This window comes from Microcoleus sp. Pol12B5 (assembly GCF_036701335.1).
Classification (GTDB): domain Bacteria; phylum Cyanobacteriota; class Cyanobacteriia; order Cyanobacteriales; family Microcoleaceae; genus Microcoleus.
This window is the reverse complement of record NZ_JAUBQQ010000040.1, coordinates 1-50,821: the sequence shown is the minus strand read 5'-3', so window position 1 is coordinate 50,821 and position 50,821 is coordinate 1. Positions and strand designations below refer to the sequence as shown.

The window sequence follows — 50,821 nt, the reverse complement described above, 5'->3', positions numbered from 1 at the left end:
GGTAGAATCTTGGTATCATTATTTTTTTGGATAGGCAAGCGTGTAACAACTCTGCTGCCTATCTTTTTTTACCACAATTTGGCTCAATCCTTACTAACTATGGGTTTGGGGCGGGTCGTCACCCCCCCAGGCCCAAATAACAGATAAGCTTGGTAAAAAACCCGTCTCTCTCACGGGGTGCTTAATTCTGTATGTCGCCAGAAAATCCCAATCTCAAAATTTCTATTATCATTCCAGTCTTAAACGAAGCACCTACAATTGCCCCAGTCATCTCCACCGCCCGAAAGGCCAAAAATGTCGAAATAATTGTCGCCGACGGCGGCAGCAGGGACGGTACTGCAGATATCGCAAAATCTTTGGGCGTCCGAGTTATCTCCACCGCCCCAGGCCGTGCCACCCAAATGAATGCAGGTGCCGCCGCTGCTACTGGAGATATGCTGCTGTTTCTCCACGCAGACACTATTTTGCCTAGCGGGTACGACGATAGCGCGCGTCGGGTACTAGCTAATCCCTGTACGCTAGCGGGGGCCTTTGAACTCAAGATTGACGCCCGCAGTCTCAGCCTCCGGTTGGTAGAAACAGGGGTAAACTGGCGATCGAACTTTCTGCAAATGCCCTACGGCGACCAAGCTATTTTCCTCCACGCAGTTACCTTTGACAAAATTGGCGGTTTTCCCGACTTGCCACTGATGGAAGACTTTGAATTTGTGCGCCGATTGAAAAAACAAGGCCGCATTGAAATAGTACCCCAGCCAGTGCTGACCTCCGCCCGTCGCTGGCAACAGCTTGGGGTTCTCCAAACCACCGCCATTAATCAAATAGTAATCATCGCTTATTTCCTGGGAGTGTCGCCCGATCGACTCGCTTTCTGGTATAAGAGGCAAAAGAAAAATTCTTCCAAAAACTAAAGAATAGTGAACTTTTCTAAAGCTCGCCGTTAATTATGTAAATAGGAAACACGTCCCTGCGTAAAATATGACTTGAACGCCTCAACTTTTTAAACTGCGAGGACAAACAGAATATGGCCGATCCCAGAGATGCAGAGCTTATTAAACCCTTTAACGGCGACCCGTTCACGGGTCATCTAGCAACTCCCATCAGTGCTTCTGATTTCACAAAAGCATTCATTGGGAACTTGCCCGTCTACCGCAAAGGACTCTCGCCCCTAATTCGAGGCCTAGAAATTGGTTTGGCACACGGTTATTTCCTCGTCGGCCCCGAAATCGTCTTCGGCCCCCTGCGGGATTATCCAGAAGCAGCTAATCTCGGAGGATTATATACAGCCCTCGTCTTAGTTCTGCTTGGCACACTAGGTATGTCTGCTTACGGTTTAGTCTCTTTCAAACAAGACAACACCAGCTACCCTAGCGCTAATCCCATGACCCCTGATTCCCTCAGAAATGCTGAAGGCTGGAGCCAGTTTACCGGTGGTTTCTTCATTGGTGGAATGGGTGGTGTCTTTGTTGCCTACTTCTTACTCGAAAACTTTAACGGCGTTGATGCCATTTTCCGGGGCTTAGTCAACAATTAGGCTTGACCCCCAAATATCCCTGTTGGAACACACTAACTTTAGTTTGGAGAATTTGATATGACAGGTTCCTACGCTGCCTCTTTCTTGCCTTGGATTTTGATTCCCCTAATTACCTGGGTGATGCCGGTGGTGGTAATGGGTTTGTTGTTTATCTACATTGAAAGCGACGCCTAATCCTTACCCCTAAAGTAAGACTTAAGTTGGAAAGCCGAAGTAAGACGATGGATGAACAATTGCTCTGAAATTTCTAGATAAATCTAGAGAAAATCAGCAAAAATTGTTTTGAGATTGCTGGCTATCAGAAAACTTAGTTTCTTTACCCCCATCCCCAGAATTGATCTGTGGAGCAATCTTTCAGTTTTCTTCCTTCAAAACTCGTAATTGCAAAAAAATCCTCTGTCGGCAGGCAGAGGATTTTTTTGCAAAGAAGACAAATCATCCCCTCAGAGCACACAAATTGCCCAATTCTAAGCCACAATTGTTATGGAAACCTACTAATGAGGAGACAGCGATGCAATTTTCCCCCGCACGCCGCATCTTAGCTCCATTCCTGATCTCGGTACTGCTGTTAGTGACCGCCTGCGGTCAAACCCAAGCCCCCTCCCGCTGGGACAAAGCCCAGCAGGAAAGCACCCAAAAACCTGGTAAAGCACAGCAGACAACTGCTGATAAATCAAGTGCGAGTAATCAAAACCTGCCCAAGAAGGCAGTGGCAGGCGGTAAGTTAAATAAATACTTCCCGGCTTCTGGCGGTGGATTCGATCGCGTTTTTGCTCAAGAAAAATCCGGTTTTGCTGAAGCTAAGCTGAACAAAGACGGAAAAAATGTCGCGGTTCTCTCGATTAACGACATCGCCGGCAACCCTAGCGCAGGTGCAAAATTTAAGCAAAGTACCAAGCAAATTGCCGGCTATCCCGCCATTAATCAGGGTGCTAATATCACCGCTGTTTTAGTGGCAAATCGCTATCAGGTGAAAGTTCAATCTCGCAATCCCTCTTTTACCGCCAGCGAGCGCGAAGCTTGGCTGTCAAAATTTAACCTCGGTGGTCTCGCCCGCGTCAAGTAGCAATGTCTCTTGTCACACTCCGCGCCTGACTCCAGTCTGGCGCTATCAAAACTAAGTTTGCCACAAATAGAGTGTGAAGTTTTTGCCATCTTCCAAAAGTAATATCTTTGATTTTCGTTCCAGCAAAAGGAGTTTTTTGTGAGCAAAACAGTCTTTGAATTAGTCGATCAACTGCCTCAAGACAACATGACTGTCAAAGCCCTGCGAGCGCTTGACTTTGTGGTTCCCGGTGAGTGGAACAATTTAGTTGGCTTTGAAAATACCATTCGCACCGTTACTGGCGAAACAGATGAAGAACTGATTCAGCAAATTGGCGAGCGCGCCATCTACCTCTACAACGATAAATCAGAGGGCTACCAGCGCGCTCTCTGGCTCTACCAAACTATTGACAACGCCGACAAGGCTTTGGGTACTGCCGCCCTCGCTAACAAAGTTGCGGAAAATGTGCCGTTTTTGTCCATGCTAGGCAATCTCACTCCCAAGCCGGAAAAAGCTCAAACGATCGACCTTTCTCTGAAATTAGTGACTGAGTTGCTCGCTTTTTGCCAAATCAACGGCATTCCAGGCGACAGCATCGGCGATTTTGCCGCATCCTTGGGCGACTACGGCGGCGAATCCCTGATGCGGATGGCTGCTTTGGTTTGCTTTGATGGTTTGATTCCTTTGGGCCCAGACTTTATCATGGCAACTCAGTCTTGGATTCAGAGACTCTCCCCCAGCGATTTGCAAGATAATTCGGCCTTTAAGTCGATCGGTGGCATGATTCCAGGGGGCTCTCCCGCAGGCCAACTCGGCTTTATCGGCGAAAGCTTTAACTCGGTTTCCGGCTGGATGAGCTCTTTTGTGAGCGATCGAGGTTTGACTCCCCAAAACGTACTTGGCCACTTGCAGAGTTTTGTGGAAATTTCTGCTGACAAGGTGGACTACGTGGGCGCATTCCTCGACATGACTACCAACTACTACGAACACACCGGTGTTCAAACTCTAGCCCGCCGTTTGATTGAACGAGCTGTCGCTGAGATTTAGAATAACCAAAGGAGTTGTGATATTGGCGGTCGATCGCCCTGTGAGAGTGTTTTCAGTTCAAATTTTTTTGACTAGCCATTCTCTCAGGTTGGTTTGCGATAAAATGTGTGCCCTCAAGAAAGTCGATCGCCCGCTTGCTCAACTCCCAACTCCTTACCGAATCACTTTTAACAGGAAGCGTTAATGTCAGAAGAACCGAAAAATCCTACCGCTGGCGAATCGGAAACTCCCAGTGCGTCGATCGAGAACGCCCCGAGTTCCGACACTGCCGAGACAACCGACTTTCCCAGCACTGACCAGCCTCCAGCGGCTGCTAAAAAGCCCGCAGCCAAGGCCGAAGGCGACAAGCCCCCAGCTAAAGCTAAAAAGGAAAAAGCACCTGCTGTTGAAGACAAGCCCTTTGCGGAATTTATTCAACAAGATTATTTGCCCGCTTTGCAAACTGCTTTGACTAAGCAGGGCGTTAAGGATTTAGAGGTGAGTTTTACCAAGCAAAAATTTCCCGTTTTTGGCATGAGTTCCGCCGGGGATTGCTGGCAGGTAATTGGTAAATTCCAAGAAGGAGAGCGCCAATTTAACCTATATTTTCCTCAAGAAAATATTCAAAGTCAAAGAGCATTTTCCTGCGCGGAAAATAAGACCAAAACCAGCACTTTAGAGCCTTTTTTGATAGATGAGCGCAAGGTAACACTAGACCTCATGGTGTTTGGCGTCGTCCAGCGACTTAACGCTCAAAAATGGTTAAATCTTAATTAGTCAATAGTCATTAGTCATTAGTTATTAGTCGTTAGTGGCTTGTCTTCGGGGACGTACTAATGAGTGTCAGGGCGGGTTAATTGTAATATAAACTTTACCCCTCGCCCCATCTCTAATTTTGCCCCAACTGACTCAGAAGTGAGAAATCATAGCTAATGACTAATGACTATTGACTAATGACAGATTTTCTTCGGATTTAGTCAAAAAATTGCGAGCTTGCATAATCCCGTAAAGGTTAACATCCGTTTCTAACAAACAAGCGTGACCGCTGTTAGCCAGCACCACCATTTCAGCTTTGGGAATTACCTTGACTAAAAGCTTCGCTTCTACTAGGGAAGGCAGCAGCCGATCTGCACCGCTAGCAATTACTAGCGTCGGCTGTTTGATGCCGCGCAACTGATTTTCGTCAACATTAAACGATCGCACTAACGCCAATCTCCACACAGACGTATTTTGCGGTACTGCTTGCATCGCTTCTAGCAAAGCTCGTCGATCGTCGCGCCCAATCTTTCCTAATGATGCTAATATCGGCAATAAACCGATTACCGACAGCGGATAAAGGTTTGCCGGCAGCCACTGAGTCAGGTACGATCCCCACTGCACCCAAGGCTGCTGTCGAAACGAAGAAGCTGGATTGACTAATATTAATCGATCGCACAATTGAGGAGCTTCTAAAACAGTTTTCATCGCTAAACAGCCCCCAAATGACTCGCCACACAGATAAACCGGCCGCTTCGGCTTTCCCGCTTGCTTTTCTGCTTCAATTAAGGCAATTGTTTCGCTAACCAGTACCTCCCAACTAGCCATGTCGTCAGCCGGTACAGTTAAGCAGCGAATGTCGAAATGATTTGCTAATTTAGCAATTTGCGGTCTCAGTAGCAAACCACTGCCATCCATACCGGGCAGAAATACAAATAAAGGGCGCTCTGGTTTTGGCGGTTTGGGAGTTAGGAAACGAACCTTGTTGTTAGCATTTGCCATGATTCAAGTCAATCGATTTTAGATTTTAGATTTTAGATTGGAAATCTGACACCAGACCACAGTCAACAGTCAACAGCCAACAGTCAACAAACTTACAAACAACCTCGTTGGAGTAATTGTGCAATTTCTCCCTGACAGTGGTTTGTGAGTTCAGCCACAACTGCTTTGGCTTTTTTGCCTCGATATTGCTGCTGTCTCTCGACAGTAATCCAGTAAGGCTGGCCGATTAAAACATTAACTCGCTGATAAATTATCACAGGATGCCACCCAGAGCGATCGAACAGCGGTTCCGAAGGATCAAACAAACTCAACAACTTGAGCGGTACACCCGATCTTACCGAGTGTTCCTCAAAAGAACTAATGGCCACCGGCAAAACCGCCAAATCCCGCACCGGCGCCCGCAAAGCCAAATGAGCAAATCCTCGCTGAAACTTCCCCACAGTATTGGGTCCAGTCAGCTTCACCATCGGTTCTGCACCCTCTGGAAACACCCCCACCATCTCCCCGCTTTGCAGCAGCGCTGTCGCTTGAGAGAAAAAATGCTGCTGTCGGTGCTCTGGTGCTTCCAAGGGGAAAGCGCCGAAAGTCGTGACTACTTCCCTCATCAGCGGAACTTGACCCATGTAATGATGACAAGCAAAGCGGATCGATCGACCCAAAGCCGCCGTCAGCAGCACAGGATCTAAGAAACTGCGGTGATTGCTCACCACCAGCACCGGACTCTCTTGGGGAATCCGGTCTTCCCGGAACACAAACGTCTGCGTTCCCAAACCAGCCAGGAAACAGCGCGAAATCAGCAATTTGCTCTCTGAAGACATGGGCGAAAAGACAGGTGCGACGCTATAAAGGTTGATTCCATTCCCACGCAGCTTAACATTACTTTACCAAGTCGGGGATCCCTCAAAAAGTAGACTTTCCCATCTACCTGGGCTTTATAGTTCAGGACGCATGGGATAGTCAGACACTGAGTTTTTTCAATAAAAATTGCATTCGCTCCTTGAATACCGATCGAAAAAACCCAGCTTCTTTGGTATAGCAACTCCTCAGACAATTGTGGTGTAAGCTAAGAACGATCTTGTTTGTTGCAAAGCGATCGCATCACTCATGGCCAAACCCTACAGCTACGATCTACACCAGAAAGTCATTCCAGCAATCAAGCTCGATTGCTTAAAAATTATTGCCCTATGGCTAAAGCGACAAGACCAAACAGGAAGCTTTCTAGCTTGGTTGCCAGAAGCTACTGCTCTACTTGTGGCTTCCCTGACTTTGACCAACCCAGCTCAGGCCGCCAACCCGGAACACATCAAGCAACTGTTAGAAACAAAACAGTGCAAAGGTTGCGATTTAACAAACGCTCAATTAAGGGGTGCGAGTCTGGAGGGGGCTAATTTGGCAGGAGCTAACTTAGAAAATGTATATTTGTACAAAGCTAATCTTGTCAATGCTAATCTTAGCGGTGCTAATGTCAGATCGGCTGACTTAGGAGATGTCAACATGAAAGGAATTAACCTGAGCGGTGCTGACTTGACAGATACCAATCTTAAAGGCAACGATATGACGGGCGCTAACTTAGAAAATGCCAACTTATCTGGAGCTATTTTAAAGTGTAATAAAACAACTCGAACTAGACTGACTTATGCCAACCTCAAAAAAGCTAACTTGACTAAGGCAGATCTCAAGGTAGTATCGCTTATAGGTGCAAATCTCGCAGATGCCAACCTTAGCGAGGCAAATCTGAGTCCTGACAGTTATCGTGTAGGGCAAACAATCTATATTTCTCCTGCCTATCTCAGCGGTGCTAACTTGAGAAACGCCAATCTTAACAAGGCTACGTTAAATCGCGCTAATTTATATAGAGCTAATTTGAATAATGCCATTTTAACTAACGCTAGGCTGAATGATGCTAATTTATATAGAGCTAATTTAAATAATGCCATTTTAACTAATGCTAGCCTTAGTTATTCTAACTTGGAAATGGCTCAATTAACGGGAGCCTATCTAACGAAGGCTTCTCTAAGGATGGCAAACCTGGAAGGAGCAACTTTAATTAAGGCAAACCTCAGTAATGCCGATCTTGTGAAGTCCAAACTTGTTGATGCTAACCTAACAAATGCTATTTTAAAATCAGCCAGATTGGTAGATATCAACATGAGTAGAGCTAACTTAATGGGGGCAGACCTCAGCGGTGCGGAAATGAGTAAAAATAACCTCTGTGATGTCACAATGCCAGAGGGCACAAAAACTAAAGAAGGTTGTGGCAACTGATATCGAGCTCTAACTGTCGCCAAAAGAGAAAAGTTAAGTTGATTCATTTGATTTGAACTTGGATGGAACAATGCCGATCTTCGCCCAAAAGTCGAATTCGTAAACAGCTAGATGAGTTTGATTACTTACCCCCTGCGATCGCAGATGTCTTACGCCTTGCGTCCTAACACGGGCGGTTGCTATATTGAGGGAAAGCAACAATTTATAAAGTCTTGTTGCGACTTCTGTAAAAATGCTTAAAATAGCCCCCAAACCAAGCTAGGGTAGCTAAACTGATAAATCTACAGTGGGGATTGACGCACTGTCAAAGTATTTTTGCACAAGTCTTAATAGCAATCTCGCCAGGAGCAAAATGAATAATATCCAAAACTATCGCCTTAAATGTACCCTCACCTTTGGCGACATTTACGGTCAAATCATTGTTTGGCTGATAGTCATCTTCCTAAGTCTAGCGTCGGCACTCGCCTTGTGGAGTAGCGCCCGCCAAATCTTCGCCTTGGCTACCGTCGGCTTGATTTTAGTGCTGTCTCTCCCCTTCTTGCTGTTTGCTTTCGTTACAACTCTGCTAAATAACATTGAAGTGCTTGCCGTAGAACCCGGTACGGAACCTCAACCTTCTGCAACGGGAAATCAGTCGCTTCAGAATCCTGCCGAAAGCGCCGGCTAGTCCAATTTGAAATTTTAACTTTTGATTTTCCATTCAAACCAAAAGTTAAAAAACTTCCTGCTCTTTTGGTAGGAAGTTTTTTTTTGCGTCACGATAAGTTGAGCAGAACACTCAAAATAATTCAAAAAGATGCTAGAACACGACGTAATTATTGTAGGCGGCGGTTTAGCAGGTTGCCGCGCCGCAGTAGAAATTGCCCGGACTGACCCGAGTTTAAAGGTAGCTGTCGTCGCCAAAACTCACCCAATTCGATCGCACTCCGTCGCAGCCCAAGGCGGCATGGCCTCCAGCCTCCAAAATGTCGATCCCGAAGACAGTTGGAAAGCCCACGCCTTCGACACAGTAAAAGGTTCAGACTATTTAGCCGACCAAGACGCGGTAGAAATCCTCACCCGCGAAGCCCCCGGTGTAGTCATAGATTTAGAACACATGGGAGTCCTCTTCTCCCGCCTCCCAGACGGCAGAATTGCCCAGCGCGCTTTCGGCGGACATTCCCACCGCCGCACCTGCTACGCCGCCGACAAAACCGGTCACGCCATCCTCCACGAATTAGTCAACAATTTGCGCCGCTGCGGAGTTCACATCTATCAGGAGTGGTATGTCACGCGCCTGATTTTGGAAGAAGGCCAAGCCAAGGGGGTAGTTATGTACCGCCTTCTAGACGGTCAAATTGAGGTCGTGCGCGCTAAGGCGGTGATGTTTGCTACGGGGGGTTACGGCCGAGTTTACAATACCACGTCGAACGATTACGCCTCGACGGGAGACGGTTTGGCGATGACGGCTTTAGCTGGATTGCCGCTGGAAGATATGGAATTCGTGCAGTTTCACCCGACGGGTTTGTATCCCGTGGGAGTGTTGATTTCGGAGGCTGTGCGGGGCGAAGGTGCTTATTTGATTAATTCAGAGGGCGATCGATTTATGGCCAATTATGCCCCGTCGCGGATGGAATTAGCGCCCAGAGATATCACTTCGCGGTCAATTTCCATAGAAATTCGCGCCGGCCGAGGAATTAATGTTGATGGTAGTGCCGGCGGCCCCTTTGTCTATCTGGATTTGCGGCACATGGGACGCGAAAAAATTATGAGCAAAATTCCTTTTGCTTGGGAAGAAGCCCACCGTTTGTTAGGAATTGATGCCGTAAATCAGCCAATGCCCGTGCGCCCTACCGTTCACTATTCAATGGGCGGAATTCCTACTAATGTTAGCGGTCAAGTTCGCAGCAGTCCTGACAGTTTGGTAGACGGTTTCTTTGCAGCCGGCGAAGCAGCTTGCGTGTCGGTTCACGGCGCCAATCGTTTGGGCAGCAATTCGCTGTTGGAATGCGTAGTTTACGGCAAAGTTACTGGCGCAACCATAGCACAATTCGTACAAAATCGCAAGTTGCCTGCCGTAGACGAACAGCGTTATATTACGGAAGCAAAAGAGCAAATTCAGGCACTTTTAGAACGTCCCGGAAAATACCGCATCAATCAAATCCGGCAGCAGTATCAAGATACTATGACTGAGTATTGTGGCGTATTTCGTAGCGCCGAATTGATGCAGGAAGGTTTAAAGAAATTGGCGGATTTAGAGCAACAATATGAAGAGGTTTACTTAGATGATAAAGGCAAGTTGTGGAATACGGAAATTGTGGAAGCTTTGGAGTTGCGGAGTTTGATAATTGTCGGGAAAATGATTTTAACTTCTGCTTTGAACCGACAGGAAAGTCGGGGAGCTCATTCGCGGGAAGATTTTACTGAGCGCGATGACGGCAATTTCTTGAAGCATACAATGGCGTATTATTCGCCTGCTGGGATTGATTTGGCTTATATGCCGGTGGCGATTACGATGTTTGAGCCGCAGGAGAGGAAGTATTAATTTGTAGGTGGGCATTGCCCACCATTTGTGTCAACTCTAGATTCTAGATTCTTTAATCAAGAAATCCGAGTGGCTGCCCAGCATTAAGACTTGTAAAGTATGGAAAAATAAGGATTGAGAAGCTTTGCATCAGACTCAAGAGGCAGCAACATCAATATCGATCTCGCAGATATTAGACAAGCGTTGAGAGTCTTCAGGGGATATGCTGTGGGAAAAGAGTGTTGGTATGAGCAACTTTGGTAAGGATGGGGCCAAGCGCGAGCGCTATGCTGCTGTGGACCGAGTACGGGAGGGTTGGATTCGACGCCTAATCGATCTGTCACGGCGCAACAACCTGCTATACTATCGCGAACTTAAGAGGGGGACACTTGATTTCTCAGACTGTAACTCCAAGGCATTGAAAGAGTTGCTGACTGGCAAGACAGTTCCGTTAATTCGTCTGCTACCGCAGGCTGAAGAACTGAAAGCCGCAGCACAGGTACAGGGAATCCGCCGCCGCGCACTTGCCAACTTAGAAGAAAAGGGGCTAGAAACGCTTTTCCTCGCTTTGGGAATGGCAACTTGGACTCCAACTGATGGAGGCCGTCCGCCAGAAGCTGCTGTCCTTCTGGTGCCAATTCATGTAGATGCGCGCGGCGCAATCAAACTAAAACGTAGCGGCGAAGTCCAGGTCAACCCCGTATTGTTGCACGTACTAGAGGCAGAATATGGATGCCAAGTCACGCCCGAATGTCTGCTAGGGGAGGCAGAAAGCGTAGGGGAAGACGAGAGTCCAGACCTAGAAGCTGTTTATTCTGAGTTAACCAAAGCTGCCTCTGAATTAAAAGGCTTTGAGATTAAAACACGGGCAGTCCTCAGTAATTTCTCTTTCCAAAAGATGGCGATGGTGAGAGACTTGCGCGATCGCTTGAGTGAGATGGTAGCCAATGATATGATTTCCGCGATCGCTGGGGACATCACAGCCCGTCAAAATGTCCGGGGTACGAGTCAAAACATTGACGTTAGAGAACTCGATCGCATCTCACCCGACAACGAATTTTTTGTCTTCGATGCCGACTCAAGTCAGCAGCAGGTGATTCATGCAGCTCTGGCAGGGCGAAATGGAGTCATTCAAGGCCCTCCCGGTACAGGAAAAAGCCAGACCATTGCCAATCTGATTGCCACCTTAGTCGCATCAGGACAGCGCATCCTGTTTGTTGCTGAAAAGCGTGCCGCTTTGGAAGTGGTGAAAACTCGATTAGAGCAAAAAGGACTGGGGCATTTATTGCTCGATCTACACGGTGCAGCTATCTCGCGGCGAGAGGTATTACAGCAAGTAGCAGAAAGCTTGACACTGGTACGCAATATTTCCCCAGCAGACACCGGCAATCTCCACCAACGCTTTGTTGATCGAAGGAAGCGGCTCAATGACCATGTAGCACGGCTGCACGATAAGCACAAACCATCAGATAAGAGTATCTACGAGATTCAGGCTGAGCTTTTGTTGCAATTTTCTGAATCCGAGCGAATCAATATCCGCTTTCGCGGTGTAGAACTTAATCGACTCAGTGCAGAAAAGGCTGACACTGTAGCGGAAGGCCTGGGACAAATAAGTAGGGGAGAATTAGCCAGTCTCTTTCTTGGTGACCATCCCTCCCGTTGGAAGACAGCCAAGTTATTGTCGAAAGACGCTGCGTGGAAGGCATATGATGTAGTGCTGCGGATTGCTACAGTTCGTTTACCAGAATTTTCTAAGTGCCTAGAAACACTCAAGCTAGAGCCACCTATTAACCTTAACGAAGCCAGGCAGCTAATTGTATTCATCGAAGACGTTGAAAAAACCCTCTTTCTGTATTCGGAGGATATCTTTAAACAAGACCTGGAAAAGCAAGTCACTGCGCTGTCACCATTAAGAAACGGTTTCATCGCGGAGAGCTTGGCATTGTTCTTTGATAGCAACTTCAAAAATGTATTATCTACTCTTAAAAAACTACGAAAAGCTGGAGAAACATCAAATGGGCAATTATTTCAGGAAATAACCAAAGCATCTGAACAGTTGAGTCATTGGCGATCGCTGTCGCGTTCGGCTTCAGTTCCGTGCCAAGTTACGTCTTTGAGTGCAGCACGAGACAGCCTGAAAGTGCTCCTTACTGACCTAGAGCTTATTGAACCCGATTTGGGGCAGGGTAATCTAAGTCAGTTAACGCTCCAAGATTTAAAAGAACTTTTTAATAAGCTGGCAGCAGACCGCGACACACCGCAACAGGTGGCGGATCTAAAGGAAATTGAGCGCACAATTGAACAGTGTGGTGCGTCCTCAATTATTGCGGAGTTGAGACGGCTAAAATCTGATCCCTCCCTATGGCAGAAGCAATTCAAGTATGCCTGGTTTGCCTCCTGTCTCGACCAGGCGCGTGCCCAAGATTCAGCCTTAACAGCCTTCCATAGAGAAACTCATGAACAGTTGATTGAAGAATTTCGCGCCCTAGACCAGGAAAGAGTGAAGATATCTTCCAATCGAGTCCGACGCGCCCATGCGGAACGGGTGATCGCTGCAATGAATGCCTATCCAGAACAGGAAGCGTTGGTACGGCGCGAAGCCGCTAAAAAAGCCCGACATCTGCCACTGCGTAAGCTTTTGGCAGAAGCTCCCGATGTTTTAACCAGCATTAGTCCCTGCTGGATGGCTAGTCCCCTCTCGGTGAGCCAGTTACTGGACGCTGACCGTCGTTATTTCGATGTTGTCATTTTCGATGAAGCCAGTCAGGTATTGCCAGAGGATGCAGTTCCGGCATTACTGCGGGCGGAAAGGGCAGTTGTCGCCGGGGATAAATACCAACTCCCACCGACAACATTTTTTGCAGGGGGGCTGGATGAGGAAGAGGAAGCCGAATCTCCATCCCCCGTTGAAGGGTTGGAGAGTCTGCTCGATTTGATGTCCTCTTTCCTGGAAACCTGGGAGCTTTTGTGGCACTATCGAAGTCGAGATGAAGCGTTAATTGCCTTCTCCAACCGCCACATTTACAATGATCGCCTGATTACATTTCCCAGTCCTGGTGGTTCACCATCTCTCTCTCACGTTCTTGTCTCGTGTATTTCCGGTCAGGACGGTCAGGAAGAAAGCGCTTCCAGGGAAGTCCAGCGAGTAGTTGAGTTAGTGATCCAACACGCCACTGAACGACCTAACGAAACGCTTGGCGTAATTACAATGGGCATCAAACACGCACAGCGCATTGAAGCAACTCTCGATACAGCACTTCGGGAACGTCCTGAATTAGCAGCTTTCTTTGACGAGGGTCGTCCGGAACGCTTTTTTGTCAAAAACCTCGAACGGGTTCAAGGGGATGAGCGGGATGCAATCCTGTTGTCTGTAGGCTATGGCAAAGACAGTTCGGGCAGGCTGCTGTATCGATTTGGCCCATTGCTAACGAAGGGAGGGGAACGCCGTCTCAATGTTGCAGTTACGCGGGCAAGGCAGCGTATGACTCTGGTTTCCTCATTTGACCACCACGATATGGACCCGAATCGGTCGTCCTCGCGAGGTGTGGAACTGTTGCGGCTTTACATTCAGTATGCCGCGAGTGAGGGCAAGATTCTTGGCGAAACCGAACAGTCTGGCGTGCCACTCAATCCCCTTGAAAAGGATATCTATGATGCACTAACAGGTCAGGGCATCTCGCTTCTGCCTCAGTGGGGAGTTTCGAGTTATCGAATTGATATGGTGGCGCAACATCCACAGCAGCCCGGGCGATTTGTGCTGGCAATTGAGTGTGATGGGGCAAGTTACCATTCTCTACCAACCGCACGCGATCGCGATCGACTGCGACAGCAACAACTCGAAGCACTCGGCTGGCGCTTTCACCGCATTTGGTCAACTGACTGGTTCATGCGGCGGGAGGAGGAGATACAACGCGCTGTGGATGCTTACGAAACTGCTGTTAAGTATGCTAACCAGGTAGATGCACAGAAGAATCAACCGACCAAGGCAGTTCCACAAACTGCCCAACCTTGTACATCCCAATCACTCACTCCAGAAATAAACTCTCCTACAGCATTGCGGGGAAGGCGACCCAATGTTCCAAAACGAGCCAAAATTGACGATTATACTCAGGCTGAACTGATGTCGCTAATTCGGTGGATATTATCAGATGGTTGTCTGCGTACCGATGAGGAAATTTTGAAAGAAATGCTGCCCGAGCTGGGGTTCAAGCGCCGGGGAGCGCGAATTGATCAAGCAGTTTTTGCAGCTATTGAGCGGCTGCGTTCTTCTAGGTGAGGATGAAGTTAAAATTTTGCACTCATCATACTAAAACTGCCTTGAAGCATAGTCCTGTAACAGCTTATCCTTTAGGGAGAACCAAAATTTTCCGTCAGGATGCCGCAGCAGCTTGTAATTGGTAATTGGCGAAGAGTTTTGAATTATAAGTATTAAGTGTTGAATTTTAAACTTTTTAACTTATAACTCAAAACTTAAAACTTTCCTTAAGGCTTCGGTAGCGCACCTTCAGGAGTAGGAGAAGCAGCCGGTTCGGGAGTCGTCGCAGCCGCAGGAGAAGGCGAAGGAGTGCCACTAGCTAACTGATTAATTTGGTCTTTATAGTTAGGAGGAGCTAACTCAGTAGCTCGATCGAACAGCGTTTTTGACTCATCTGTTTTACCCTGTTCCTTCAGCACGATCGCCTTTCCTAAAGTGGGGCGAAAATCTTTGGGATTAGCCTTAGCAGATTCGTCGTAAATTGCGATCGCCTCCTCGTAGCGCTTCTGCACAGCATAAACCTGTCCCAAAATCAACTGCACTGAAGTTACATCCACACTTTCCGGTTTCGCGAGATTTGCAGCCGGAGCAGCCTTCAGCGTATCTTGCAGCAATCCGATCGCAGCTTCCGGTCGCTGCTGCACCAGCAGCAAATTCACCAACCCCTGCAAAGCCTTAATTTCCCCAGGCTTAGACGCTAAAATTGACCGATAAGCCTGAGCAGCCCCTTCGCGATCGCCCGTGCGTTCCTTAGCCTGAGCCAGCAAAATCCCGTATTCAGTAGTCTCAGGATTCAGCGAAGCCAACTTTTCCAAAGGAGCGATCGCATCCTTAATGTCGCCCACTCCTTGTCCGATCAACTCCAGTCGCACCTGCAATAATCCCCGCAAAGCTGTTACGTTGTCAGGTTCTCGCTGCAAAACCAATTCGTACCCCCTAGCCTGAGCTTGCAGCAACTCTGATTGCTTCTCCCCAGACTGCGCCGTTTGAGTAGGCGTTGGAGTTGACTGACTTTGCGCTTGGCTGGCCTGGAGAATACTGTTTAAAATTGGCACAAGGGAAAATCCCAAAAAAGCGATGAGCGACAGCACCACCACGACAGTAATCAACCCACGACGCTTGTTTGCTTTTTCCATAATTCAACTATCCCAGCTTAAACCTACTATTTTCTAAGAATTAACGCATCGCCCAGGGGCGTCTGCCACTTAACTAGATCCATGCAACCATAAAAGTTCTTAACTTCAAAGTCCGAACGGACAAAGCAGCCTTTTACTTGCAGCTAATATGGTAACAGACCCATAACTCCATGCTAGCTAAACAATTTTGGACACTCAGACCCCCAGCCCTAAGGACTGCGGTGTCTGTCCAATTTAGTCTGGTCAAGCTAAAAATTACCGAAAATATGGCGGATCAGGCCGTTAGGTAATTGGATTAAGTAAAATAGGCAAGCTGAATATCCTAAATGCTATTAGCCAGCAACTCCAGCTCAGCGCGATCGCAGGATCGATCGGTCAGCAACTGCCAAAGTCCTTGCTCGCAAGGATTTTAGCAGCCAGGGAACCGATCGGCACTCGTAGCGTTGAAAGTTGGCGTTGACGGGTCACAACCAGACCTCCGGGCGCAAGCCCGCCTGTCAGGTGCTAGTAGTTTTTAAAGCAGTTTCTTCAGTTTATTCCTAATTTCCCTTAAGGGATGTGTCTCCGCTGCAAGGAGTTTTTATGAACCCCTCTCCCAACCGGTCTTCCAAATCGTCCAAATCTACTTCAAATCGCAAGGATCAGCCAAGCGAACTGGCCGTCAATCCGCCTAATGATCCAGATTCCATTCCTGAGACACCAAATGAAAGTTCGGTGCCTTCGGCGTTGGCTGCACCTGTTGACCAAAATCAACCGGCAACACCAACAGACGCCCCAGCGTCCAAGGATAGGCTGCAACGACCACGCTACAGTTCTGCCCCCGACAAGGACAAAACAAACCTACAAGACCAGCCCAGCAATGCTCCTGCACCCCCGGCGTCTGCTGCGTCTTCGACACCTGTCAGCGATACTCCAGCCGTAGCAGTCGCACCGCCTGCAAGCGCCGAGCCTGCCGCTAACGAAAGTCAGGCCGCTGAGGACATACCCTCCGTCATGCGCCAACATCCGATTCCCCCCCCCAGCGAACCCAGACAGTACCGAGCTGTTGGTTTGGTGCGGGGCCGCTACACGCCATCAGAAGAGCAATTCACCCGGGGTATGTTGATAGCTGCTGACGGAACTGCCATCGATGCAGTTTTGCTGGGTAGAGTCATGAGTTTAGTCAAAAATCACCTAGAGCTGGAACAAGAACACCTGTGGGTGGTCTATCCCCGCACCAGGCAAGAAGACGGCAACTTGCACGCCCAGATTATGGGAGTTTGGGAGCCGGAAACGCTCAAGAAACCTCCGGAACCGTCCTCTGATGAGGAACATCAGGAAGCAGCGGAGATTGAGGCTAGCGGCGAAGCATCGACGGCATCTTTGCCTCCCTCGGAACCTGATGTTGAAGATGGCTATTTTTCGATTAGAGGTGAGGTGATTTATCAATCCCAAGACCAAGAAAAGTATGTCATCGTCAAAATCAAGCAAGCTCCCCGCAAGAATGACGACAAGATGAAGTTTTTTAAGCTGAAACTCAAGGGAGATTTAGCAACAAAAGCGATCGGGTTTTTTTGGGATTTCCACGTCAAATTGAAAGCTGACAGTCTGATGATTGAGCAGGCTAATAATATTGGTGCCCTGCCGATTAAAAAGCGGAAATTCCCCCCTGGCAGCAAGCCGCCCGGTGGCTTCAAAGGAGGAGGGAAGCGTCCGTTTACTCCTAGGCCCAGCGGTGACGGTGCTCCTGTAGGGCGTCCTACCATCAAATCCGCAGCAGCAGCACCACCGCCTGTCCCGAAGGAACCTCTTCCTAAGCCGGTTAAGAAGCCTAAGCCGATCGAGGAATGAACCAATTTTAGATTTTAGATTTTAGATTTTAAATTAGTCTGTCCAAGACTAATTTACAACCGTTAAATCGCCAATCTAAAATCCTTTATTCGAGCCGGACTTGTGCGCCCCACAAATCTTGGGGGAGAAATACTCTGTCGGTGGGTAGGGGAGCAACTGGGGCCGTGAGGGTAAATTGACCCGCTTCAATTTGCTGCTTCAATTCCAATGCTACTTGCCGGGAGAGAAACATACTCGCAAGGGGGGCGGCCCGCACAGGTTTGCCCTCTATCAGGATGCGGCCAGTCTTTAATTGAGCGTAACTAACTAAACCGAATGTGGGACGAACGCGCCGGGGGATAGAGAAATCTACCACCGGCGCTACTATTTTTTTGTCTGATACTGCACAGTGGGCGACGACTGTTTCGTTTAAGACTGGAAACGGGATGCCGACTCCCAGCATCAGGGATGGGCCGTAGTTTTTGAAGTAGCAGCCACGCACCCATTTCGAGTTCATCTGTTTCGCGTCGCCGATGAGTGCAAGGGTGGCGGCCGGGCCGATGGGGGTGCGGTTGGGCTGGCGTTTTTGTAGCGGGAAGTGCTGGGTTCCTTCCCAGGTGATGTAGCCGGTGGCGCCTCCTAGGAAGATGCGGGTGCCGATGCCGATGATTTGGAGGTCGGGGTCGTTGAGCAGGGGAGACATGGCTCCAAGGTTCGAGTAGACGGCGTTGCCGAGGTTTGGTTGCAGGGGGCCGAGGTAGGTGAACAGCGGGCGATCGCCCCCGTTGACTCCCACAATAAAGTTTTGATATGCGTTCCGGGGATTGAATAGATAAAACTGGTTGATTGTATCGCGGGTAATCGTGGTTTCAAAGGAGGCGCGGGGGTAGCAGTCTGTTACTTGCCCCAAGGCTCGCAACTGCACGGGTTTGCCGGCTATTAAGTCTTCGATGACGTGTCCGCCGCCCCGTTCGCGGGATTCTTCGCCGTCTTCGGCTACTTGGGTGGCTCCCAGGTACAGGTCTACTGCCCCGAAGCCGGAGTAGGCTAAAACGCCGTCTAGCCAGCACTGGCGGATTTTTATCGGCGGGTCGGTATGGCCAAGGTTGATGATTGCACCGGAGGATTCCATCGGCTCGAAAGTGCCTGCGGTAATCACATCGACTTCTTTGGCTGCTTGGCTAACGCTGGTTTCTTGGACTCGGTTTTTGAGTTCTTCGATTGTCCAGACTGTGGCTTTGCCTTGGCTGATTTTATCGTTTATTTCGTCGATCGATCTCATATATTTTAGATTTTAGATTTTGAATTGATTGATTTTGGAGGGATTTTGATTTTGGATTAATTTTGGATTGATGGAAGGTCGATCGAGCTGGTTGTTTGAGATAAAAGCAATATATTATAACTGAGATGTTGCACTATTCTCAATAAGGACTTTATGAACAGGCAATATGCCTGTTCCACAGGAAAATTCACTCTTCGTAAAACAGGCATCTTGCCTGTTTTGGATAATGATGCAAGATGTAAATTATAACGGATACAATAACAATATCATAAATAAAATAAAGGGCGATCGCCATGACTCAAGCGATATTAAAACGAGTCAGCTTCGATTAATTTCTTGACTGGTATCCTAAAAATTCTGAAAACCGTTACGAACTGCACAATGGAGCTATTGTTGAAATCTCTAAAGCCACCGGAGAATATTCAGAAGTAGCTGGATTCCTTGTCGCTGAACTCAACTTTGAAATCAGACGACTAGGACTTCCTTGCTTCCTTCCCAAAGAATGCGTTGTTAAAGCTGATAATGAGCTATCTGGTTACGAACCGGATGCGATCGTTTTGGACAGGCAAGGAACGGACAGCGAACCGAGATGAAAAAAGGAATCTATCATTACAATGGGTAGTTCTCTCCGGCTAATTGTCGAAGTTTTCAGTACCAATTGGCGTGATGATTATGGCTACAAATTGGTGGATTACGAAGCTTTGGGCATTTCTGAATACTGGATTGCGGACTATTTGGGACTTGGTGGCAGACGGTTTATTGGCAACCCCAAACAACCTACTTTTTCTGTTCACCATTTAGTTGACGGTGAGTATCAAGTCAGTCAGTTTCGGGGTAGTGAGAGGGTTTTTTCGCCCACAGTTGGGCAGTTAACTTTGACGGTTAAACAGATTTTTAGCGCTGGCCGAGATACGGTAGAAAATGGGAGGCTTGAAGATAGTTAGTTGAGGGTATTTGTACCACATTTTTTCTCAGTTGGGAGTGAATACTTCTGTCCTCTAACTGGGAAGGAATCAGGAGTGAAGTTATTATGAACCTTAACTATTGATTTTCAGGAGCCTCATTTTCAGCATGATCGGGGATGTCTGGTTTCTGTTCTGGTAAATATTTTTCTGGCAGGCTTTCGGCGACTCCTAGAGATTCATGTTTTTCATGGATAGCAGAATCGATTGCTGCTAAGGTTTTAGGGCTGGCACTCCATTGGTTTAGAATATCTTTAATGAGGGCTTCCCTAATCCAAACTTGAGCTACAACGGTGAGGGGAAGGGCTAGCAATAGGCCTAAAAAGCCAAAGAAGGTGGCGAAGAATACTTGAGCTATTAATGTTACTGCTGGCAGCAGTGATACTTGCTGTGCCATGACGTAGGGGGTGAGGACGTTGCTTTCAAACTGTTGAATTAGAAAGTAAAGGATTAGGACAAAACCTGATTGTAAGGGAGAATCTAAAAGTGCGATCGTCATTGGGGGGATGACGCTCAAAGTGGGGCCTATATTGGGAATTAGGTTAAGAAATCCTGCTACTACAGCGTGAGCTAGCGGTAGGGGGACTTGCAAGACCGACAAACCAATTAAGCTCAAAAAAGCAATCACACTCATGCTAATGAGAGCGCCGATGACCCATCGACCGAGAGCTATTTCGCATTCATCTAAGATGCCATCGACTCGTCGTCGATAAAAAGAGGGAAATAGTTGGATGAATGCTTTACGGTAAGATAGAGGTTCTGCTAATGTCATCAATGTCAAAGCTATGACTAGCAAAAAGCTGAGAATAACGCCTAATGTGTTACCGACAAAGGCTCCTGCACCGCCGACGAGTTGGTTGAATAAAGGTTGCAGTTGTTGCATGATGTCGTTAACATCAAGATTGGGCAGCCGCTGACCAAATTGTCCTGAAAAGCTACCCTCAAATTGATCAATCCACTGATTTAATCTTTCTATTCCTTGAGGGGCTCTTTGGGTAAGTTGTTGAAACTGTTGGGTAAAGGGCGGTACAATTATCAGGAATAAGCCTACGAATACGAGGATTAGGAAGCTAACTGATAAGAGTACAGCGATCGATCTTTTGAGTCCGAATTTTTGCAAGTAGCGTGCTAGTCTGTTTAAGGCTGTGGCTAAGACGACGGCGGCAAACAGCAGCAGTAGGGCCTGCCTGATTTGCCACAGGATGTAACAAGATGCGATGAGGGCTAATAAGCCCATCCACTGTCCTAGCTTCATTAGATTTTAGATTTTAGATTTTAGATTTTAGATTGAGGAATAGGGTATTGGAATTGCAGCTTGGTAATTGTTCTGCAGCCCAGAAGCGATGAATCGCATCTCTATAAGATACCTTAGATGGGGGCGATCGCATCTTTAATCAGATACCCCTACTCGGACATCAGCATAAGCAGCCTCCTCAATTCCCTTTTGCGAACACCTGCTGCGCTGTCAGGTTCAATTCTGGGAAAGTTGGGGACTCAATACCCTCGCCGCCTCTGAACAGTTTGACTTGGTATTCCCCGTCAATTAGTTGGTAAACCGAAAAAGTAGGTTGTTTGGGGTTGCCAATAAACCGTCGGCCGCCCAATCCTAGATAGTCTATAATCCAATATTCTTGAATACCCATTGACTCATATGCCTCAAGCTTTAGGGCATAATCATCGCCCTAATTAGTGCTAATTACCTCGACGATTAGAGGGACTGATGAACCCATTGTGATAATTGATGATTTCTCCCATCACCGCTCGTTTCCAATGGTTTGTTTGGTAAGTAGAATAATATTTGGTTCATATCCCGATTCCTCGCGCATGGGTTTGATGACGCATTCTTTGGGGATGAAGTAGGGCAAATTGAGACGATCAATCTCTATTCCGACTTTCAGTGCGGTAAAACCGGCCACTCTAGAATGTTTACCTGTTGCTTTTGGCATCTCAACAATTTCTCCATTGTGCAGTTCGTAGTGGTGTTCTGAATTTTCAGGATACCAGTCAATGAATTCATCGAATGTTACTAATTCTGTGATGGTTTGAATCATGGTGAGTGCCTCAAGTTTGGTTTTGATAGCTGTACGGGGAATTAAGATTGGGGCAAAAACACAGTATTTAGATCTAGTGTAGATTGATCGCACTTTTTGATTGCGTCTCTACTGCTGCTGTTGTTGCGATCGCCAGCCGAGGATGACAGCTAGGATGATACTGGGGGTAAAGACGGCGATGAGGGCGTTGAGGTCGGTTGAGGGTATGGATAAGCTAGGCCCTGCGTACTTGATGGCTAGGGAAAGGGCGGCGGAAAAGGTGAATACTTTGAGGATGGGGCTGATGTTGGTGTTCATGGACGTGGTAGTTGGTTGGGCGATCGGTTTTCAGACTATTATTGCAAGTATGTGTTGCGGTTGGGCTTGCAGTTGGGACGTGAGGTGGGGGCGATCGCTTTTTCCCGGCGATGCGCGGATCAGATACCTTTACATATTAGAATATGGAGTACCACAGCACAATTTAGCAACATCAGGAGCAATTCAGAATGAATACCCAAGCATCAGAGTTAATAGAGAAAATTCGTCAACAATTTGACAATGCCCCTTATCCTAGAATTCCCCTGGAGACATCTCCTAAGAATAACTATCAGACTCTCTATCTCCATAATTTGGTAACAGCTTACTATATAAGAAATCAGAAAGTCATAGAAACCAAAGGAAAAGTTATTTTAGATGCCGGCTGCGGCAGCGGGTACAAATCGTTAATTTTGGCAGAGGCCAATCCGGGAGCCAAAATTGTTGGCATCGATTTATCCGAAGAGTCTGTTAAGCTAGCCCGACAGCGCTTGCAATATCACGGCTTTGAGAATATAGAGTTTCATGCTTTGTCAATTGAAGAACTGCCTAGCTTAAACCAGCAGTTTGATTATATCAACTGTGACGAGGTGCTTTATCTCTTGCCAGACGCAGTTGTCGGATTGCAAGCTATGAAAGCAGTTTTGAAACCAGATGGAATTATTCGCACCAACCTCCACAGCTCCCTCCAGCGAAGTTCTTACTTTGCAGTTCAAAAAGTATTCAAAATCATGGGATTGATGGATGATAATCCTAGGGAGATGGAGATAGAGCTAGCCAAAGAAATTATACAAGACCTAAAAGATGACGTGGCTATTAAGGCAAGAACATGGGGTTCTCCAGCCGAAAAAAACGAAGAATGGATGCTGGCTAACTATTTGCTGTTGGGAGATCAAGGCTATACTGTACCTGAAGTGTTTTCAGCATTAAGAGATGCTGATTTAGAATTTATTAGTATGGTGAGTTGGCGGTTGTGGGACTTGACGGATTTGTTCAAGGAGCCAAATAACATACCTGCATTTCTGGCAATGAGCTTGCCAGACATTCCTGTCGAACAACGGCTGCACCTGTTTGAACTTTTACATCCAGTTCATCGTTTGATAGACTTTTGGTGCGGTCTTCCCAACCAAGCTCAGTCGTTTGTACCAGTTTCAGAATGGACTGTGGCTGACTGGCAGCAGGCAAAGGTGCATCTGCATCCTCAGATCAGAACTCCCCAGTTAAAAGAAGATTTGATTAAATCTATCACTAACCAGAGTTCCTTCGAGATTAGCCGTTATGTCACTTCGCCAACCTTAGTGCCGATTTTAATAGAGAGCATTATGGCAGCTTGCTTGCTGCCTCTGTGGGAAGGCGCCCAGTCTGTGAGAGGGTTAGCGGAGCGCTGGCTCAAGATCAGACCCTTAGACCTTGTAACCCTGGAACCTGTGAATCAGGAGAGAGCATTCAATGAAATCAAGGAACTCTTGATTAGCTTAGAAGTCTTTCTGTATGTGCTTTTGGAGCATTAAAGCCAGGAGTTGAAAAAAAAAATAGTTTGGGGTGATATTAAAGGGCTGGTAACTGGGTAAGTTACATATAAGAGTTAGAAATCGAGCATCCCACCCCTCTAGGAGAAACAACCAATGAAAACTGAATTTAAAGCCAGATTCCTGCAACACCTCAATCAAAAAAGACAAGATAAGGGTTTTACGCTGATTGAACTGCTGGTCGTTATCATTATTATCGGTATTCTATCTGCTATTGCTTTGCCTTCCTTCCTCAACCAAGCTAACAAAGCCAAGCAATCAGAAGCTAAGCAGTACGCTGGTTCCATGAACCGTGCCCAGCAAGCATCCTTCGCCGAGCAAGGTAAATTTGGCTCAAACGTTGAGGTTCTGGGGCTTGGCATTAGAACTCAGACGGAGAACTATCAATACAAGGTTATAGGAACAGGAGCGACTATTGACTCAACCACTACCCAGGTTGGAAATGTCGCGTTAGGTCTAAGCACAGCGCTCAAATCGTATATAGGAGGAGTAGCCCTAATTCAAGCGGCCGGCGCAGCTGACAAAAGCAGCACAGCAGTATTGTGCGAGAGTACTGGGGCTGGTGTAGCTGCTCCGGGACCGACATTGACAAATACGCCGGCTACTGCTGCTACCTTAGCTTGCGACAACACTAACTATACCGTAGTGTCGAAGTAGGAAAGCCATAAAAGCAGGGATTGTTCCTGCAAGCCTAACCTGAATCTTTTAAGAAAGTGGGTAGTGTTGTTTACACTACCCATTGCTATTCAGGAGGTTTATAAAAACTGGAAAGCTTCAATAACTATTACTATGACAATCTCTTTAGAAAACATTTCATCGACTGTTCTAGCTCATTGGCAGCAACAAGCCCGTCAATATCTAATCCAAGGAGATTTCACTCAGGCTGCAAACCTCTACGAGCAGGCAATGGCAGCGGAGCCGGAAACTAAGTCCCACTACTGGCACTTGGGGCTGATGTTGCTGTTGCAGGGGCAAGAGATGGAAGCCCAAACGACTTGGCTGCTGGGCATGGCCGACGGGGAACCGGAAGAAGTGGAGGAATGGACAGCTCAACTTTTAGATGTGCTGCAAATGGAAGCAGAGCGCCGGGAGGTTTTGTCAGACTACTCTGTTGCTTGGGCAATTCGGCATCATATCAGGGAAATTAGTCCGGCGGATGTTAACAACTTGTTGCGTTTAATTGAGCTTTTCATCCGGCTTGAAACTTTTACAGGAGACGAACTGACTTCTGTTGGCTTAATCGAGTTGCTACAGGTAGAGCCTGCAATTGAGGTTGAGGCAGCTCTGTTGATGCAAGTATTGCAAAGTGTTTTGGCTCGCGAACCCTCGCATCCGTCAACGCTGGAGTTTGCAGAAGCTTGTCTCGCTCATGTCCGCGAACCTCAAGTTTATATCGGAATTCTATTAGAAACTGCTTGCGAGCTAGGCTATATATTAAAAATAACTAGAGTAGCAATACGCTTGGGTGAACTGGTTTTGCGTTTAGATTCAGAGCATCCAGAGATGGTCCGCCACTTGGCTTGTTTTTATCAGAATGTCGGTGAATATGATCGGGGGATAAAGACAGCTAAGCTTTTCTACTCATTAATACAAGAGTTACCCGCTAAAGTTTATGCGAATCACCTGATTTTACGGGGGTTAATGAGTGCAGGTGGATACTGGGAAGAAGCTTGTGCGATACTCAAGCGGCTCAAGTCAGATCAGGAGTTGTTGATAGCAGAGCAGCCGACATCGCTTAACTTATCGACTGTTGACGACTTATTTGTTACTAGCTTTTTTTACCCATACTTTCAGGACGAGCCCAGAAATGCTAGAAACATTAGCAACCAATTGGCTCAGCTATGCCAACTCAACGTTCAAAACAACAACAAGGAGCAGATAGAGGGGTACAGACAGCGACACTTAGCTCGAAAAAGCCGGGGCATTTCTGGTAAGCCCCTGAAGATTGGCTATTTGTCCCACTGCCTGAGAAGGCATTCTGTGGGCTGGCTAGCGCGATGGCTGTTTCAGCACCACGATCGCGATCGCTTTCAAATTCATGCTTATTTTCTCAATTATGTTAATACCGATCACTTTTTACAAGAATGGTATGTCAATCACGTTGATAAAGCCTATCGGTGCGGGATTGTCAGTACCAACGTTGCCGAGCAAATCGATAAAGATGAGATCGATATTCTGATCGATCTCGACAGCATTACTCTAGACATTAACTGTGAAGTGATGGCGATGAAACCCGCGCCCATTCAAGCCACTTGGTTGGGTTGGGATGCGTCAGGAGTGCCTGCAATTGACTATTTTATTGCCGATCCATACGTGCTGCCGGAGTCTGCCCAGAATTATTACAGTGAAAAAATCTGGCGCTTGCCCCAGACTTACATAGCTGTGGATGGTTTTGAAGTGGGAGTGCCAACATTACGTCGCGATCAGTTTAATATTCCTAACGATGCTATTGTGTATCTCAGTAGTCAGAGCGGTTACAAGCGCCATCAGGACACAGCGCGACTACAGTTGAAGATTTTGAAGGAAGTGCCGAATAGTTATTTTTTAATTAAAGGGGGGGCTGACGAAAAATCAATTAAACAGTTCTTTAACCAGCTAGCGGAAGAAGAGGGTTTGGAGGGCGATCGTCTGCGATTTTTGCCAACAGTTACTTCAGAGGAAGTTCACCGAGCTAACTTAGGTATTGCGGATGTAGTTCTGGATACTTATCCTTACAATGGAGCCACAACTACTCTAGAAACTCTTTGGATGTGCATTCCCTTGGTGACGCGAGTCGGGCAGCAATTTGCGGCACGCAACAGCTATACTATGATGATGAATGCAGGGCTAACAGAGGGAATTGCTTGGACTGATGAAGAATATGTGGAATGGGGAATTCGCTTAGGGAAAGATGCTGCTTTGCGGCAACAAATTTCGTGGAAACTGCGGCAGTCAAGGCAAACTTCTCCGCTTTGGAATGCTCAGCAGTTTACGCGAGAGATGGAAAAAGCATACGAGCAGATGTGGCAAATTTATCTCCAAAGTTAGCCTTATTAAGCTATACTCTCAAACGAGTCAATATCACAATCACTAATATAATCCCGAATTCTGGCAACGATAGGCAGGGAACCTAGTCCCTGCTTGACTAGCTCGGGAAATTGAGCTAGGCCCTCAATGATATTGTTGGCAAAGTTATATTGGGGGTTATTGCCATGTTGCAAAGTCAGATATTCCAATAATTCCAAAGTGTAATCCGGGAAATTCATAATATCGGCAATGCAAGCCAATTTAAGAATATTGTCAGGTGTTGTCATATTTGGATCAATGTCTTCTCCAATTAAATCGCGGAAGTAAAACGCATCTCCCCACAGTAATTGTCCGCCGCGGAGTGTTGAACCAATAGGGGAATGGCTGCGGAAACGACGAGCACCTGTTAAGTCAAATAGTGTAAAACCTTGGTTCCTGAGAGAGATATCTACATCTGCAAACAAAGGTTGATTTAAGTATAAATTAGAAAACGAGACTTCAACTTGAACAGCGAGAATACTTCGTTTTAAAATTTCTACTGCACCTTCTAATACCAAAACTTCAGCACCTTGAACATCAATTTGCAGGAAATCTATTTCCTCAATTCCTTCCTGCTGGCAGAACTCATCTAAAGTGGTGGTTTCAAGTTCTATACAAAAATCTAAGTTCACAAGTTCGGGTAATCCTGAAAAACGCTCCAAGTAAGGTTCATTCGGTGGATAAAGCGAACTGCACATGGGATGTTGTGTGACATAAAGTGTAGATTCACCTACAGACTTTGCTAAGGCTAGAGGAATATGTTTTTCAGTCCAATTGACTTGTCGTGCTTCAAGGTCAGCATTGGCGGCTTCGCAAGCATCTGCATCTGCATCAAAACCGTAGATAGTCAGCCGAGGTGCAAAAATATTCCATCCCTGGCTGCCATAGTCATCTTGGCTTGTTAATTTACGACAGCCAACATTACAAACAGTCATGTTAATTTGTTCTAAATGACCGCTTTTCTTTAAGCTTTCAATAAAAAATGTCATAATCAAAGTATCCTCTTCTTTTTCTAAAAATGATTATTCTTGAGTTAATAGGTAACTTTGATTTGGGGGTAAAGCGATTATATTCATGTTTCCGTGCAACTCCTCGGCGGAATTTACAGGAATTAGGTTCTGCAAGTAAGGTTGATAACGGAATAATCGATATCCTTTGCTTCTAAGGTAGTCAGCAACAGGTACATTGCTGTCTTTACTTCCCGCAGCAATATTTTCATACATAATGACGGGAGCAAATTCAGATAATATTCTGTCGCTGCCTGTCAATACTGACAGTTCGTGCCCTTCAACATCTATTTTGAGGAAATCTACTCGGCTCAAGTTTTCCTGCTCAATCAAGCTGTCTAGAGTAAAGCAGGTGACTTCTTCAAAAGAGTCTGGCTGCATTTCTGCGACAGCTTCGCCAGTGGCGATTTTGTTTAATTCACTGGCAGGGGAAAGAGATAAGCGAACTGTTCCAGAGCGATCGCTGGCAGCACCGGCACAAACTTTCACCCAGTTTAGATGATTTATTCTACAGGTTTCTTGCAAATAGCTAACGCAGCCAGAAAAAGGCTCTACTGCCAGCACGTGGCCTTGGGAACCGACCCGGAGAGCAGCGCTAAAGGTGTAAACTCCTACATTAGCACCCACATCGATAACAGTCATGCCTGGTGCGATCGCACTGCGCCAAAATTCTATTTCTTTTTCAAACCAGTCTTTTTCGGCAATCAATACGCTGCTGGTTATACAACCGTAAAACCTCGGTTCAACTGCTAATAAAAGTTGAGTTTCAAAAGGCACGTAAGTGAAGGGACTGTTAACTTCTAAGTCAGTCCATCTCCACTCTAGAGAATTGGGATGCTGTTGACCCAATTCTCTAGCAAAATTTAGCCATTGCTGGGCATATTCTATCTGCTCTAAATCTTTACAGGCGATGTATAGAGCTTGCAGCACGGGTGCTGAATCCGAGGAAATTTGTTTGGCACGGTGCAAATACATGACTCCTTCCGATTGATCGTTTAGCAGGCTGTATACTCCTATTTTTAAATTTATGGAACCAGAATCTGGTAAAACTTGAGCCGTTAGGTGCAGTAGCCTCATGCCAAATTCATTGTAAGAAATTATCTGCGACCGACCCAGGGCTTCAATTAACAATAATATCGATTGACTGCGAGCGTCTTCGGCTTGTAAAATTTGAGTTAGCTGTTCTGCTTGGTACGTCTTCAAACTACTACCTGTCGGTGGCAGATAAACAAGAGCTGGAGGAATTTTTTCTAGTGAGTCGCCAGCAGACTGCTGAATACCAAGGGATACCAAAAAATGAAAAGCTTCTTTAATTGCTTCATCGGATTCTCCAGTCAGGGCAAGAACTAGGGCAAAATGAGCTGCACAGAGTGGATGATTGTATAAATCTACTGCACTCTTTAAGGCTTCTAAAGCTGTATTGATATATATTTCTTTGAGGGATGATTCCTGGCACTGCTCTGCTTCTATCAAGGCGACTACAGCAAAATTGTTTAAATCCGTCGCTGATACAGGTTCGTCCCAAGATGTATTTTCAAGACTTGAAGCTACGCGCGAGAAGGTATCTAAACCGATAGTCGGACAGTTTCTTTGGAGGTATTCTAAGTAGCAAATCGCGGAGGGTTTTTCGTTAATATTATGTTGTCTTTGAGAGACTCTGAGAAATAAACTTTCTGGTAAAATGAACTGCCAATCTCCTGTTTTTGATTGGACGGCTCGCTTGCCACTGAAGCTAGCGAGATCACAGCAGGGAAGGTTTTCTGCTTTGGCTGCTGCGATCGCCTGTTTATTTTCGTTCTCTAAGACAAGTCTACCCTGGATGCGACTCAACAGCGCTTCCCGCTGTTTTTCCTCCAGTTGTCCTACCAAGGAAATTTCGGCACACTCAGTAACGTCCAAATCTTCTTCTATCAGCAGATTCATAGCGACACTGGATAAAATCAGATTTGCATCCTCGTCAGAAATGTTGCCAGTATCTACAAGTAATGTCATCTTCATTCGATCGGGGTGAGAGGCGATCGCCCTGATAACTTGTGTAAATTCTTCGCAAATCGTCTCTTCTGATGCTAGCCAATTTGGGAAAACGATTAAATTGATTGACCGCAGCTTTAAAGGCAAGAATGCTGCATCTATCAAAGCCAAACTCACCGTTTTCGCCATTTTCGACCACGAAAAATTTTGCGCTTGTTTGAGACCTGCAGCAATTAAGGCCTTGCGAACATCCGGCTTTTGCACTTCGCAAAGCGCATTCACCAGTCCGCTAACATCAGCATCGTTAACATATAATGCAGCTTTTCCTGCGACTTCAGGTATAGACGCATTTGCACAAGTAATGACTGGACATCCGCAAGCGATCGCCTCCAGCACAGGCAAACCAAAACCTTCATACTTCGAGGGATAAACCAGTGCAACAGCACCGGAATAAGCAGCTATCAACTCTTCATCACTCAGTTGCAGTACGATATGCACCGCACAACCTGATGTATAGTCTCTAAACTTTGTATCTAATAACAAATCACTACCCGTACAGACAATTTCAAACCCTTGTCTGCTTTCAAGTTGAGCAAAAGCCTGGAAAAACAAAGTTCCATTCTTATAGCCGATTCCAGGCCCGATTAAAAGAAAGTATGGCTTTGATATACCGTACTTGTTTTTAAAATGATTAACTGCCTCTGGACTCGCTGGTGCAAATTTACTGTTAACTCCGCAATGAGCTACAGTTACTGAATCTGAGGCAATATCTGGAAAAAACTTTACTAAGTCACGGGCTGTATTTTCGGAAATTGCGATGTATGCAGATGCGTGGTGAATCCCGAAATGCTTTTCACGCCACATCGGTGTACTTAAATTTACTCCTTCAACTTCTGGAATCATGTCATACGCTATGAATGCAGAGGGAGTTGATAGGGGAGTTGTGTAGTAAGTCGAGATAAATAAGTCTGCACTCTGTTCGTCACAAACTTGCTGTAGCATTGCGCGATCGGCATCCACTGTGTCATAGTTGTAAGCAGGCAAAGGACGGTACTGGATGCCGGGAATTTCCGGCACTGTTCCCGTTCTGTCAATAACAACTACGTGTTCGGAAAAACCGTTTTCTACCCATTCTTCTAACAGAGATTTCCAGACTCGAGCAATTCCCGTTTTATAGCGCTGAAAAAATACGCCGTCTACAATTATTTTGGGAAATGGCTTTTGAGGTTTGGCAGACTTTTGTTGGTGAGGTATTTGTACAAACTTCCAGGTATTGCTATCTTTTTCTTTCAGCGCGATCGGCTGGATGTCACAAGCCTTTGCAGTATCGACCGCAGTTAAATCTTTAACCCAGGGAAAATACTGACTCAAGCAAACCGGGAATCTAGTTTGCCGCTGCAACTGGGTCCATTTAGCAACAGCATTAGCATAACCGTAGTATTCCTCTTTAAAACGCAACTGTTCTATTGTGGCGTAAGCGAAATGTTGAAAAATTAGCCCGGCTTCTTCAGTTTCTTCGTGGAAAAAAGGATTGACCTTAGCCACATCGCGCCAACCGTCAGGATTAGGTTCCGCTAATATTGGGGGCTCGTGTGCGGCCCAAAATGCTCCCGGCTTAAATCTCCAAGTACGCAACCAATCTTGTTGAGGATTCTGAGCATAACAATTGCGAGTGCTAATAACCAGATTTTCTCCAACAAAATACCAGCACCAGTAGAAAGCTGCTGTTTTTTCAGGATGATTGATAAATATCTGTCGCGCAGTACAAATTTGATCGGCTGTCCACAGTTCATCTACATCCAATTGCCACAGCAAACATTCCTCTCTAATGTTTGTCAATGGCGCATTCGTCATTTCGCGTTTTCCCTCCCAGAAAACACCTTCGGGTTTGCGATATACTGTAATGTTTTCAGGGTATTGTCTTGCCAGTTCGTCAATGTACTCAGCAGTTCCGTCATTACTGCGTCCGTTGTTGTGAATTTCGTCCGCAATTTTTCCCCCTGAGCTTAAAGACCAAGCTGTATCGTGCTTCAAGTCTGCTACACCCTCAACAATATGCCAGTGCCACTGAAAAGGTAGCTCTTTTAAAACTTGGATATGGTAACGAATAAACGGTTGTCCATTGAGAACGATTGTGAAAAAATGTAGGGGGATATCGGAAATTTGGCGTTTTTTTTCTATTTCTTCAGTCTTCTTGAAAACCGAATAACCGTGACGCAAAAATAGATTTTGCTCTACCAGTACATAGTGGGAATCTGAAAGTAATCTGCAATGATTCTGATAGTTTTTAAACGTATCTATGTCGTCAAGCATAATAAACTTGGCTCCATATATTTCGTCGAGTTCAACTCGCCCCGTAAATTCAGAGCCGTCTATTATCACTACATCAAAAATATCGATGTTATTTTCTTGCTTTATTTTTTTGATGCCGTTCGGCTCAACCCCGGATTCTTTAACATATTTTATATTATCTTGCAGCCAATCTATTACCTGTTCTAGTGGGTAAACTCTTAAACCTGTATTAATGTTGTTGTAGAAGTTGATAACTTCTTCTTTCTCGGGAAATTCTTCTAAAGAAACAGTAGAGACGTTGTAGCACTTGACAAAATCATCATTAGCATATCTCTTTTTTAGTTCAGCAAAGCGAGGTTGTGAAATTTCGATACAGAATAGCGTTGGGTTGTTCGGATTTTGCCGCATCCCTGTCACCAATGCCTCTGTACTTCCTTCTCCCGATGACGAGCCAATTTCTAAGACTGTTTTAATATCTTCGTTCTGAACAATCCTTTGAAGTGCCCGATAAAATTCATCATTTTTAATTTCAGGTGGAATTATCCTGTTGAACGACGATTTAGAAACGTTATGGTTCATAGTTGCACTCACTTAAACTTACTTTTTATAATTTGATATTTGCCAAGCTTTCTATTTTACACTGTGGCAAGTTACCTGCTCTGTGTGCCATCTGTTTATTTTCTTGCTCTAATACAATGCGAGCGCGGAGACGGGGCCAGAGAATTTCCCATTGTATTTCGCTCATCTGTCCGATTAATGTAATTTCCGGCACCTCGCCAACATCTAAATCCTCTTCCAGTAGCAGATTCATGGTAACATTGCACAAAATAAGGTTAGCATCTTCTCGATCGCTCTCGCTACTGTCTATCAGTAGAGTAATGCGAGAGCGATCGCGATGAGCCAAAACAGCTTTGATGACTCCTGACAACTCGCCAGAGAGAGACTCTTCTGACTGATGCCAATTGGGGAAAATGATTAAATTAACTTCTCTGAGGTTTAAATCGTGGAGCGTTTCTTCAATCAAGTCAAGATTAATTGTTTTCGCAGTTGTTATTAATTTAGGGTTGATTTCGTCAGTATAGCCGATAACGTTGACATTCCGCAAAATTGGTTCGCTATTCCACGGATCGAAAGGGATGAGTTTTTGGGCAGACAAGTGCGGACGAAAGAAAAATTTGCCTTTTTCGTTGAGCATACAAGCTGCAAAGGAAAATGAGCTATTTGAAATTGCTACAATATCGCACTGGCTCAATAAATAAAAATCTGGATAAAATTCTGCTTCCGGTAACTCCAAACCTAAATCTTTGGTCGTGATGGGATTATACTCCTCAAAATCACTTAAAACTTTTTCCGGTTCATCGCTGGCAATAAATAGTATCGGTTCATCCAGAGTTTCCCACAAACCTTTTAGCCATTCTCTGTACCATTCGCTCGGTGCGATGAAGAAATCGCTGTAGCCGTAGTCTCCCCGCCGCAAATGCAAACCGACGATTGTTTTGCCATGCGATCGCAAACAATCCAAGGCATCCTTCATTTGAGTTTCTATTGTCGGCACAGGTTTGAACAGAGACCGAAAATACTCCTTGTGCGCTGCATAATACTTTGTATGGTACTGAAAGTAACCCCAAAAATCCACATCTTTGAAGGTTTCTTTGGCTTTTGGTATGCGAGCTTCTAAAAGGTTATTAGTTTCTTCGCTAACTACAGGTAACTCCTGAGAAATGGGCGAATCATTGCAACCAAAGAGAGCCTGACCAATCCAGGCAGGTGTCTCTACTTTCAAATTATGTTCTTTGGCATAGATTTTCAAGAAGGCATACTGAAATATTTGATTGGCAAACCGTCCGTTTCTACCAAGGGTGGACATTGTGACTGCGGGCTTTTTCACATAAAACGCATCGCCCCAAGATGGATGGAACGGTGTTGTCGTTGCTACGCGATCGAAACCGCACATCTCCAGAAAATCATCGATTTCGTCAATTAAAGCGCAGCCTTCATAGAGTTCTTCATAATTAACTTCCGTGTTTATTGCTTCAATATGTTTGAGAACGTTCGTTGCTCCCTGCAAAGCCAACAACTCTGCACCTTGAATGTCAATGTTTAATATATTAAAATCTGCGGGATTAACTTGAAGTTCTTCTAGAAGTGTATCCAGAGTTCTCGACTCCACAACTACACGCTCAACTTCCTTGATTTCTGGATAAAACTTTTGATGCTCCTTCAATGGTAAGATAGAACTGCTTTGATCCATAGAAGTTACATACAATGTGCTTGTGCCGTTGATGTTGCTAACTGCACAATTCACCGCTAGCACGTTAGGGAAACCAGCTATATTCGTTTTCAAACGTTCAAACACAGCAGGGTTGGCTTCAACAAACAGTACCCTTTGCACCCCCATTGCTCGGTATCTTGCAATTTCCTTGCCTTCGTGTGCCCCAATGTGAATAATGCCGCGCGGTGCAACAGAATGTTTTCCGCAAAGCTCCTGCAAATCGAGCAGATTTGGTGCTTCACTAAAAATCAAAGCTGTGAACCTCTCGTTCACTGCTAAAAAGTTGCTATACTCGTAATTCTCATATTCTGGTAAAAACTCGGGTAAAGGTTGTAAAGCATGGGGCAGTATTTTAAAGATTGTATAACGAAATTTTTGTAAATGCTCGAAGACTTGTTTGAATGTGATGTTGGCATCAACAAATGTTCCGCCATACTCACACTGAATATAATCCACTTTACCTTTTTGCAAGAGGCTAGTTGCTCCGCGAAGAACTTCTAGTTCGCCGCCTTCTGTATCAATTTTTAAGAAATTAATTCGCTTTATACCCCTTGTTTGGACATAATCATCAAGGGTAGCTGTTAAAATTTGAAATGGCTGAGGCGACGGAATATTATATTGTTTTTCGATTTCAAATCGGCGATGAAATGTACTCCATCCTGAAAATTTATCGTAGTAATAAAATTCCCTAATTTCCTGTTGGTGTGCTATTGCCAAGTTGTTTAACACGAGTTGACCGCTTTTAATCGGTTCAGCCAGGTTTTGTAGAAGTGTTTGATATATAGGCGGTGCTGGCTCAAACAAATGGATTTGAACGTCGGGGCATATGTTTAATACTTGATTTGTCCAGCTACCTATGTTTGCGCCAATATCGAAAACGACATTACCGGAAGCAATAAAATTTTCTATAATCTTTAATTCATAGTTATTGATGGACTCTACCGGGTTGATATTATTAGCAGACACCCCAGTGCTTTGATGATTTTGTTCCTGTTTCCCGCTGCCTGTATTGCCTAAAGTTGTGAGCAACTCTTGGCAATACTGAACAATTAGTTCTTTTGCCCGCGCCGGAACAGCAATAATAACATCATCAATAATTACAATATGCCTGCTGTTTTTTGAATTCAACAAATTTAATACTGCGCTAATATCCGGCCAGTGTTGAGGTGCATGGGGCGGGGGTGGAGGAGATAAAAACAATCGGGCATCATCAATAAAAATAAAGTGTTCGCAGTCGGAGCGGTTGATTATTTCGATTTCTGCGAGTAAGGGACACTCATCGATTTCTCCATAGGTTGGCCCTCCGCTCCAATGAGCGTCTAGCCAGAATAAACTTGGACTTTCAAGTTGTGATACTGTATTGTCAAGAAGGTTTCTGGTATCACCGTACAAAAAGTCTATGTTTTTGATATGACCGTATTTTTCGGTAACTTTTTGATAAAGGTCTTGAGAATACTCTATTGTAAAAACTTGTTCAAATACTTGGCTTGCCCAGTATGCTGTCTGGCCTTGATAAGTTCCTGTTTCAATAAAATTATTAATCCCGTAAGCTTCTTTTAGTTGGGAGATGATTTCTATTGGTGGCCCCATGCGTACTATGCCCATATTCAATCCTTTTGTGAAACTAACTAAGTCGGGTATTTAAATTAGGAAGGTACATTTAATTTAAGGATTTTCAATCTATCTTACTAAAAAAATTGACCGATCGCCTACTACTTCCCCTTCGCCTGCCTCAACAGCGCCTTATAATCAGCTCTGTCAGGATTTAGCTTCACCAACTTTTCCAAAGGCTCGATCGCCCCGATCTGATTATTCATCTGCAACCGCACATTTGCCAACCCCTCCAGAGCCGTCTGATTCTGCGGTTCCCGCTGCAAAACCGTCTCATATCCCCGTTCCTGGGCTGCCAGCAAAGATTCCTGAGAAACTGCTACTGGAGCAGATTTTTGTTGGTGCTGGCTGCTCAAACCGCTGCCGAACAGACTCACCATACCAAAAATTGCCGAACCACCAAAGCCAACCATTGATACTAACGCAAAAATCTGCTTAATTCGATCGCCCCGATGAACGCGACTATTACTAGATTTTTTCTGTGTGCTTTCCATTGCTAACTCTTGGTGTCGCTGTTTTCCAGGCACTTGCAAAGCACCTAATCTCTAGAATGCCCAAGTTTGATCGCAAAACGATCCCCCTTCGCCATTTAAAATTTGAAACCAATTATAGCCCCAACACAAAATCTTAGATTTGTCAAGGACATTTAGGTGACAATAACACGCGGGCGATCTCGATCGGTGAAGGGCGATCGCACCCTTACTTGTTAGCCGTTACTCTCTGGCATTTCGCCAAACCGAGCTCGGTAACGCGGTAGCAAAGATGTGAGTTCAGGAGCGCGCTGGCGTTCCGCTTCTAGTGCTGAGGCTAATTCATCAGAAAGCCGATCTAATTTTTCTTCTAATGTTGTTGCAGTCCTGCAGATCGCTCCTTTATGGTGGTTATTTTTAATCTAAAACGCCCTGGCTGACTCGATTGTGCAATCAAAATGGGATTGGATTAATGGCCGAAAGGTCGATCAACCTCCCACACATTCAAATGCCATCAGGATCGATACCCTGACTCCTCAAGTATGCCATTAGTCGATCGGCGCGCTGGCGTTCCTGTTCCACCCGTTCCGCACCCCACAGCAGCAAATTGCCATTCTCATCCCACCAGCGCAACCAATAACCCCTTCTCTGAGATTTTTCACCTTCCCAAACCCCCAGAAATAAACCCATTGATTCTATCCAGAATCGCTGATTAGCATCCGGTTCTTGCAATTCATATTCTCCCGACGCAGAGAGTCTGTACACTTCCAATACTCCCGATTTTGGTTCAAAAATTACATAAATCGGTACTTGCAAAATTCGCTCATAAAACCGCCATTTCCCGTAAGGATATGTCGGTTTATTTGAATATTCACTACCGTCAGTCCGATAAAAATTCCATCACTACAGCAGGTACTTCTCCCTCAGCATTGGGCGTATAACTGCGGCGAACTTCTCCTAGTTCTGCTGGCAATACCGAGGGAACGTACACCCAATCAGGGGCTTTTACTACTATTTTGTCGTTAACTTTGGCACAGAGTCCAAAATTGGAGGCTATTAGCATTGAAGCTAGGATAAATCCTGCGAGATCCAAGGCTTCTCGCAGGGCCGCGGCTAAAAGTGGTTGGTCGATGTTTTCCACAGGATCGTCGGGTAATTTAAAGTCGTCTGGCAATTTTTCCCAAGTCACAGTATACTGGCTTTTGGTTGCGTCCGGTTTCGATAATGTTTGCGTCATTGGTTTTCCTGGTTTCGATAGAAATAGTTTTTTATTAATAGGATTTGGACAATAAGTTTAATGCCTGGTGCGAAAACCGCACCTGATTAACTAGCTGTAATCAAAGTGCGTATTGCCAACATTACTAACTAGAGTAAGTCGCGAATATTGCACTAGCGGTTATTCAATAATACCGTGTTTTAAGGAGTATTTTCGGGAGCCAATAATTCTGCTGACCTTGCAGTTTGAGAAGGTAAAACAGGCAATTTGGGCTGTTTTTGCAAGCTGGGAAATCCAGGCTCTACTGATTGATTTATGGCAGGCGTAATCGCATTTACTTTCTCAGAAAGGGGAGCTAATGTTTGAGTAACTTTAACTTGCTGTCGCAGTTGTTCTGTCGAACCCAACAAGCCTCCCAATCCGTTGAACAACCTGCGAATGTTGTTGCGGAAAGCCGGATCTCCTGTCAAATCATCCACGTCGGAAGTAATTTTCTGCACGTTCTGAAATGTAGCTCGTGCAGAATCTAGGGTTTGCTGCAATAATAGCAAATTGGCGGGATTGTTTACCTGGCTGGATAAATCTCGCAAGTTACTAGAAGCTTGGGCAGCATTCGCTGATAAAACTTCTAAATTGTTCAGCAATTGTCCTTGGTTGATTCGATTAATTGTCGGACTCAAACTGCTGACAGCTACCCGCAGTTCCTGACTGCTTTGATTGATGTTATTCAGAGTTGAGACTAAACTGCCGCGGTTAGTTGCTACTAAAGAATTGACTTGGTTGGCTGTTAATGTAATTTGATTGGCTGCTTGAGTTACTGAATTAGCAGAATTTATCGCAGCGGCAGATACGGCTTTTGTGGAAGTGTCCGCCGTAGCTGCTACTTTAGAAACATCAGTGGCGGCGGCTGATATTTCCGTCTTAATCGATTGATTTAAGGTGCTTGCTTCTCCCTTCAATGATTGATTTAAGGTGCTTGCTTCCCCCTTTAATGATTGATTTAAACTGGCTATTTCAGTTTTAACAGATTGATTTAAGCTCCCAATGTCTCCCCTTACAGATTGATTTAAAGTTTTTATTTCCGCTTGGGCAGTTTGAGTTAAAGTCGATAAATCTTGAGTGAGTTTAGCTGCACCTTTAGCTGTATTGGCTGTATTCTCGGCAAGAGATTTAATATTGTTGAACAGGGCGGGGTCAGTGTAGAAATTAGCTAGGCGAACTGTGGATTTAATTAGTTCGTCGATAGTCACACCAGCTTGACCTTTTAAGCGCGAATTGTTGCAGATAATCTCTGCGGGACAGTCGGCACTAACGGGATTGGCAGTAAGTAATGATTCTGGCAAAATCGAGTTGGGGGTAATGTCGATCGACGATTCGCCAATTAAACCCGATTTATTCGCTTCGATCGTAACATCCCTGGGAATCACTAAAGTTCCGGGGGCAATCTCCAGCGTCACGTCTACGCCGTTGGAACCCGGTTGGAGGGCGGTAATTTTACCAACTGCAACCCCACGATACCTGATGGGCGTGCCTATTTGCATTCCTTGGGCGCTGCCAAATTCTACGGCGAATTTGTAGCTGCGGTTCCCTATTTGCACGCCCCGCAGCCAGAGCACTAAGCCGCCAAATAAACCGATTCCTACTAAAATTAAGAACCCGACAGAGCCTTCTCTTACAGTTCGCGATCGCATATTTTCTCCTCAGTCATTGGTGATTGGTTATTAGTCATTCATCATCGGTCATTTCAATCTAAAATCTAAAATCTAAAATCTAAAATTGGCTGACTATCCAAGCGCTTGAATAGGCCCAGTAACACTGCCGCTAAAAAATTGTCTGATCAGTAAATTATCTGTCGATGCAATGTCATTGACAGTTCCCTCCCACTGCACTTTGCCTCGATAGAGAAATACGATGCGATCGGCAGTGCGGCGGATGGTACTGTCTTGGTGAGTGACGATCGCATAAGTGCTGCAAACACCTTGGGCAGCCTGCAACTCACGGATTAAATCTTCAATTACCGTCGAAGCGATCGGATCTAAACCCGCCGTCGGTTCGTCGTACAGCAAAACCTCTGGATTATCCCTGTCATTATCAGGATTCGCCATGATAGCGCGGGCAAAACTTACCCGCTTCCTCATTCCCCCAGACAACTGCGCTGGATAGCGTTCGCCAATTCGCGGCAAACCCACCATCTCCAACTTTTCCTCCACCAATTCCCGAATGCGGCGGCGCGGCAGCTTAGAATGCTGGTAAAGTAAAAAACCGACATTCTCCTCCACCGTCAGCGAATCAAACAAAGCCGCTTGCTGAAAAACCATCCCAATTCCGATCGGATCTGCCACGTCGTCCACCCATCCGACCCTGCGCTGTCCCTGAACAAAAACCTCACCGGCATCCGGGGCCAACAAACCCGCAATTATCCGCAGAATCGTAGATTTCCCCGTCCCGGAAGGGCCAATAATTGCCAGGGCTTCTCCCCGATAAATCCTCAGATCGACTCGATCGAGGATCGGGTTCTGACCGAAGGACTTACTTACCCCCTTGAGTTCGATTAGTGGCTCAGCCATAGGATGTTATCAATAAGTTGTCAGTCCTCAGTCCTCAGTCTACCTAATGACTCATGACTTATAACTAATCACTAATTACTTAAATTGACTGCCAGAATCAAAACTCTCTTGTATTGTAAATTTGTCAGCTCGAGCTGTTCCAATACCCTTAAGACTAATTAACCATGTCAATTAGTTCACTTCCTAAAGCCCTCCGCGTCTTGGCTAAAGCCAAGCAGGTTTTTGCCCAATCCAGAAATCCTTACCCCCCTTCTTTGCGGAACGGGCGAGTTCACCAGTGGTTTAAGTGGTTAGCCCCCGGACTGCTAGTGAAACGGTGGCTGCTGATTAGTGCCAGCGGCGTGGTACTTGCCACTTTGGGTTTAGCGATTTGGACTGGGATGACTCCCATTTTCTTCTTATTGCAATTGTTGAGAAATTTTTTGGCGTGGATTGCGGAAGTTATTCCTAATTACGTGTCGGGCCCGATCATCATTGCTGGCGGGATTTTATTAATTCTGTGGGGACAAACTCGCAGTTTGAACTCTATTACCCAAGTGCTGATGCCCGAAGGCAACGAGGAACTGGTCGATCGACTCCTCAACCACCGTCGCTTGCACCGCGGCCCGAAAATTGTGGCACTTGGGGGCGGTACGGGCCTTTCTAATTTGCTCAGGGGCTTGAAGGATTACAGCGCCAAAATCACTGCTATTGTCACGGTGGCGGATGATGGCGGGTCTTCCGGGCGGCTGCGGCGGGAAATTGGGGTATTGCCGCCGGGAGACATTCGCAATTGTTTGGCTGCTTTGGCAGATGAGGAAAAGTTATTGACTGAGTTATTTCAATATCGTTTCCGGGCTGGTGACGGTTTGGTGGGTCACAGTTTTGGGAATTTGTTTTTGACGGCGATGAGCGATATTGCTGGAGATTTGGAACAGGCGATCGCGGCGAGTTCTAAAGTTTTAGCAGTGAGGGGAGAGGTGCTGCCGGCTACTCTGAGCGATGTTTCTTTGTGGGCAGAACTCGCTGACGGCCGCAGGATTGAGGGGGAGTCCAACATTACAAAAGCTAACGGGCAAATCCTCAAAATAGGCTGTAATCCTGCTAATCCTCCGGCATTACCTAGGGCTGTGGAATGTCTTCGGGAAGCGGATTTTATTATTATTGGGCCGGGGAGTCTTTATACGAGTGTCATTCCGAACTTGTTGGTGCCGGAAATTGCTGATGCGATCGCCAACAGCGAAGTTCCGCGCATTTATGTGTGCAATATTATGACTCAGCCGGGGGAAACTGACGGATACAGTGTTGCAGACCACATTCGGGCGATCGACCGCGCTTGCGGCAGGCCGCTGTTTGATGCTGTAGTAGTTCAAGGAAAAGTCCCTTCTGCAAAGGCTTTGATCCGCTATTCTCAGGAGGATTCTTATCCGGTTGTGCTCGATCGAGAAGCCGTGACCCAATTGGGGCGGCGAGTTGTCATCGCCAATGTCATGGATGAAGATCAAAATACGGGTTTAATTCGCCACAATTCTCAAAGGTTGGCGGGGATGTTGCTGCGTTGGTACGGCCGCGCGCAAAACATTTAAGCTGCTGACTGCTAACTGCTGACTGCTGAATGTTGAGTGTTGACTGTTGACTAATGTTATTAGTTATTAGTTATTGGTTATTGGCAGCCACCAGCGATTAACAAATAACAAATAATAAATGACTAATGACTAATTATTGAAATGAAAACTTTGCTTCCCGATTCTGAGGCTACGCGCCAGTTTGGTATGGCGTTAGGTCGATCGCTCTCCGCTGGTACTGTAATCTTATTACAAGGAGATTTAGGTGCTGGCAAAACTACCTTGGTTCAAGGTATCGCTGAAGGTTTAGGAATCTCCGACTCGATCGAAAGTCCTACTTTCACGCTGATTAACGAGTATTTTGGAGCACGAATTCCGCTGTATCATCTAGATTTGTATCGACTAGAAGCCGAGGAAGTGGAGGCTTTGCACTTAGAAAGTTATTGGGACGGGTTAGAAATGGATTTGGGAATTGTGGCGATCGAATGGGCGGAAAGATTGCAGTACAAGCCCGATAATTCTTTGCAAATTTGTCTGAGTTATTGCGATAGTGGGCGACAAATTGAATTGATTGGTGATTGCCAATTATTGGATTGGCCATCACAGGGTTGAGAAAGGGCGATGCCCTACCCTTCGGGAACCTCTGCTGAAAGATAGCTTCGCTCGCGCGTACTTACTGCGGACGGTTGACACGAATCAATTTGCCTCTCAAAGTTCCTTCACCAGAAATAGCATCATTGATGCGTGTTGCCAACCTTTCTAAATTTTTATCGTCTGTACACACGATAATACCAGCATGATTTGGTTGTTGAGTATGCAAGCGAATGAAATGCCGACGATTTTGCGTCATAACCGCCCGATCATTATTCACAGCAAAGGCTAATACTTCGGGGTCATCATCTCCCGCATTTCCTGCCTCTTGAATAGTCAGGGCATCGTGACCAAAATTTCGCAGCAATGCCACAACAGGAAACGGGAACTGTTCATCTGCATAGAGACGTGCCATCAATTATACTTCCTGCATCACTGCTGCTTCTTCTCGGAGTGCTGTTTCAATTTCTTCTGAGTTAGCCTCAGCATAAGTCCAGACATTTACTAAGTTTGCAGCATTTAACTGGGGATAAAATTGTAGAAGTTCAGCATCACTTGAACCTTGACGACGTAAACTCACGAACAGCCAAACGGGAAGTCGAGTTTTGGCAATGCAAGCATCGCCGCCACACACGTCGGGAGTTTTGGTGATTCCTGGCCAGCTATTGTTTAAACTTTGGGTTAAAAGCCGGATGGCTTCAGCTTTCTCAGTCGGAGTTAAGGCCAGGAGTTGTGTTTCTAGTTCTTGGAGAAGCATGGGTAATATCGCCTTTGCGAGCGGGAATACCCAATTATAACACTTGAGTTAAATTCGTTCTTACTTAGCGTCAAATGTCAATGCTTCTCCCCTCACATTTGTATCCAATTTACCATGCTCAAAAACAACTTTTCCTCCCACAACAGTCACAACTGGCCATCCAGTCAAACTCCAACCTTCAAAGGAACTCCAGCCGCACTTGCTCGCCATCTCTGCTCCGACCACCGGGCGGTAGTTCTCCAAATCAACTAAGACTAAATCGGCGTCAAAACCCGGAGCAATCACCCCTTTGTTCGGAATCTTATAAGCCTTAGCAACAGCCGCCGACATCCAATTAGCAACTTGAGCAACTGTACATCTTCCGTCTACTGCTTGGGTCAGCATCAAAGGCAAAGAAGTTTCGACTCCGGGCATTCCCGACGGCGTATTTGGATATTCTTGAGCTTTTTCTGCTAATGTATGCGGCGCGTGGTCGGTGGCGATAAAATCAATTACCCCGTCGAGTAAAGCTTGCCAAAGTATTTCGTTATCGCGGGGCTCGCGCAAAGGCGGATTCATCTGAGCTAAACTGCCAATTTTTTGATAGGCGTTGGTATTTAACAACAAATGCTGCGGCGTAACTTCTGCTGTCACCCACCTCGGTTTTTCCTGGCGCAAAAACTCAGCTTCATCCCCCGTTGAAAGGTGCAGAATGTGCAGTCGCCGCTGATATTTATTAGAAAGTTTTACTGCTAGTTGAGTTGCCAATAAAGCTGCTTGATTGTCTTGAATTTGCGAGTGTACGGCAACATCGGAAATCCCGGCAAATTCCTGACGCCTCTGGTTGATTCTAGCTTGGTCTTCTGCGTGCACTGCAATTAGTCGATCGCCTGCAGCAAAAATCGCCTCTAAAGTTGCTTCTCCATCCACCAACAACTGCCCGTGCATCGAACCCATAAACACCTTAATTCCCGGAGTCGGATTCGCATTCAACAAATCCGGCAAATTCTCAGGCGTTGCACCAATAAAAAAGCCGTAATTCACCAAACACTTCTCGGCAGCGCGAGTTAGTTTATCATCTAAGGCAGCTTGGGTTGTGGTCAGAGGTCGCGTATTCGGCATTTCCAGAAACGATGTCACGCCGCCTTTAGCGCAAGCACAGCTAGCCGTAAACAAGTCTTCCTTGTGTTCTAAACCCGGTTCCCGGAAGTGTACCTGGGGATCAATTACTCCGGGTAACAGAGTTAAGCCTTTCGCATCTATTTCTCGATCGCCAGATTCGACAATTTCCGCAGCAACCTTGACAATTTTGCGATCGCATATTTGTACATCTCCTACCAAAAACTCACCATTGGGCAAAAGAATGCGAGCGCGACGGATTAACAAACTTGATTGGGTAGTCATAAGATATCCTTAATTCAGTAAACAGCGTGCTAGCATGGAAGCATTATTAAGTTTATAATTCGTATCCAGCTCAGTCACTACAATACCCTATGACTCGTCTAGACAAGTCAGCCGACGAAAAACCTCCGCAAGACACCGAAAATCCTTGGATCGAAGGAATTAAGACGATCGGCTTAGCAGCATTTTTAGCCTTTGGTATCCGCACCCTGGTTGCCGAAGCACGCTACATTCCCACCGGCTCGATGCTCCCAACCTTACAAATTAACGATCGATTAATTATAGATAAGGTCAGCTATCGATTCCAAGAACCCCAGCGAGGAGATATTATTGTATTTATGCCTCCCGATCCGGCTAGTTTGTGCACGGGACAGCCGCCACCGATCAAAGATGCCTATATCAAGCGAGTGATCGGACTGCCAGGGGACAGTGTGGAAGTCAGAGAAGGAAAAGTTTTTATTAACAAGCAGCCGCTACAGGAAAAATATATTGAAGAAATTCCGCAGTATCCCTACGGGCCTGTAGTTGTAGCTCCAAATTCTTACTTGGTACTCGGCGACAACCGCAACGCAAGCTGTGACAGTCATTATTGGGGCTTTGTACCCAAGCAAAATATCATCGGTAGGGCAATTGTGCGTTTTTGGCCACTCAACCGCACAGGTTCGATCGACCCCACGCCCCTTTATCCCGCTAAAAATTAGCTCTAACGGAAGGAAGAAGGAAGAAGCAAAAAAGCCCATTCAATAATAGCAATGATTTGGGTGATTAAGAACATCCTAATCGTCTTATCATTTGCTATACAAAACGCTAAGGATATTAGAACCCCGACTTCTTCAAAAAGCCGGGGTTCTAAGCTGACTGGCTGGATAAATTCTAAAATCTAAAATTTAAAATCGCCTGGCGTTTCGCGATCGAGAACTTTCACAACTTTGTTATACATCTCCTCAGCTTGTTGCGGCGAATTGCCGATACTCGTCACTCCCAATTTGCCAAACTCCGACAAACAACCCATTAAATGAAACACACTGCCCGTCTCTGTACCGCTGTCAAAGTGCAGTTGATTGTCAGCAATAATATCCATCAAATCGTTCGGTAATAATCCCCGATAGCGCTCTTTTTTCAAATTGTCCGAAGCGACATAATATTTCGGACGGCCCTGCTGGCTGTAAAATAATCCGGTAGTACGCTCGTAACGACCGTTTGTTAACAGCTTCAAAGCCATAAACGGATGAGTTGTACCTCCTTTACGTAAGTTAATTTCTATTGCTTGAATATCCCATTTTCCGTCGGATTGCTTTACAGCGAGAAAATCTACTCCAAATCTTTCTAAAGCGCCTTTTTTAGCTAAGTTTTGCCCGACTTTCCATCCCAATTCTTGCAACGCCAACCGATAAGCTTCGTCCGCCGGAAATCGGCAACCCAAGAAAATTTGACCGTCTGGGCCTCCTAAAATCTGGTCGTGAGTGGAGAGGATTTCTACTTCGCCGCTGGGAATAATTCTGCCTTGAACGCTGGGGGAGAACTTTTCTTCTCCTTCGATAAATGCTTCGGCAATTGCCCCTAATTCTGGAATGCGACTGCTAAAATTGTCCCAGGTTTCGCCTTTGGATTGAAAGCGTAAATTATGGAAGTGATCGCCAATTGCCTTCGCTCTTTCTGTAGGTGCTTTACCTGCCAGGGACTTCAGGTCTAAAATTGCATTCCCTTCACCCGAAAAACCTTCATTTAACTTAATTACGATCCGCTGCAAATGTGGCTGCCGTTCCCACAACCCTGCGGCAGCTTCTGCTAAATCTTCCGCATTCCAAACCAACTCGGAACCGTCAGGATAAGGCACGCCACATTCTTGGAAAATTTGCCTGCTACCGCTTTTTGTTCCCCAGTATAACAGATCGGGATCGCTGGCCCACAAAGGAATCCCCAATTGAACAGATAACTCGCGTTCTAAGGGCGTCGAGTTATAACAAACCATATAAGATTTTTTCGGCCGTACTGCTTGACGAATGCGCTCCATCAAGCGGGGGCGCTCTAAAATTTTCTGGGTGAGGGATTTGGGAGAAGCATCGTAAGCACTGAACAGCAAAAGCCGATCGCGCGCGTGAGAAAACGGAATTCCCGGCAGCAATTGCAGGTAATAATCCACAATCATCGGGTGCAAGGGTTCCGAGGTAATGTAAATTAAGCGCGTGTGGGGATTTCGCAGGCGAATTAATGAAAATAAATGTCGCTCTTCGTAGTGGTAAGCACCCTCAATTTTCCGCATTTCTTGCTGATCTAAGCTGACAGAAGGAATGATAATAATGTCACAATCTCCGCTGTCGAATTCTTCTATCGCTCGCCAACGCTCGCGTAATTCTGTCTGAAGATTGCGAAACTTCTGCGCGGATTCGGAAGATGATTTATTTAACTCTTGCATTGCTTTTTATCCTAAGTATTCAAATAATTATTGCTGATCGTGTCGGGTGTGTCAGCCCCAATATTTGAGACAAGTCACACACTTTTTTGTCTAACGCACCTTACCGGGAGAATTGACAAAAATGCCAAAATAGTGATTTAAGGTGCGTTAGTCGAAATATTTGAGGCCACTCAAACAATTTTTTCTGCCCACGCCCAAAAACCGATACCGTGCCACGTAATCCTATCGTGAATATCCAAAAATTTTAGACCAAAGTTTAATCTCCCAGATTCATCTGTGGAATAAATCTAAAATCTAAAATCCACTGACGCACCCTACTGGGGATGATCGTCTATTTCTCTCAATCTGCTCTAAGAAGCTCGCCGCGCTCGAAAAAGTCTGGCATACTGCAATATTGGCTCTAAGCGGCGTTGATTTTGCTTGAGAGCCGATCGCAATTTTTCCGAAGGGCGGAACACCAGGGGAGCCGAATATTTGTTCAGCATCTCCATATCTGGCGACTGGCTCATCAGCATCAGCCGCACGTCTTTGTCGAGCAAATAACTCAGAGCAAGCAAATCTCCCATGTTAGTAAAATCGTTGCCGCGATCGCTAATTACAATTGTATCTTTAATCGACCGATTAGCTATCGCCTCTTTGTTAATATTTTTCGCAACTTCAGCATTAAAATAGCTCAAGTCTTTGCTCCACCAAGTATCAGAAAAAGCGCTGAATGTACAGGATGCTATACTTGCTGTAAATACCAAGGCTAAAATGACTTGCCAAAACCGCTGCTGAGTTTTCACGTTACTTGCGAGCAAGTAAGCAACTACTAGCTGCACTCCCGGAAAGCAGGAAATCAGATAACGGCTGACGGCGGAACGTTTGCCGCCTAGGATTAGATCCGGTAAAGCCAGGATCAAAAAAGGTACAAAAATTGATGTTACAATAAACAGCCAAGTTGAACTGATAGTCCGGCGGCAGATTTGGTAAATGGCTGCCCCAATTAACAGCAAAAATGGCAATCTCAGCAGATAAGTCCAGATATTATCAAACCCGAAGTCGAAGTCAAAAAATAAGGATGTAAAGCTGAGTGTCCACAATTTGACAAGATACAGCCAACCCGGAGATACTCGCGTCCAATCTGTCGTAGAGGAGGCACGTTCCAGGTTGGTCGCCAGCACGTAAATCCAGGGTATATACAATATTAAAGCTGCTGTTACTGCCAAGAAAAATTGGGAATTAATTACATGACCTCGTAATTTTGTTTTTTTGCAAAACAACCAGTAAGAAATTATAAAAACTCCGTGTCCGATGAGTGTTAAACTGAAAAAAGGGTGAGTGTAGAAACCAATGGCGATCGCCAGCGAGTAAAATACCCAATTTTTCCAACCCCGCAACCGCACTGCTCTCAGCAGCAGCCAACTGCTGCCAATAACTGTGGCTGTCAGCAAACTGTACTGCCTTGCTGTCTGAGCAAACAATATGTCAAAGGGAGATAAAGCCAAAAGTGCTGTTGCTAATAACGCCGCCAAATTCGAGGCGAAAAGTTCCTGAGCTAAAGCGTACATTAAAGGCAGCGACAGCAAACTCAATATTGCTGGCAAAGTGCGGGATGCTGTTAGAGAACTGCCAAATTCCTGCATCCACCAACGAGCCATGAGAAAGTATAAAGGCGGATGCTGCGGGTCTTCTAGTGCTAAAGAACGAATTGTGTCTGCTTCTGTACTTCCCGGTTTAATCCGCTGATATTTTTGCAATTCGGGTGCGGGAATAATCCGGTTTTGGAATAGTTCGTTGTCAATTTCTTGCCGGGTGAAACCAGCGGCGCGGATTGATGTGTAAGCTTCGTCGTGCCAGTACAGTTTGCGATCAATCTCAAAAAACCGAAATCCGATACCAAGTAAAATGCCGATCGCCAATAAGTTCATCAGCCAGCGGGAATTTTTGGTATTAACAGATGTGTCTTGATGTGTTGTAGATCCCATGCTTGTCCTAATTGTGGCGATTCCCTCCGGGATAGCTACGCTTCACGGAACGTGGAACTGCAAACCATCTTAACTCAATTGGCGTAAGTCCCACACCGTAACTGTACCCGGTTCGGTGTTTGGATATAAGCCAAACAAAAATATAGAAAGAGTTGGCATATAGAGTTGATTTGAGTTAATATATAAATGGTTGCGAACCACTCACTCGGCTGTAATAACAAAACGGTCATAGTAGCAGTAATATGCTTACCGGGAAACTGCGAGAGAAAGGAGGAAAAGGCAGACCGCTGGTTAGTATGGTATGCCCTGCTGTAAAAAATAACCCATGTTTGTTGTACGAAAAGAGTTTTTGGTCTTAGAAAATAGGACTTCTGCGTGGGTTCCCTACGAGGGGATAAAAAGCGTAAAAGCCCAGAGATGCTGTGTAAGACTCCGATCGTCTTTGATGACGAATATTCAGCAATGAAAATCCCCAATAGAGCGACGGCAAACGAGACACGAAGCCCGAATTATAAGGGTACTCCGTTTAGTTTGGGTATTTCACACCTCACTCAAGAAGCGATCGATACCCACTATAGCGGTTCGATCGCGTCGTGAGGTATGCCCTGTTTGCCCTGCGCGGGCATCGGCCCGATGCCCTGCGCGGGACCATGCCCGAGTGAAAGCTCGCGAGTGGCCGGGGCCTCCCCAAAATCAAGAATCTTCAACCAGATCCTCCCAGAACCTCCAGACCCCAAAAATAACTGCTAACATACGTGTTGTACAGTTAATCAACAAGCTCCGCAAGGGGTCTACCCGCTTACCGCAAATGGCAAAAAAAGAAGCGTCTATAAAAACTTCCACTGAAAACTCAGAAAAGCAAAAAGCTCTAACTTCCGTACTTTCCCAAATCGAGCGCAGCTTTGGCAAAGGGGCGATCGTCCGATTGGGAGACTCCACTCGCATGAAGGTAGAAACCATTCCCACCGGAGCCCTGACACTGGACATTGCTTTGGGCGGCGGTTTGCCAAAAGGCCGAGTCATTGAAATTTACGGCCCGGAAAGTTCCGGTAAAACAACTCTAGCCCTCCACGCGATCGCCGAAGTCCAAAAATCCGGCGGTATCGCAGCCTTCGTCGATGCCGAACACGCCCTCGATCCCACCTACGCCTCAGCTTTAGGCGTGGATATTGAAAATCTCTTAGTTTCCCAGCCGGATACCGGCGAAATGGCCCTAGAAATAGTCGATCAACTCGTCCGTTCCGTGGCCGTCGATATCGTAGTAATTGACTCCGTAGCCGCCCTCGTCCCCCGCGCCGAAATCGAAGGCGACATGGGCGACTCCCACATGGGTTTGCAAGCCCGATTGATGAGTCAAGCTTTGCGGAAAATCACCGGCAACATCGGCAAATCCGGCTGTACCGTCATTTTCCTAAACCAATTGCGGCAAAAAATCGGCATAACTTACGGCAACCCCGAAACAACAACCGGCGGTAACGCACTCAAGTTCTACGCCAGCGTGCGGCTCGACATTCGTCGCATTCAAAGCTTGAAAAAAGGTACCGAAGAATACGGCAACCGCACGAAAGTTAAAGTTGCTAAAAATAAAGTTGCTCCGCCTTTCCGTATTGCCGAATTTGACATTGTATTTGGCAAAGGCATTTCTACTTTAGGCTGTCTGACTGACTTGGCAGACGAAATGGGAGTAATTCTGAAAAAAGGTTCTTGGTATAGCTACAACGGAGAGAACATAGCTCAAGGACGAGACAAAGTGATCCAGCACATGGAGAAAAACATCGATTTCAAAAATGAAATTGAGGAGCTAGTTAAAAAGAAACTTGAGACAGGTGCTCTGGTTTCTGCTAATTCTGTCGCTCCTATTGAGGTAGATGATGTAGATGATGTAGATGATGTAGATGATGTAGATGATGTAAATGATGTAGATGGTTTGGACGAAGAAATCTAAGTTTTTTAGTCCTCAATTATTACTCGTTTACTGGTTGTTTACTCGTTACCAGGCTGGAGCGAAAGTAACACTCAACAGCTACCTAGAGCCTCGAATTTAATTTTCGCTCGCGAGGCTCTTCCTCTAGGTATCCGTTCCCAGGCTCGAGCCATAGAACCAGTAAATTGATCGGACATGATATGAGATCGGGATTGCCGAATATATTGCGGATTGCTATACTTGTAGAGTAAGTAGTACAAGTGTCAAGTATAGCCTTTCTCAGAAAGATGAGGTATGATGTTACTGACACTCATTCATGAGGGTCAAACAGAGAACACACATCGA

36 protein-coding genes and 3 pseudogenes are annotated in these 50,821 nt (G+C 45.8%); 21 read left to right on the top strand and 18 right to left on the bottom strand.

All coding sequences use genetic code 11. From position 1 onward, the window contains the following. The first annotated feature begins 191 nt into the window (after window positions 1–191). The 6 genes from QUA24_RS17320 to QUA24_RS17295 all read left to right on the top strand — a co-directional run bounded on the left by QUA24_RS17320 (window position 192) and on the right by QUA24_RS17295 (window position 4,379). Entirely contained in the window at window positions 192–908 is a 717-nt protein-coding gene (locus QUA24_RS17320) for a TIGR04283 family arsenosugar biosynthesis glycosyltransferase (RefSeq protein WP_333230915.1), read from the top strand. A gap of 113 nt (window positions 909–1,021) precedes the next feature. Beyond that, window positions 1,022–1,531 carry a photosystem I reaction center protein subunit XI gene (locus tag QUA24_RS17315; RefSeq protein WP_333230914.1) on the top strand — a complete coding sequence of 170 codons (510 nt, stop codon included), beginning with the start codon at window positions 1,022–1,024 and terminating at the stop codon, window positions 1,529–1,531. A 57-nt stretch (window positions 1,532–1,588) separates the two neighbouring features. After that, window positions 1,589–1,705 carry a photosystem I reaction center subunit VIII gene (locus QUA24_RS17310; protein ID WP_333042098.1) on the top strand — a complete coding sequence of 39 codons (117 nt, stop codon included), beginning with the start codon at window positions 1,589–1,591 and terminating at the stop codon, window positions 1,703–1,705. Between the two features lie 337 nt (window positions 1,706–2,042). After that, complete coding sequence (locus QUA24_RS17305) at window positions 2,043–2,597, top strand: hypothetical protein (protein WP_333230913.1); 555 nt, start codon at window positions 2,043–2,045, stop codon at window positions 2,595–2,597. 138 nt (window positions 2,598–2,735) lie between these two features. Then, window positions 2,736–3,623 carry a hypothetical protein gene (locus tag QUA24_RS17300; protein ID WP_333230912.1) on the top strand — a complete coding sequence of 296 codons (888 nt, stop codon included), beginning with the start codon at window positions 2,736–2,738 and terminating at the stop codon, window positions 3,621–3,623. A gap of 183 nt (window positions 3,624–3,806) precedes the next feature. After that, the gene (locus QUA24_RS17295) at window positions 3,807–4,379 is read left to right on the top strand and encodes a DUF2996 domain-containing protein (protein ID WP_333230911.1); all 573 of its coding nucleotides are present in this window, start codon (window positions 3,807–3,809) and stop codon (window positions 4,377–4,379) included. A 159-nt stretch (window positions 4,380–4,538) separates the two neighbouring features. Here QUA24_RS17295 and QUA24_RS17290 read toward each other — a convergent pair whose 3' ends face one another. Then, the gene (locus QUA24_RS17290; RefSeq protein ID WP_333230910.1) at window positions 4,539–5,360 is read right to left on the bottom strand and encodes an alpha/beta hydrolase; all 822 of its coding nucleotides are present in this window, start codon (window positions 5,358–5,360) and stop codon (window positions 4,539–4,541) included. Window positions 5,361–5,452: 92 nt separating this feature from the next. Beyond that, the gene (locus tag QUA24_RS17285) at window positions 5,453–6,178 is read right to left on the bottom strand and encodes a lysophospholipid acyltransferase family protein (protein WP_333230909.1); all 726 of its coding nucleotides are present in this window, start codon (window positions 6,176–6,178) and stop codon (window positions 5,453–5,455) included. 286 nt (window positions 6,179–6,464) lie between these two features. On the opposite strand from QUA24_RS17285, the gene QUA24_RS17280 reads away from it, so the two are divergent. The 4 genes from QUA24_RS17280 (at window position 6,465) to QUA24_RS17265 (ending at window position 14,404) form a co-directional block, all read left to right on the top strand. Then, window positions 6,465–7,625, top strand: a complete 1,161-nt coding sequence (locus QUA24_RS17280) for a pentapeptide repeat-containing protein (protein WP_333230908.1) — start codon at window positions 6,465–6,467, stop codon at window positions 7,623–7,625. Between the two features lie 352 nt (window positions 7,626–7,977). Then, window positions 7,978–8,292, top strand: a complete 315-nt coding sequence (locus tag QUA24_RS17275; RefSeq protein ID WP_006633212.1) for a hypothetical protein — start codon at window positions 7,978–7,980, stop codon at window positions 8,290–8,292. Between the two features lie 129 nt (window positions 8,293–8,421). Further along, window positions 8,422–10,149 carry a succinate dehydrogenase/fumarate reductase flavoprotein subunit gene (locus QUA24_RS17270; protein ID WP_333230907.1) on the top strand — a complete coding sequence of 576 codons (1,728 nt, stop codon included), beginning with the start codon at window positions 8,422–8,424 and terminating at the stop codon, window positions 10,147–10,149. Window positions 10,150–10,375: 226 nt separating this feature from the next. Next, window positions 10,376–14,404, top strand: a complete 4,029-nt coding sequence (locus tag QUA24_RS17265; protein WP_333230906.1) for an AAA domain-containing protein — start codon at window positions 10,376–10,378, stop codon at window positions 14,402–14,404. 206 nt (window positions 14,405–14,610) lie between these two features. On the opposite strand, the gene QUA24_RS17260 is transcribed toward QUA24_RS17265, so the two are convergent. Continuing rightward, window positions 14,611–15,519: a tetratricopeptide repeat protein gene (locus QUA24_RS17260; protein WP_333230905.1), complete on the bottom strand. Its 909-nt coding sequence runs from the start codon at window positions 15,517–15,519 to the stop codon at window positions 14,611–14,613. Window positions 15,520–16,101: 582 nt separating this feature from the next. Here QUA24_RS17260 and QUA24_RS17255 point away from each other — a divergent pair. Beyond that, a complete protein-coding gene (locus tag QUA24_RS17255) occupies window positions 16,102–17,349 on the top strand; it encodes a hypothetical protein (protein ID WP_333230904.1) in 1,248 nt (415 codons plus the stop codon). An 85-nt stretch (window positions 17,350–17,434) separates the two neighbouring features. On the opposite strand, the gene QUA24_RS17250 is transcribed toward QUA24_RS17255, so the two are convergent. Further along, complete coding sequence (locus QUA24_RS17250; protein WP_333230903.1) at window positions 17,435–18,610, bottom strand: homocysteine biosynthesis protein; 1,176 nt, start codon at window positions 18,608–18,610, stop codon at window positions 17,435–17,437. A 293-nt stretch (window positions 18,611–18,903) separates the two neighbouring features. Here QUA24_RS17250 and QUA24_RS17245 point away from each other — a divergent pair. Continuing rightward, window positions 18,904–19,554: pseudogene (locus QUA24_RS17245) on the top strand (Uma2 family endonuclease). Window positions 19,555–19,651: 97 nt separating this feature from the next. On the opposite strand, the gene QUA24_RS17240 reads toward QUA24_RS17245, so the two are convergent. Together QUA24_RS17240 and QUA24_RS17235 are read right to left on the bottom strand one after the other, a co-directional pair. Then, window positions 19,652–20,827: an AI-2E family transporter gene (locus QUA24_RS17240; protein WP_333230902.1), complete on the bottom strand. Its 1,176-nt coding sequence runs from the start codon at window positions 20,825–20,827 to the stop codon at window positions 19,652–19,654. 178 nt (window positions 20,828–21,005) lie between these two features. Beyond that, window positions 21,006–21,623: pseudogene (locus QUA24_RS17235) on the bottom strand (Uma2 family endonuclease). Window positions 21,624–21,828: 205 nt separating this feature from the next. Between QUA24_RS17235 and QUA24_RS17230 the strand changes: the two are divergent. The 4 genes from QUA24_RS17230 (at window position 21,829) to QUA24_RS17215 (ending at window position 26,473) form a co-directional block, all read left to right on the top strand. Continuing rightward, the gene (locus tag QUA24_RS17230; RefSeq protein WP_333230901.1) at window positions 21,829–22,158 is read left to right on the top strand and encodes a hypothetical protein; all 330 of its coding nucleotides are present in this window, start codon (window positions 21,829–21,831) and stop codon (window positions 22,156–22,158) included. Then, window positions 22,109–23,428: a class I SAM-dependent methyltransferase gene (locus QUA24_RS17225; RefSeq protein ID WP_333213471.1), complete on the top strand. Its 1,320-nt coding sequence runs from the start codon at window positions 22,109–22,111 to the stop codon at window positions 23,426–23,428. The genes QUA24_RS17230 and QUA24_RS17225 overlap by 50 nt, the downstream gene beginning before the upstream one ends. A gap of 114 nt (window positions 23,429–23,542) precedes the next feature. Further along, on the top strand, window positions 23,543–24,103 hold the full coding sequence (locus QUA24_RS17220; protein WP_333213472.1) for a type IV pilin-like G/H family protein: 561 nt from the start codon (window positions 23,543–23,545) through the stop codon (window positions 24,101–24,103). Window positions 24,104–24,235: 132 nt separating this feature from the next. Continuing rightward, entirely contained in the window at window positions 24,236–26,473 is a 2,238-nt protein-coding gene (locus QUA24_RS17215; RefSeq protein WP_333213473.1) for an O-linked N-acetylglucosamine transferase family protein, read from the top strand. Window positions 26,474–26,478: 5 nt separating this feature from the next. On the opposite strand, the gene QUA24_RS17210 is transcribed toward QUA24_RS17215, so the two are convergent. From QUA24_RS17210 to QUA24_RS17180, 7 genes and pseudogenes are all read right to left on the bottom strand, one after another. Further along, on the bottom strand, window positions 26,479–27,480 hold the full coding sequence (locus QUA24_RS17210; protein WP_333213474.1) for an FkbM family methyltransferase: 1,002 nt from the start codon (window positions 27,478–27,480) through the stop codon (window positions 26,479–26,481). A gap of 33 nt (window positions 27,481–27,513) precedes the next feature. Then, on the bottom strand, window positions 27,514–32,340 hold the full coding sequence (locus QUA24_RS17205) for an FkbM family methyltransferase (RefSeq protein WP_333230900.1): 4,827 nt from the start codon (window positions 32,338–32,340) through the stop codon (window positions 27,514–27,516). A gap of 25 nt (window positions 32,341–32,365) precedes the next feature. After that, window positions 32,366–35,638, bottom strand: coding sequence for an FkbM family methyltransferase (locus QUA24_RS17200; protein WP_333230899.1), 3,273 nt, complete (start codon window positions 35,636–35,638; stop codon window positions 32,366–32,368). A 107-nt stretch (window positions 35,639–35,745) separates the two neighbouring features. Next, window positions 35,746–36,138 carry a tetratricopeptide repeat protein gene (locus tag QUA24_RS17195; protein WP_333230898.1) on the bottom strand — a complete coding sequence of 131 codons (393 nt, stop codon included), beginning with the start codon at window positions 36,136–36,138 and terminating at the stop codon, window positions 35,746–35,748. Window positions 36,139–36,618: 480 nt separating this feature from the next. Beyond that, window positions 36,619–37,351: pseudogene (locus tag QUA24_RS17190) on the bottom strand (Uma2 family endonuclease). A gap of 179 nt (window positions 37,352–37,530) precedes the next feature. Continuing rightward, window positions 37,531–39,021 carry an MlaD family protein gene (locus tag QUA24_RS17185; RefSeq protein WP_333230897.1) on the bottom strand — a complete coding sequence of 497 codons (1,491 nt, stop codon included), beginning with the start codon at window positions 39,019–39,021 and terminating at the stop codon, window positions 37,531–37,533. 93 nt (window positions 39,022–39,114) lie between these two features. Further along, window positions 39,115–39,897, bottom strand: a complete 783-nt coding sequence (locus QUA24_RS17180) for an ATP-binding cassette domain-containing protein (protein WP_333230896.1) — start codon at window positions 39,895–39,897, stop codon at window positions 39,115–39,117. A gap of 164 nt (window positions 39,898–40,061) precedes the next feature. On the opposite strand from QUA24_RS17180, the gene QUA24_RS17175 reads away from it, so the two are divergent. Together QUA24_RS17175 and tsaE are read left to right on the top strand one after the other, a co-directional pair. Continuing rightward, entirely contained in the window at window positions 40,062–41,462 is a 1,401-nt protein-coding gene (locus tag QUA24_RS17175; RefSeq protein ID WP_333230895.1) for a gluconeogenesis factor YvcK family protein, read from the top strand. A gap of 141 nt (window positions 41,463–41,603) precedes the next feature. Next, window positions 41,604–42,053 (top strand): tRNA (adenosine(37)-N6)-threonylcarbamoyltransferase complex ATPase subunit type 1 TsaE, encoded by a 450-nt coding sequence (tsaE, locus tag QUA24_RS17170; RefSeq protein WP_333230894.1) that lies wholly within the window; start codon window positions 41,604–41,606, stop codon window positions 42,051–42,053. Window positions 42,054–42,114: 61 nt separating this feature from the next. On the opposite strand, the gene QUA24_RS17165 is transcribed toward tsaE, so the two are convergent. Genes QUA24_RS17165 through QUA24_RS17155 form a run of 3 tightly spaced genes read right to left on the bottom strand, consistent with a single transcriptional unit; the run spans window position 42,115 to window position 44,172 of the window. Continuing rightward, window positions 42,115–42,447, bottom strand: a complete 333-nt coding sequence (locus QUA24_RS17165; protein ID WP_333230893.1) for a DUF5615 family PIN-like protein — start codon at window positions 42,445–42,447, stop codon at window positions 42,115–42,117. Between the two features lie 3 nt (window positions 42,448–42,450). Beyond that, window positions 42,451–42,789: a DUF433 domain-containing protein gene (locus tag QUA24_RS17160; RefSeq protein ID WP_333230892.1), complete on the bottom strand. Its 339-nt coding sequence runs from the start codon at window positions 42,787–42,789 to the stop codon at window positions 42,451–42,453. Window positions 42,790–42,849: 60 nt separating this feature from the next. After that, entirely contained in the window at window positions 42,850–44,172 is a 1,323-nt protein-coding gene (locus QUA24_RS17155) for a dihydroorotase (protein ID WP_333230891.1), read from the bottom strand. An 89-nt stretch (window positions 44,173–44,261) separates the two neighbouring features. On the opposite strand from QUA24_RS17155, the gene lepB reads away from it, so the two are divergent. After that, the gene (gene lepB, locus QUA24_RS17150) at window positions 44,262–44,870 is read left to right on the top strand and encodes a signal peptidase I (RefSeq protein ID WP_333081491.1); all 609 of its coding nucleotides are present in this window, start codon (window positions 44,262–44,264) and stop codon (window positions 44,868–44,870) included. Between the two features lie 179 nt (window positions 44,871–45,049). Here the strand turns inward: lepB and QUA24_RS17145 are convergent, their stop codons facing one another. Further along, window positions 45,050–46,585, bottom strand: coding sequence for a peptide ligase PGM1-related protein (locus QUA24_RS17145; RefSeq protein WP_333230890.1), 1,536 nt, complete (start codon window positions 46,583–46,585; stop codon window positions 45,050–45,052). 350 nt (window positions 46,586–46,935) lie between these two features. Beyond that, window positions 46,936–48,552 carry a glycosyltransferase family 39 protein gene (locus tag QUA24_RS17140; protein WP_333230889.1) on the bottom strand — a complete coding sequence of 539 codons (1,617 nt, stop codon included), beginning with the start codon at window positions 48,550–48,552 and terminating at the stop codon, window positions 46,936–46,938. A gap of 417 nt (window positions 48,553–48,969) precedes the next feature. Here QUA24_RS17140 and QUA24_RS17135 point away from each other — a divergent pair, with 417 nt between their 5' ends. Both QUA24_RS17135 and recA read left to right on the top strand, forming a co-directional pair. Then, a complete protein-coding gene (locus QUA24_RS17135; protein WP_333230888.1) occupies window positions 48,970–49,149 on the top strand; it encodes a hypothetical protein in 180 nt (59 codons plus the stop codon). A 211-nt stretch (window positions 49,150–49,360) separates the two neighbouring features. Next, complete coding sequence (gene recA / locus QUA24_RS17130) at window positions 49,361–50,497, top strand: recombinase RecA (RefSeq protein WP_333230887.1); 1,137 nt, start codon at window positions 49,361–49,363, stop codon at window positions 50,495–50,497. The last annotated feature ends 324 nt before the right edge of the window (window positions 50,498–50,821 follow it).

Excerpts from the sequence above, each read along its gene's own strand:
- tsaE (WP_333230894.1), top strand. The coding sequence starts at position 41,604 with ATGAAAACTTTGCTTCCCGATTCTGAGGCTACGCGCCAGTTTGGTATG.
- QUA24_RS17315 (WP_333230914.1), top strand. The coding sequence starts at position 1,022 with ATGGCCGATCCCAGAGATGCAGAGCTTATTAAACCCTTTAACGGCGAC.
- QUA24_RS17260 (WP_333230905.1), bottom strand. The coding sequence starts at position 15,519 with ATGGAAAAAGCAAACAAGCGTCGTGGGTTGATTACTGTCGTGGTGGTG.
- QUA24_RS17320 (WP_333230915.1), top strand. The coding sequence starts at position 192 with ATGTCGCCAGAAAATCCCAATCTCAAAATTTCTATTATCATTCCAGTC.
- QUA24_RS17165 (WP_333230893.1), bottom strand. The coding sequence starts at position 42,447 with ATGGCACGTCTCTATGCAGATGAACAGTTCCCGTTTCCTGTTGTGGCA.
- QUA24_RS17230 (WP_333230901.1), top strand. The coding sequence starts at position 21,829 with ATGGATAAGCTAGGCCCTGCGTACTTGATGGCTAGGGAAAGGGCGGCG.
- QUA24_RS17205 (WP_333230900.1), bottom strand. The coding sequence starts at position 32,340 with ATGAACCATAACGTTTCTAAATCGTCGTTCAACAGGATAATTCCACCT.
- QUA24_RS17310 (WP_333042098.1), top strand. The coding sequence starts at position 1,589 with ATGACAGGTTCCTACGCTGCCTCTTTCTTGCCTTGGATTTTGATTCCC.
- QUA24_RS17275 (WP_006633212.1), top strand. The coding sequence starts at position 7,978 with ATGAATAATATCCAAAACTATCGCCTTAAATGTACCCTCACCTTTGGC.
- QUA24_RS17200 (WP_333230899.1), bottom strand. The coding sequence starts at position 35,638 with ATGGGCATAGTACGCATGGGGCCACCAATAGAAATCATCTCCCAACTA.
- QUA24_RS17265 (WP_333230906.1), top strand. The coding sequence starts at position 10,376 with ATGAGCAACTTTGGTAAGGATGGGGCCAAGCGCGAGCGCTATGCTGCT.
- recA (WP_333230887.1), top strand. The coding sequence starts at position 49,361 with ATGGCAAAAAAAGAAGCGTCTATAAAAACTTCCACTGAAAACTCAGAA.
- QUA24_RS17195 (WP_333230898.1), bottom strand. The coding sequence starts at position 36,138 with ATGGAAAGCACACAGAAAAAATCTAGTAATAGTCGCGTTCATCGGGGC.
- QUA24_RS17135 (WP_333230888.1), top strand. The coding sequence starts at position 48,970 with ATGCTGTGTAAGACTCCGATCGTCTTTGATGACGAATATTCAGCAATG.
- QUA24_RS17240 (WP_333230902.1), bottom strand. The coding sequence starts at position 20,827 with ATGAAGCTAGGACAGTGGATGGGCTTATTAGCCCTCATCGCATCTTGT.
- QUA24_RS17185 (WP_333230897.1), bottom strand. The coding sequence starts at position 39,021 with ATGCGATCGCGAACTGTAAGAGAAGGCTCTGTCGGGTTCTTAATTTTA.
- QUA24_RS17175 (WP_333230895.1), top strand. The coding sequence starts at position 40,062 with ATGTCAATTAGTTCACTTCCTAAAGCCCTCCGCGTCTTGGCTAAAGCC.
- QUA24_RS17285 (WP_333230909.1), bottom strand. The coding sequence starts at position 6,178 with ATGTCTTCAGAGAGCAAATTGCTGATTTCGCGCTGTTTCCTGGCTGGT.
- QUA24_RS17305 (WP_333230913.1), top strand. The coding sequence starts at position 2,043 with ATGCAATTTTCCCCCGCACGCCGCATCTTAGCTCCATTCCTGATCTCG.
- QUA24_RS17145 (WP_333230890.1), bottom strand. The coding sequence starts at position 46,585 with ATGCAAGAGTTAAATAAATCATCTTCCGAATCCGCGCAGAAGTTTCGC.
- QUA24_RS17160 (WP_333230892.1), bottom strand. The coding sequence starts at position 42,789 with ATGCTTCTCCAAGAACTAGAAACACAACTCCTGGCCTTAACTCCGACT.
- QUA24_RS17280 (WP_333230908.1), top strand. The coding sequence starts at position 6,465 with ATGGCCAAACCCTACAGCTACGATCTACACCAGAAAGTCATTCCAGCA.
- QUA24_RS17155 (WP_333230891.1), bottom strand. The coding sequence starts at position 44,172 with ATGACTACCCAATCAAGTTTGTTAATCCGTCGCGCTCGCATTCTTTTG.
- QUA24_RS17140 (WP_333230889.1), bottom strand. The coding sequence starts at position 48,552 with ATGGGATCTACAACACATCAAGACACATCTGTTAATACCAAAAATTCC.
- lepB (WP_333081491.1), top strand. The coding sequence starts at position 44,262 with ATGACTCGTCTAGACAAGTCAGCCGACGAAAAACCTCCGCAAGACACC.
- QUA24_RS17180 (WP_333230896.1), bottom strand. The coding sequence starts at position 39,897 with ATGGCTGAGCCACTAATCGAACTCAAGGGGGTAAGTAAGTCCTTCGGT.
- QUA24_RS17295 (WP_333230911.1), top strand. The coding sequence starts at position 3,807 with ATGTCAGAAGAACCGAAAAATCCTACCGCTGGCGAATCGGAAACTCCC.
- QUA24_RS17215 (WP_333213473.1), top strand. The coding sequence starts at position 24,236 with ATGACAATCTCTTTAGAAAACATTTCATCGACTGTTCTAGCTCATTGG.
- QUA24_RS17250 (WP_333230903.1), bottom strand. The coding sequence starts at position 18,610 with ATGAGATCGATCGACGAAATAAACGATAAAATCAGCCAAGGCAAAGCC.
- QUA24_RS17255 (WP_333230904.1), top strand. The coding sequence starts at position 16,102 with ATGAACCCCTCTCCCAACCGGTCTTCCAAATCGTCCAAATCTACTTCA.
- QUA24_RS17290 (WP_333230910.1), bottom strand. The coding sequence starts at position 5,360 with ATGGCAAATGCTAACAACAAGGTTCGTTTCCTAACTCCCAAACCGCCA.
- QUA24_RS17220 (WP_333213472.1), top strand. The coding sequence starts at position 23,543 with ATGAAAACTGAATTTAAAGCCAGATTCCTGCAACACCTCAATCAAAAA.
- QUA24_RS17270 (WP_333230907.1), top strand. The coding sequence starts at position 8,422 with ATGCTAGAACACGACGTAATTATTGTAGGCGGCGGTTTAGCAGGTTGC.
- QUA24_RS17225 (WP_333213471.1), top strand. The coding sequence starts at position 22,109 with ATGAATACCCAAGCATCAGAGTTAATAGAGAAAATTCGTCAACAATTT.
- QUA24_RS17210 (WP_333213474.1), bottom strand. The coding sequence starts at position 27,480 with ATGACATTTTTTATTGAAAGCTTAAAGAAAAGCGGTCATTTAGAACAA.